Source organism: Saccharothrix coeruleofusca, from assembly GCF_014648515.1.
Classification (GTDB): Bacteria; Actinomycetota; Actinomycetes; order Mycobacteriales; family Pseudonocardiaceae; genus Actinosynnema; species Actinosynnema coeruleofuscum.
Genome location: NZ_BMRG01000001.1, coordinates 652,443 through 693,869, shown reverse-complemented (window position 1 = coordinate 693,869; position 41,427 = coordinate 652,443). Strand labels below are relative to the sequence as shown.

At 72.6% G+C, this 41,427-nt stretch carries 44 protein-coding genes, 3 tRNA genes and 1 pseudogene; 25 read left to right on the top strand and 23 right to left on the bottom strand.

Annotation, left to right across the window (positions count from 1 at the left end; all coding sequences use genetic code 11):
* Positions 1–28 precede the first annotated feature (28 nt).
* The 4 genes and pseudogenes from IEZ00_RS03630 to IEZ00_RS03620 all read left to right on the top strand — a co-directional run bounded on the left by IEZ00_RS03630 (position 29) and on the right by IEZ00_RS03620 (position 1,256).
* Positions 29–862 (top strand): DUF3566 domain-containing protein, encoded by an 834-nt coding sequence (locus tag IEZ00_RS03630; RefSeq protein ID WP_229795056.1) that lies wholly within the window; start codon positions 29–31, stop codon positions 860–862.
* Between the two features lie 53 nt (positions 863–915).
* Positions 916–989: transfer RNA gene (locus IEZ00_RS03625), tRNA-Ile, on the top strand.
* Between the two features lie 36 nt (positions 990–1,025).
* Positions 1,026–1,142 (top strand): annotated as a pseudogene (locus IEZ00_RS36175) (DLW-39 family protein); the annotation flags it as partial.
* Between the two features lie 38 nt (positions 1,143–1,180).
* A tRNA-Ala gene (locus tag IEZ00_RS03620) sits at positions 1,181–1,256 on the top strand.
* A gap of 167 nt (positions 1,257–1,423) precedes the next feature.
* On the opposite strand, the gene IEZ00_RS03615 is transcribed toward IEZ00_RS03620, so the two are convergent.
* Complete coding sequence (locus IEZ00_RS03615; protein WP_189221535.1) at positions 1,424–1,843, bottom strand: DoxX family protein; 420 nt, start codon at positions 1,841–1,843, stop codon at positions 1,424–1,426.
* A gap of 113 nt (positions 1,844–1,956) precedes the next feature.
* Here IEZ00_RS03615 and IEZ00_RS03610 point away from each other — a divergent pair, with 113 nt between their 5' ends.
* Positions 1,957–2,529, top strand: a complete 573-nt coding sequence (locus IEZ00_RS03610; protein ID WP_306344645.1) for a DUF2020 domain-containing protein — start codon at positions 1,957–1,959, stop codon at positions 2,527–2,529.
* 66 nt (positions 2,530–2,595) lie between these two features.
* Here IEZ00_RS03610 and IEZ00_RS03605 read toward each other — a convergent pair whose 3' ends face one another.
* Entirely contained in the window at positions 2,596–3,303 is a 708-nt protein-coding gene (locus IEZ00_RS03605; protein ID WP_189221534.1) for a hypothetical protein, read from the bottom strand.
* A 105-nt stretch (positions 3,304–3,408) separates the two neighbouring features.
* Here IEZ00_RS03605 and IEZ00_RS03600 point away from each other — a divergent pair, with 105 nt between their 5' ends.
* Genes IEZ00_RS03600 through IEZ00_RS03590 form a run of 3 tightly spaced genes read left to right on the top strand, consistent with a single transcriptional unit; the run spans position 3,409 to position 5,589 of the window.
* Positions 3,409–3,957 carry a peptidylprolyl isomerase gene (locus tag IEZ00_RS03600; RefSeq protein ID WP_189221533.1) on the top strand — a complete coding sequence of 183 codons (549 nt, stop codon included), beginning with the start codon at positions 3,409–3,411 and terminating at the stop codon, positions 3,955–3,957.
* On the top strand, positions 3,958–4,842 hold the full coding sequence (locus tag IEZ00_RS03595) for a rhomboid family intramembrane serine protease (RefSeq protein WP_189221532.1): 885 nt from the start codon (positions 3,958–3,960) through the stop codon (positions 4,840–4,842). It abuts the gene before it with no gap.
* 3 nt (positions 4,843–4,845) lie between these two features.
* The gene (locus tag IEZ00_RS03590) at positions 4,846–5,589 is read left to right on the top strand and encodes an MBL fold metallo-hydrolase (RefSeq protein ID WP_189221531.1); all 744 of its coding nucleotides are present in this window, start codon (positions 4,846–4,848) and stop codon (positions 5,587–5,589) included.
* Between the two features lie 19 nt (positions 5,590–5,608).
* On the opposite strand, the gene IEZ00_RS03585 is transcribed toward IEZ00_RS03590, so the two are convergent.
* Together IEZ00_RS03585 and crgA are read right to left on the bottom strand one after the other, a co-directional pair.
* Positions 5,609–6,031 carry a PH domain-containing protein gene (locus tag IEZ00_RS03585; protein WP_189221530.1) on the bottom strand — a complete coding sequence of 141 codons (423 nt, stop codon included), beginning with the start codon at positions 6,029–6,031 and terminating at the stop codon, positions 5,609–5,611.
* A 229-nt stretch (positions 6,032–6,260) separates the two neighbouring features.
* Positions 6,261–6,527, bottom strand: a complete 267-nt coding sequence (gene crgA / locus IEZ00_RS03580; RefSeq protein WP_189221529.1) for a cell division protein CrgA — start codon at positions 6,525–6,527, stop codon at positions 6,261–6,263.
* Positions 6,528–6,856: 329 nt separating this feature from the next.
* Between crgA and IEZ00_RS03575 the strand changes: the two genes are divergently transcribed.
* Both IEZ00_RS03575 and IEZ00_RS03570 read left to right on the top strand, forming a co-directional pair.
* A complete protein-coding gene (locus IEZ00_RS03575; RefSeq protein WP_306344644.1) occupies positions 6,857–8,035 on the top strand; it encodes a class E sortase in 1,179 nt (392 codons plus the stop codon).
* Complete coding sequence (locus IEZ00_RS03570; protein ID WP_189221528.1) at positions 8,035–8,190, top strand: hypothetical protein; 156 nt, start codon at positions 8,035–8,037, stop codon at positions 8,188–8,190. The genes IEZ00_RS03575 and IEZ00_RS03570 overlap by 1 nt, the downstream gene beginning before the upstream one ends.
* Positions 8,191–8,259: 69 nt before the next feature.
* Here IEZ00_RS03570 and IEZ00_RS03565 read toward each other — a convergent pair whose 3' ends face one another.
* A complete protein-coding gene (locus IEZ00_RS03565; protein WP_189221527.1) occupies positions 8,260–8,919 on the bottom strand; it encodes a TetR/AcrR family transcriptional regulator in 660 nt (219 codons plus the stop codon).
* A 106-nt stretch (positions 8,920–9,025) separates the two neighbouring features.
* Between IEZ00_RS03565 and IEZ00_RS03560 the strand changes: the two genes are divergently transcribed.
* A complete protein-coding gene (locus IEZ00_RS03560) occupies positions 9,026–9,958 on the top strand; it encodes an alpha/beta hydrolase (RefSeq protein ID WP_189221526.1) in 933 nt (310 codons plus the stop codon).
* A gap of 87 nt (positions 9,959–10,045) precedes the next feature.
* On the opposite strand, the gene IEZ00_RS03555 is transcribed toward IEZ00_RS03560, so the two are convergent.
* Complete coding sequence (locus IEZ00_RS03555) at positions 10,046–11,389, bottom strand: FAD-dependent oxidoreductase (RefSeq protein WP_189221525.1); 1,344 nt, start codon at positions 11,387–11,389, stop codon at positions 10,046–10,048.
* A gap of 66 nt (positions 11,390–11,455) precedes the next feature.
* Here IEZ00_RS03555 and IEZ00_RS03550 point away from each other — a divergent pair, with 66 nt between their 5' ends.
* Positions 11,456–12,100, top strand: a complete 645-nt coding sequence (locus IEZ00_RS03550; RefSeq protein WP_189221524.1) for an aminodeoxychorismate/anthranilate synthase component II — start codon at positions 11,456–11,458, stop codon at positions 12,098–12,100.
* A gap of 61 nt (positions 12,101–12,161) precedes the next feature.
* Here IEZ00_RS03550 and pknB read toward each other — a convergent pair whose 3' ends face one another.
* From pknB to IEZ00_RS03515, 7 genes are all read right to left on the bottom strand, one after another.
* Positions 12,162–14,162, bottom strand: coding sequence for a Stk1 family PASTA domain-containing Ser/Thr kinase (gene pknB, locus IEZ00_RS03545; RefSeq protein WP_189221523.1), 2,001 nt, complete (start codon positions 14,160–14,162; stop codon positions 12,162–12,164).
* A gap of 74 nt (positions 14,163–14,236) precedes the next feature.
* Complete coding sequence (locus IEZ00_RS03540; protein WP_189221522.1) at positions 14,237–15,718, bottom strand: serine/threonine-protein kinase; 1,482 nt, start codon at positions 15,716–15,718, stop codon at positions 14,237–14,239.
* Positions 15,718–17,187, bottom strand: coding sequence for a peptidoglycan D,D-transpeptidase FtsI family protein (locus IEZ00_RS03535; protein WP_189221521.1), 1,470 nt, complete (start codon positions 17,185–17,187; stop codon positions 15,718–15,720). Before IEZ00_RS03535 ends, IEZ00_RS03540 begins: the two co-directional genes overlap by 1 nt.
* Positions 17,184–18,647, bottom strand: a complete 1,464-nt coding sequence (locus IEZ00_RS03530) for an FtsW/RodA/SpoVE family cell cycle protein (protein WP_189221520.1) — start codon at positions 18,645–18,647, stop codon at positions 17,184–17,186. The genes IEZ00_RS03535 and IEZ00_RS03530 overlap by 4 nt, the downstream gene beginning before the upstream one ends.
* A 3-nt stretch (positions 18,648–18,650) precedes the next feature.
* Positions 18,651–20,063, bottom strand: coding sequence for a PP2C family protein-serine/threonine phosphatase (locus IEZ00_RS03525; RefSeq protein ID WP_189221519.1), 1,413 nt, complete (start codon positions 20,061–20,063; stop codon positions 18,651–18,653).
* Entirely contained in the window at positions 20,060–20,521 is a 462-nt protein-coding gene (locus IEZ00_RS03520; RefSeq protein WP_189221518.1) for an FHA domain-containing protein FhaB/FipA, read from the bottom strand. The genes IEZ00_RS03525 and IEZ00_RS03520 overlap by 4 nt, the downstream gene beginning before the upstream one ends.
* 51 nt (positions 20,522–20,572) lie before the next feature.
* On the bottom strand, positions 20,573–21,910 hold the full coding sequence (locus IEZ00_RS03515; protein ID WP_189221517.1) for an FHA domain-containing protein: 1,338 nt from the start codon (positions 21,908–21,910) through the stop codon (positions 20,573–20,575).
* Between the two features lie 115 nt (positions 21,911–22,025).
* Here IEZ00_RS03515 and IEZ00_RS03510 point away from each other — a divergent pair.
* The 3 genes from IEZ00_RS03510 to IEZ00_RS03500 all read left to right on the top strand — a co-directional run bounded on the left by IEZ00_RS03510 (position 22,026) and on the right by IEZ00_RS03500 (position 23,977).
* A tRNA-Leu gene (locus tag IEZ00_RS03510) sits at positions 22,026–22,108 on the top strand.
* 604 nt (positions 22,109–22,712) lie between these two features.
* Positions 22,713–23,330, top strand: a complete 618-nt coding sequence (locus IEZ00_RS03505; RefSeq protein WP_189221516.1) for a hypothetical protein — start codon at positions 22,713–22,715, stop codon at positions 23,328–23,330.
* 14 nt (positions 23,331–23,344) lie between these two features.
* Positions 23,345–23,977: an NAD(P)H-binding protein gene (locus IEZ00_RS03500; RefSeq protein WP_189221515.1), complete on the top strand. Its 633-nt coding sequence runs from the start codon at positions 23,345–23,347 to the stop codon at positions 23,975–23,977.
* On the opposite strand, the gene IEZ00_RS03495 is transcribed toward IEZ00_RS03500, so the two are convergent.
* Positions 23,974–25,251 (bottom strand): D-arabinono-1,4-lactone oxidase, encoded by a 1,278-nt coding sequence (locus IEZ00_RS03495; protein WP_189221514.1) that lies wholly within the window; start codon positions 25,249–25,251, stop codon positions 23,974–23,976. The two genes, IEZ00_RS03500 and IEZ00_RS03495, sit on opposite strands and share 4 nt — an antisense overlap.
* 82 nt (positions 25,252–25,333) lie before the next feature.
* On the opposite strand from IEZ00_RS03495, the gene IEZ00_RS03490 reads away from it, so the two are divergent.
* On the top strand, positions 25,334–26,521 hold the full coding sequence (locus IEZ00_RS03490; protein ID WP_189221513.1) for an amino acid deaminase/aldolase: 1,188 nt from the start codon (positions 25,334–25,336) through the stop codon (positions 26,519–26,521).
* A 5-nt stretch (positions 26,522–26,526) separates the two neighbouring features.
* On the opposite strand, the gene IEZ00_RS03485 is transcribed toward IEZ00_RS03490, so the two are convergent.
* Positions 26,527–27,078, bottom strand: a complete 552-nt coding sequence (locus tag IEZ00_RS03485) for a TetR/AcrR family transcriptional regulator (protein WP_189221512.1) — start codon at positions 27,076–27,078, stop codon at positions 26,527–26,529.
* Positions 27,079–27,170: 92 nt separating this feature from the next.
* Between IEZ00_RS03485 and IEZ00_RS03480 the strand changes: the two genes are divergently transcribed.
* Complete coding sequence (locus tag IEZ00_RS03480; RefSeq protein WP_189221511.1) at positions 27,171–27,911, top strand: SDR family oxidoreductase; 741 nt, start codon at positions 27,171–27,173, stop codon at positions 27,909–27,911.
* Positions 27,912–27,915: 4 nt separating this feature from the next.
* Here the strand turns inward: IEZ00_RS03480 and IEZ00_RS03475 are convergent, their stop codons facing one another.
* Positions 27,916–28,527 (bottom strand): TetR/AcrR family transcriptional regulator, encoded by a 612-nt coding sequence (locus tag IEZ00_RS03475; protein ID WP_189221510.1) that lies wholly within the window; start codon positions 28,525–28,527, stop codon positions 27,916–27,918.
* A 117-nt stretch (positions 28,528–28,644) separates the two neighbouring features.
* Here IEZ00_RS03475 and IEZ00_RS03470 point away from each other — a divergent pair, with 117 nt between their 5' ends.
* The 3 genes from IEZ00_RS03470 (at position 28,645) to IEZ00_RS03460 (ending at position 31,946) form a co-directional block, all read left to right on the top strand.
* Positions 28,645–29,889 carry a GH1 family beta-glucosidase gene (locus tag IEZ00_RS03470; RefSeq protein WP_189221509.1) on the top strand — a complete coding sequence of 415 codons (1,245 nt, stop codon included), beginning with the start codon at positions 28,645–28,647 and terminating at the stop codon, positions 29,887–29,889.
* The gene (locus IEZ00_RS03465) at positions 29,886–31,100 is read left to right on the top strand and encodes an MFS transporter (protein ID WP_189221508.1); all 1,215 of its coding nucleotides are present in this window, start codon (positions 29,886–29,888) and stop codon (positions 31,098–31,100) included. Before IEZ00_RS03470 ends, IEZ00_RS03465 begins: the two co-directional genes overlap by 4 nt.
* 66 nt (positions 31,101–31,166) lie before the next feature.
* A complete protein-coding gene (locus tag IEZ00_RS03460; protein WP_189221507.1) occupies positions 31,167–31,946 on the top strand; it encodes an SDR family NAD(P)-dependent oxidoreductase in 780 nt (259 codons plus the stop codon).
* Positions 31,947–32,210: 264 nt separating this feature from the next.
* On the opposite strand, the gene IEZ00_RS03455 is transcribed toward IEZ00_RS03460, so the two are convergent.
* Both IEZ00_RS03455 and IEZ00_RS03450 read right to left on the bottom strand, forming a co-directional pair.
* Positions 32,211–32,558 carry a hypothetical protein gene (locus tag IEZ00_RS03455; RefSeq protein WP_189221506.1) on the bottom strand — a complete coding sequence of 116 codons (348 nt, stop codon included), beginning with the start codon at positions 32,556–32,558 and terminating at the stop codon, positions 32,211–32,213.
* 13 nt (positions 32,559–32,571) lie between these two features.
* A complete protein-coding gene (locus IEZ00_RS03450; RefSeq protein ID WP_189221794.1) occupies positions 32,572–32,895 on the bottom strand; it encodes a hypothetical protein in 324 nt (107 codons plus the stop codon).
* A 276-nt stretch (positions 32,896–33,171) separates the two neighbouring features.
* On the opposite strand from IEZ00_RS03450, the gene IEZ00_RS03445 reads away from it, so the two are divergent.
* The 3 genes from IEZ00_RS03445 (at position 33,172) to IEZ00_RS03435 (ending at position 35,810) form a co-directional block, all read left to right on the top strand.
* Positions 33,172–34,497: a helix-turn-helix domain-containing protein gene (locus IEZ00_RS03445; RefSeq protein ID WP_229795050.1), complete on the top strand. Its 1,326-nt coding sequence runs from the start codon at positions 33,172–33,174 to the stop codon at positions 34,495–34,497.
* Between the two features lie 4 nt (positions 34,498–34,501).
* Positions 34,502–35,389, top strand: a complete 888-nt coding sequence (locus IEZ00_RS03440; protein WP_189221773.1) for an aminoglycoside phosphotransferase family protein — start codon at positions 34,502–34,504, stop codon at positions 35,387–35,389.
* Between the two features lie 121 nt (positions 35,390–35,510).
* Positions 35,511–35,810 (top strand): hypothetical protein, encoded by a 300-nt coding sequence (locus IEZ00_RS03435; protein ID WP_229794984.1) that lies wholly within the window; start codon positions 35,511–35,513, stop codon positions 35,808–35,810.
* A 47-nt stretch (positions 35,811–35,857) separates the two neighbouring features.
* Here the strand turns inward: IEZ00_RS03435 and IEZ00_RS03430 are convergent, their stop codons facing one another.
* Entirely contained in the window at positions 35,858–36,613 is a 756-nt protein-coding gene (locus tag IEZ00_RS03430) for an SDR family oxidoreductase (protein ID WP_189221504.1), read from the bottom strand.
* 280 nt (positions 36,614–36,893) lie between these two features.
* On the opposite strand from IEZ00_RS03430, the gene IEZ00_RS03425 reads away from it, so the two are divergent.
* Positions 36,894–38,099: a serine hydrolase domain-containing protein gene (locus IEZ00_RS03425; RefSeq protein WP_229794982.1), complete on the top strand. Its 1,206-nt coding sequence runs from the start codon at positions 36,894–36,896 to the stop codon at positions 38,097–38,099.
* Between the two features lie 41 nt (positions 38,100–38,140).
* Here the strand turns inward: IEZ00_RS03425 and IEZ00_RS03420 are convergent, their stop codons facing one another.
* Genes IEZ00_RS03420 through IEZ00_RS03405 form a run of 4 tightly spaced genes read right to left on the bottom strand, consistent with a single transcriptional unit; the run spans position 38,141 to position 41,046 of the window.
* Positions 38,141–39,154: a CopD family protein gene (locus IEZ00_RS03420; protein ID WP_189221503.1), complete on the bottom strand. Its 1,014-nt coding sequence runs from the start codon at positions 39,152–39,154 to the stop codon at positions 38,141–38,143.
* Positions 39,151–39,708, bottom strand: coding sequence for a copper resistance CopC family protein (locus IEZ00_RS03415; protein ID WP_189221502.1), 558 nt, complete (start codon positions 39,706–39,708; stop codon positions 39,151–39,153). The genes IEZ00_RS03420 and IEZ00_RS03415 overlap by 4 nt, the downstream gene beginning before the upstream one ends.
* Positions 39,705–40,460 (bottom strand): YcnI family copper-binding membrane protein, encoded by a 756-nt coding sequence (locus IEZ00_RS03410; protein ID WP_189221501.1) that lies wholly within the window; start codon positions 40,458–40,460, stop codon positions 39,705–39,707. The genes IEZ00_RS03415 and IEZ00_RS03410 overlap by 4 nt, the downstream gene beginning before the upstream one ends.
* A gap of 28 nt (positions 40,461–40,488) precedes the next feature.
* A complete protein-coding gene (locus tag IEZ00_RS03405) occupies positions 40,489–41,046 on the bottom strand; it encodes a hypothetical protein (RefSeq protein ID WP_189221500.1) in 558 nt (185 codons plus the stop codon).
* Between the two features lie 95 nt (positions 41,047–41,141).
* Between IEZ00_RS03405 and IEZ00_RS36170 the strand changes: the two genes are divergently transcribed.
* A partial coding sequence (locus IEZ00_RS36170; protein ID WP_229794980.1) for a BCCT family transporter occupies positions 41,142–41,427 on the top strand: 286 nt, incomplete at its 3' end.

The window sequence follows — 41,427 nt, the reverse complement described above, 5'->3', positions numbered from 1 at the left end:
AGAAGGTCGGGAAGCGGACAAGACCGCCGTGATCACGCGGCCGAGTGCCGCGGGGTCGACCGACAACGCCGAACAGCCGACGGTGGACACATCGGCGGGTGAGGGTCGTGAGCAGGCCGAGGCGGCCGCGGAGAAGGCGGACGGCCACTCCGCGGCGCCGCCGCCCTGGTTGCGGGCGACCAGTGAGGTCCAGCACGACGAGGCCCCGCAGGGCAGTGGTCAGCAGGGAAACGGTCAGCCGGGCGCGGGCCAGCCGGGGGAGGCCCGGTACGGCGAGGCCCAGCAGGTGGGGCCGGGTGACCAGGTGCGGGGGCCGGAGCAGCGGGCGGAGCCCGCCTACCCGGCGTCGGACCCGGACACGGTGGCGGTGCCGCGGCCGGTGCCGCCCGCGACGGCGGCCCAGGCGGCGGCCCAGGCGGCGGCGGGTCGCACGTCGGTGAACCTGGGGGCGGCGTCGGGCAGGCCGGTGGCGAGCGCGGCGGTGCGGCGTCCGGGGCGGGGGCCGCGCCGGGCGAGCCTGCAGATCAAGCGGGTGGACCCGTGGTCGGTGCTGAAGCTGGCGCTGGTGCTGAGCGTGGCGCTGTTCTTCGTGTGGCTGGTGGCGGTCGGCGTGCTCTACGGCGTGCTGAACGGCATGGGCGTGTGGGACAAGATCAACAACACCGCGAACGACCTGCTGCAGGGCAACGAGCCCACGGGTGACCCGCTGATCAGCGCGGGGCGCGTGTTCGGCGTGGCGGCGATCATCGGCGCGGTCAACATCGTGCTGTTCACCGCGCTGGCCACGGTGGGGGCGTTCGTCTACAACGTCTCGGCCGATCTCGCGGGTGGGCTGGAAGTGACCTTGTCCGAACGGGAGTGACCCGATTTGGGGCTGCGGCGGCAGGTGTTGTAGAGTTGCCGTCGTCGCCCCGAGGGCCTATAGCTCAGACGGTTAGAGCGCTTCGCTGATAACGAAGAGGTCGGAGGTTCGAGTCCTCCTAGGCCCACCGGAAGTTCGCAGGATTTGTCAGAGGGGAACAGACGTGAAGAAGATCATCGCACTTGTCGCTGTCGCCGGTGCGGTTCTGTTCTTCGTCAAGCGCAGCCGTTCGGCCAAGGCCGACGCGGACCTGTGGCGCGAGGCCACTGCTCCGAACGACTGAGCCCGCGAGGGCGGTCGAGCTGCCGCTCCTCGGACGGGGACGTAGCTCAATTGGCAGAGCACCGCCTTTGCAAGGCGGGGGTTAGGGGTTCGATTCCCCTCGTCTCCACCACCAGTAAGCCCAAGAATTGCGGAAGAGCGGAATCCGGTGAACCGGGTTCCGCTCTTCTGTGTTGAGGGGTGGGACGCCTGTCCGCCTCCGGTGGGACCGCGTCAACGGGAAAGGCCCCGCACTCCACGGAGTGCGGGGCCTTTCCCGTCCGTTCCGCTGCGCCGTCGCTACGCGGTGGCCAGCTCGGCCGGTTGGCCCTTGCGGGCGGCGATCACCCGGTCCAGCGCCCAGGCGCCGGGGCCGGTGAAGGCCAGCAGCAGGAACACCCACGAGTAGGCGGCGGCCAGTTCACCGCCGTTCTCGATGGGCAGCAGACCCCTCGGCTGGTGCACCACGAAGTAGGCGTAGGCCATCGCTCCCGAGGAGATCAGCGCGGCGACCCTCGTCCACAGGCCGAGCATGATCAGCAGACCGCCGATCAGCTCGATGAGCCCGGCAGGGCCAGCGGGCCAGGAGGTCAGCGGGACGGCTCCCTTGGAGCCCAGGACCCCGAACACCTTCTGCAACCCGTGGCAGACGAACAGGAAGCCCACGATGATCCGGAACACCGCCAAGGCGTGGTCACGACCGCGATCCAACAAGGTCATCTCGATTCAGTCCTCACGTCGTACGGGCGGCCGGCAGGGTACGAATCAAGGTAACCGTGTTCACGTTACGTGCATAGATCGTCACCCTGTCGATTTACTGTCCGCTCGTCTGGTTGACTGACGCGCCTATGAACCGAGTGCTGCTGAGCGCCCTGCCCACCTTGGTCCTCACCGCTGCGCTGTCCGCGTGCGGCGACACCGGGTCCACGGCCGCGCCGACGTCCGAATCACCCGAAGCGGTGCAGACCACGACCGAGCGGTCCAGCGCGCCCGCCGGGCCGCCGCCGATGCCGCAGCCCGCCGCCGACGGCGACTGCCCCTACCTGGACTCGGACTACGTGGCCCAGGCCAACGGGCAGCTGGTGCGCAAGGTGCGGCTGTCCGCCGACCAGCCCACGCCGGCGTGCTTCTTCTACGCCAACGCCACCGAGGTGCAGCTGTCGGTGTGGGTGTTCCAGGGGGAGGAGGCCACGGCCAAGGCGGTGGTGGACCGGGCCGCGCCGGTCGCCGACTCCAGCCCGGCCAGCGTGCCCGCGGGCTGGCAGGGCGGGTCGCTGGTGGGCGAGCAGGGCGCGGTTTACGCGGTGGCCAAGGGGGGTGCCGCGGTGGTGGTGACCAGCAACCAGCGGCAGACCATCAAGGCGCGTGAGGTCGCCTCGACGGCGATCGAGGAGTTGGGTCTGTAGCGGAGGCGCTCACGGCCGCCGCACCAGGGGAACGGCCCCTGGGACGGCGGCCGAGTGGTGAGCCGGTCAGCCGCGGTCGGACACGCGGCCGTTGCGCGCCGCGGTCTGCTGCGGCGTGTCGCCGTCGGCGGTCGTGCTGCCCGGCGTGGTGTCGGTGCTGCCGCCCGCGGTGCCCGCGGAGGTCCCCGCCGTGCTGTCCGCGGTGGTGCCCGTCGCGGGCGCCACCTGGTCGGCGGTCACCGGGGTCGGCGCCTCGGTGGCCTCCTCCTGCAGGTGCACCTCCTGCGGCCTGCGGGTGAGCGCCACGTAGCCCGCCACCAGACCGGCGGCCAGCACGCTGAGCACCCACGGCCAGCGGCGGCGCTTGGGCTGCGGCACCACCGCGAACTCCTTGCGGGCCTTCTTGGCCGCCTTGCGGACGTCCTTGGCGCGCACCTTGGCCTCCTTGCGGGCCCGCTCGGCGGCCTTGACCACGTCCTTGCGCATGGCCTCGGCCTTCTTCGCGAGCTGCTTGCGCTGGCGGCGGGTGGTCTTCTCGACCTCACCGGCGCGCTCGGCGAGCGCCACGGCCCGGTCGGCCACGACCCCTCGGACGCGGTCGGCGGTGACCCCGCGCTCCGCGAGCTTGGCCTCCGCCCGCTCCGCCAGCTGAGCGGCCCCGGCAGCACCGGCGTGGCCAGCGCGGACGGCGCCGAGGCGGGCGGCGCGGATTCCCGTGCCCACGGCCTTGCCCACCGACTCGCCCGCACGGGTCATGGCCTGTACCTCATCCATATCGCGCTCCACAAGCTGTCGGTCAGTGACGATTGGGCAGTACCCATCCTGCCCGTTCCCCAACCGCGCCGCTCGCGAACGGCCCACTGATGGCACGATGGTGCTGTGGCAGACAGCAACGAATCCCTCGTCGGGACCAAGGTGACGGCGACCCTGCACACCTCGCAGGGCGACATCCGGCTCAACCTGTTCCCCGACCACGCCCCCAAGACGGTGGCGAACTTCGTCGGGCTCGCCGAGGGCACCAAGGACTACTCCGAGCCCAACGCCAAGGGCGGCACCAGCGGCCCGTTCTACGACGGCTCGATCTTCCACCGGGTGATCGCGGGCTTCATGCTCCAGGGCGGTGACCCCACGGGCACCGGCCGCGGCGGCCCCGGCTACCGGTTCGCCGACGAGTTCCACCCGGAGCTGCAGTTCAACCGCCCGTACCTGCTGGCCATGGCCAACGCGGGGGCGAACACCAACGGCTCCCAGTTCTTCATCACGGTGGCGCCGACCACCTGGCTGAACTTCAAGCACACCATCTTCGGCGAGGTGGCCGACCAGGAGTCGCGTCAGGTGGTGGACGCCATCGGCGCGACCCGCACGGGCGCGGGTGACCGCCCGGTCACCGACGTGGTGATCGAGAAGGTCTCGATCGAGCGGGGCTGAGTGGCCTCGTCCCCGACCCCACCGCCGCCCGGTGACCCGATCGGCGCGCAGCCGGACCGCCAGGTCTGCGTGCGCCACCCCGGTCGGGTCACCGCGCTGCGGTGCTCGCGCTGCGACCGGCCCTCCTGCCCCGACTGCCTGCGCGAGGCGTCGGTGGGCCACCAGTGCGTGGACTGCGTCATGGAGGGCAACCGGACCACGCGCACGGCCCGCACCGTGGCGGGGGCGGAGGACAACCCCCGGCGCATGGTGGTCGCGCCGGTCCTGATCGCGCTCAACGCGGTGGCGTTCCTGGTCACCGCCGGTCAGGCGGGCAGCGCCGTGGACCTGCGCGGGTCGCAGCTGTACGCCGACTTCGTGATGTGGCCGATCGGCGTGTACTTCGGCGAGTGGTGGCGGCTGGTCGCCTCGGGCTTCCTGCACAACGACCCGCTGCACCTGCTGCTCAACATGGCCGCCCTCTACGTGCTGGGTCAGCTCCTGGAGCCGGTGTTCGGCCGGACCCGCTTCCTGGCGGTGTACCTGCTGTCGCTGCTGGGCGGCTCGGTGGCGGTGTACCTGTTCGACTCGGTGGACCGGCCGGTGGCGGGTGCTTCGGGGGCGATCTACGGCTTGCTGGGCGCGCTGCTGGTGACGCAGCTGAAGCTGCGGGCGAACCTGACGCCGGTGCTGATGGTGCTCGGCGTGAACGTGGTGTTCAGCTTCACCGTCGCCAACATCTCCTGGCTGGGCCACCTGGGTGGCCTGTTCGTGGGCGCGGCGATGGCCGCCGCGCTGGTCTACGCGCCGAAGCCGGGCCGGGTGTTCTGGCAGGCGGGGGCGGTGGTGGCGGCGCTGCTGGTGCTGGTGCTGCTGGTGGTCACCCGGACCGCGCTGCTGGGCTGAGCCGTGCGGTTGACGGTGCTGGGCGGTGCGGGCGCGTGGCCGACCGCGCACCAGCCGTGCGGTGGTTACCTGGTCGAGCACGAAGGCTTCCGGCTGCTGGTGGACCCCGGTTACGCGGTGCTGCCCCGGCTGCTGGCGCTGCTGCCCGCGCACGACGTGGACGCCGTGCTGGTCAGCCACGGCCATCCCGACCACTGCGCCGACCTCAACCCGCTGCTGCGGGCGCGCGTGCTGGGCGACGTCCCGGCCCCGCCGCTGCCCGTGCACGCGCTGCCCGGCGCGCTGGACCGCGTGCTGGCCCTGGACCAGGTGCCGCTGGAGCACGACCTGCGCGAGTTCGACGCGGGCGCGCCCTTCGAGGTCGGGCCGTTCCGGGTGGAGACCTGGTCGCTGCCGCACTTCGTGCCCAACGCGGGCCTGCGGCTGACCGCCGGTGGGCGGGTGCTGTCCTACACCGGGGACACGGGTCCGACACCGGACCTGGTGGCCCTGGCCCGCGACGCGGACGTCTTCCTGGCCGAGGCGACCTTCCCCGAGCGGGTGCGCCCCGCCGACAACGCGCCGATGCTGTCCACTGCCCGACAGGCGGGGGAGCACGCCGCCGCGGCGGGCGCGGACCGGCTCGTGCTCACCCACCTGTGGCCGGACTCCGACCCGGAAGTGTCCATCGCGGCAGCGGCGCAAGCGTTTGCGGGACGGCTGGAGGTGGCCCGCCCCGGTCTGGTCGTCGACCTCGGCCAGAGCTGATCGGCGCGCTGGTCGCCGCTCACGGCCTCAGCGCGTGCAGGACGTCGGCCACGTCGCGCGGGTCCGCGCCCAGGTCGAGCTGGGTCAGCACCACCAGGTGCTCGTCCTCGCCGCGCTGCCAGTCCAGCTCCAGCGTGCGGCTCTCCCGGCCCAGCCTGCGGGTGTGCGCCAGGCGGATCTTCACCTCGTGCCACGGCAGGTGGCGGGCGCCGAACAGGGTCCGCACGGTCAGGCCGGAGTCGTCCACCAGCAGGCGGGGGCGCACGTAGGTGCCGTACACGCCCAGGAACAGCAGCAGTGCGGTGGCGCTGCCCATCAGCAGCCGGGTGGTGGCTTCTTCGCTCAGCAGCACCACCAGCAGCACCACCGCGGCCAGCGCCCACGCCAGGGCGACGACCTGCGGGCGCGGCGCCCAGGACCGGGTGGTCGGAGTTGTGGTCACGCGGTCGAGTGTCCCGCATCCGGCCGGCCTGCTGTGGACAACTCCCGCCCGCGACCGGCGCTTGTGCATTTTGGCGCAAAGTTGTCCACAGGAGTTGTCCCCATTGGGGATGACTTACAGCGCTGTGCTTCGAGCACCCGCCGACGCGGTCGACCCACGGTCGGGTGAACGTGCGACGGCCCGGACGTGGAGCACGTCCGGGCCGTCATGCGCGAGGCGTAGCGCGTGGTCAGCGCCACCGCATGGTCATCAGCAGACCGATGATCATCAGGGCGAAGCCGATGCCGAAGTTCCAGGACCCGAGGTCCATCATCACCGGGATGCGGTCGCCCGCGATGTAGTTGACCACCAGCCACGCCAGACCGAGCAGCATCATGCCGAGCATCACGGCGATGTAGACGGGGTGCGAAGGACCCGCCGCCTTGACCTTCACCGGGGTGCGGCGATCGGCAGGCGCCGTGTAGACGGCCTTCTTGCGGACCTTGGACTTGGGCATGCTGTCCTCGCCTGACGGGTGGATAGGTCTCCAGTGGCACGACTTAACGTCCACTGCTGGAGGAACACGTTAACGTAACCGAGCAGGTCCGCGAAGCACCGTGTAGTCATGGACGCTCGGTTCGGGAGGTTTCTTCGGTGAGCTACGACCCGCCCGCGCCGCAGGGCGGCCCGCCGGGACAGCCGCCTCGGGGGCCGCGCCCGACGCCCTACCCGGCGCCCCACCCGGTGTCGCGGTTTCCCCAGGGCCAACCGCCGGAAACCGGCCCCCGGCCGCGCCCCGTGCCGCCGGGGGCAACCCGGCACGTGCCCGTCGCGTCTCCGACGGACGTGACCCAGTACACCGCCCCGGTGCCCCCCGCGCCGGTGCCCGCCGGTCCGCCCCGGCACTCCACCGAGGCCACCCGCTACGTGCCCCCGGTGCCGCAGGCGGGGGCGACCCAGTACAACGCCAACGCGTTCTCCGGCAGCCTGCCGCCGCCCCGGCCCCAGCACCCGGTCCAGCACCCGTCCCAGCGCCCGCCCCAACGTCCGCACCAGCGGCCCCGGCCGCTCCCGGTGGACCCGCCGACCGAGGTCATCGAGCCGGTGCGGGACGAGGACGAGGACGACTACGGCGACGACTACGGCGACAAGTACAGCGACGACTACAGCGACGCTTACGGCGACGACTACGAGGCCGACGCCCGCGAGGAGGAGAAGCCGCCACCGCCGCCCCCGGACGGGCCGGGGCGCAAGACCGTGCGCGCCATCGGCGAGCTGCTGATCACCGCAGGCCTGGTGATGCTGCTGTTCGTGGTCTACGAGGTCTACGTCACCGACCTGATCTCGGCGGGCAAGCAGGACGACGCCACGGCCGCGCTGGACGACCAGTGGAACGCCAACACCGTCGGCGGCGACCAGCAGCGCCAGGCCCAGTACGAGCTGATCGAGGGCCAGGCGTTCGCCAAGATGTACATCCCGGTGTTCGGGCCGGACTTCAAGTTCTCCATCGTCGAGGGCACCACCGACAAGCACCTGGAGATCGGCCCCGGCCACTACGTGGGCACCGCGCTGCCCGGCGAGCCCGGCAACTTCTCGGTGGCGGGCCACCGGGTGGGCAAGGGCGCGCCGTTCAACGACCTGGACCTGCTCAACTCCTGCGACGCGATCGTGGTGGAGACGCAGACCCAGTGGTTCGTCTACCGGATGCTGCCCAAGAACAGCGAGGTCGCGAACTGGGCGAGCAAGGCGTCCGACCCCAAGTGCGCGAAGGTGGCGCCGCTGGGCGGGCCCTACGCCCAGACCCAGGGGCAGGAGATCGTGCTGCCCAGCCAGGGCGAGGTGATCAACGAGGTGCCGCACGTCGCCGACGGCACCACGCCCAAGGCCGAGCAGATCGCGATGATGACGCTGACCACCTGCCACCCGCGCTTCTCCGACAAGCAGCGGCTGATCGTGCACGCGGTGCTGGCGATGAACTACCCCAAGGCGCCCGGTTTCCTCCCGCCCGAGCTGAAGGAGCAGTGATGTACGGGTGGATCTGGCGGCACCTGCCCGGCCCGCTGCCGCTGCGCCTGGTCCAGGCGCTGCTGCTGGTGGCCGGGGTGGTCGCCCTGCTGATGTTCGTGGTGTTCCCGTGGGCGGAGCCGCTGCTGCCGTTCAACAACGTCACCACCCAGTAACCACCGGCAAGTACTACCCGCCGCGCCCGTCGGGGCAGGTTTCCACCACCCGACGGGCACCGCCCGTGGTCAGCGATCGGTGGACCGGGCAGCGCGGGCCGCCGCGACGCGGTCCGCGATGTGGTCGATGACCACGTTGACCGCGCGGCGGTAGGGGGTGGCGTCCCGGTTCACCTGCGCCAGGAGCATGCCGCCCTGGATCGCGGCCAGCAGCGCGACCGCGAGCGCCGTGACGTCCTCGTCGGCTCCGAGGTCGCCGCGCTCGCGCATGCGGGCGAGCCCGGATTCGATCGCCGCCTGCCACGCGGCGAATCCCGTGGCCAGGCCGAGGCGGGCCGAGGGGTCGATGTCGGACAGCTCGCTGGCGAGCGAGCCGATCTCGCAGCCGCCCGCGCAGTGCACCGCGTCCAGGCGGACGGCGGCGCGTTCGCACCACTCGCGCAGCGCGTCGACGCTGTCGAGGTGGTCGAGCAGGGGCCGCTGCTGTTCGAGCTTGACGGTGCTCTGGTACTCGATCACCGCCGCCGTGAGGCCCTTCTTGTCCCCGAAGTAGTGGTAGATCTGCGAGGCGCTCACCTGAGCGCGGCGCTGCACGTCGGGGATGCTCGTGCCCGCGACGCCCTGCTCGAACATCAGCTCGGCGGCGGCGCGCAGGATGCGGTCCCGCGTGCGACGACCGCCTTCGGTGCTCGCCGCCTTGACCCTGGTCTCGACACCTGTGGTCGGCATGCGAGCCAGCCTAGCAAGGATTGGAATTGACTTTCCAATTTCGCGCTGCCTACGTTTGGAGAGATCATTCCAACTGCCCGCTCCGGCACCCCGAGAGGCGACCCCCATGGCCCTCAACCCGCAGATCCAGGCCGTGCTCGACGACTTGGCCGCGACCCCCGCGGCCAACACCCTCACCGTGGCGGAGAACCGCGCCGCCGGCCTGGCGTTCGCCTCGTTCGCCGGTGACGTCGTCCCCGTGCGCGAGGTCCGCGACACGAGCTTCCGCAACGGTGACCACGACGTCCCGGTCCGGGTCTACACGCCCGAGACGGTCCCGCCGGGCTCGCCCGCTCCGGTGACGGTGTTCTTCCACGGCGGCGGCTGGGTGTTCGGCGACCTCGACAGCCAGGACCACTACGCCAGGGTCGTCGCGACGCGGTCGAAGACCATCGTCGTCTCCGTCGACTACCGCCTGGCGCCGGAGCACCGGTTCCCCGGAGCCGTCGAGGACGCCTGCGCGGCGCTGCGGTGGGTCGAGCGGAACGCGGGCGCCTTCGGCGGCGATCCGCGGCGCATCGCCCTGTTCGGGGAGAGCGCGGGAGGCAACCTCGCCGCCGTCACCGCGCAGGAGGCGAAGCGCCGCGGCGGACCGGCGGTCACCTTCCAGGCCCTCGCCTACCCCGCGACCGACCGCTTCGACGACAGCGCGTCGATGTACGACCACGCCGCGGGCCCCCTGCTGACGCGCCACTGGCTGGAGTGGTTCTGGGGCGCCTACCTGAACACCCCCGACGAGGGCGCCGACCCCCGCGTCTCCCCGCTGCGCGCGGAGGACCTCGCCGGGCTCCCGGCCGCGTTCATCGTCACCGCCGAGCTCGACCTGCTGCGCGACCAGGGCATCCGGTACGCGGACGCGCTGCGCGAGGCCGGCGTGCCGGTGACGCACCGACCGGTCGAGGGGGTGCCCCACGCGTTCCTGTCCTTCACCCGCGACGTCCAGGTCTCGCGCGACGTGCTGAACGAGATCGGCGACGCCATCGGCGCCGCCTTCGCGTGACAGTGCTCCCCGATCCGCACCTGCAAGTACTACCCGCCGCGCCCGCCGGGGCAGGTTTCCACTACCCGACGGGCGCGGCGGCCGCGACTAGGACCGGGAGATCGCGGTCATGCTCTCCCGGTCGACGACCTTGATCCGCTCCCGGCCGCGCTCGGCGCCCAGCGCGATCTCGTGGGCGTCGAGCTTGCGCCAGCCCTCGACCGTGGTGAACGGCACCGCGCGCTGCTCCAGGAACCGCACGATCGCGTCGGCTTCCGGGTGGGCGGCCTCGGGCAGCGCGTCGGCGTCGGCGAGCAGGCTGGTGATGGTCTCCAGCGCGTCGCCCTTGGTGTGCCCGATCAGCCCGATGGGGCCGCGCTTGATCCAGCCGGTGACGTACACGCCGGGCAGGGCCTGCTCGTCCAGGTCGAGCACGCGCCCGGCGGCGTGCGGCACGGTGCCGGTGGCGTGGTCGAACGGCAGGTCGGCCAGCTGGGTGGACAGGTAGCCCACCGCCCGGTACACCGCCTGCACGGGCCAGTCGGTGAACTCGCCGGTGCCGCGCACGCCGCCGTCGCCGGTCAGCTCCATGCGCTCGGTGCGCAGGCCGGTCACCGCGTCCTCGCCGAGCACCGCCACGGGCGCTTCCAGGAAGTGCAGGTGCAGCTTGCGCGGCCGGTCGCCGACGTCGCGGATGGCCCACTCCTGCAGCGTCCTGACCACCATCTCGACCTGCTTGTTGGAGCGGATGGCGGCCATGCTGGCGGCGTCGAAGTCGATGCCCTCGGGGTGCACGACGACCTCGACGTTGGGGGAGTGGTCCAGTTCGCGCAGCTCCAGCGGGGTGAACTTGGCCTGCGCGGGACCGCGGCGGCCGAACACGTGCACGTCGGTGACCGGGCTGGCCTTGAGGCCCTGGTAGACGTTGTCCGGGATCTCGGTGGTCAGCAGCTCGTCGGCGGTCTTGGCGAGGATGCGCGCCACGTCCAGCGCGACGTTGCCCACGCCCAGCACGGCGACCGAGGACGCGGTCAGCGGCCAGGTGCGCGGCACGTCCGGGTGGCCGTCGTACCAGGAGACGAAGTCCGCGGCGCCGAAGCTGCCGGGCAGGTCGATGCCGGGCACGTCCAGCGGGCGGTCCTTCTCCGCGCCGGTGGAGAAGATCACCGCGTCGTAGAACTGCCGCAGGTCGTCGAGCTTGAGGTCGACGCCGTACTCGACGTTGCCGAAGAACCGGATCTCCGGGCGGTCCAGCACGCGCTGCAGCGCGGTCACGATGCCCTTGATGCGGGGGTGGTCGGGGGCGACGCCGTACCTGATCAGCCCGTAGGGAGCGGGCATCCGCTCGAACAGGTCGATGCTGACCTCGACCTCGGACTTGGTCAGGATGTCGGCGGCGTAGATGCCCGCGGGGCCCGCGCCGACGACCGCGACGCGCAGGGAACGACTCATACCCTTAAGGTTAGGTGAGCCTTAGCTCACTTCTTGGGAGAGGTTGGTCACGGCTACGCTGGACCGATGCGCGTGCTGGTGGTCGACAACTACGACAGCTTCGTCTACAACCTCGTCCAGTACCTGGCCCAGCTCGGCGTCGAGTGCGTGGTGCGGCGCAACGACGCCGTGGAGCTGGACGAGGTCGGCGAGGTCGGCGGCGTGCTGGTCAGCCCCGGCCCCAGCACCCCGGACAAGGCCGGTCGCAGCATGGACGTCATCCGGCGCTGCGCCGACTCCGGCGTGCCGGTGCTCGGCGTGTGCCTCGGCCACCAGGCCATCGGCGCGGTGTGGGGCGGCACCGTGGACCTCGCCCCGGAGCTGCTGCACGGCAAGACCAGCGTGGTGCACCACAACGGCGCGGGCGTGCTGGCGGGCGTGCCCGACCCGTTCACCGCCACCCGGTACCACTCGCTGACCGTGCTGCCCGACACCATCCCGGACGAGTTCGAGGTCACCGGCCGCACCGAGTCGGGCGTGGTGATGGCCATGCGGCACCGCGAGCTGCCGGTGGAGGGCGTCCAGTTCCACCCCGAGTCCGTGCTCACCGAGGGCGGCCACCGGATGCTGGCCAACTGGCTGCGGGTGTGCGGCTACGAGGTGCCCGAGTCCACCGTGGCGCAGCTGGAGAACGGGATGCGGCAGCTCGCCGCCGCCGCGCGCGTGCGCTGAGCCCGAACGACGAAGCCCCCACCCGGATCGCGCCGGGTGGGGGCTTGCGCGTTCGGGGGCGCTACCGGCTGGGCGGTGTCGAGCCGCCGAGCTGGAACTCGCCGACGACCACGTTGATCCGCTGGGTCTTCGAGGTCGCCGTGCCCGCCTTGATCTGCTGGCTGCGGATCTTCTTGTCCTGGCCGATCTCGTTGACCGGTTCCTCGGCGGTCACCTGGAGGTCACCGGTCCAGCCCAGCTGCCCGAGCTTGTTGCGGGCCTGGTTCTCGGTCAGCCCGGTCAGGTCCGGCATCACGAACTGGTTGCCCTTGGACACGCTCAGCGTCACCACGGTGTTCTTCTCCGCGCGGCCCCTGGGCGGGTCCTGGGCGATGACCTGGCCCTCTTCCTCCGCGCTGTCCACGTCCTTGGTCTGCACCCGGAAGCCGCTGCCGCGCAGGGTCTCGGTGGCGTTCTCCACCGACTGCCCGGTCACGTCCGGCAGCTGCACCTGCTCCGGGGCGCGGCCGATCTTGATGGTGATCTGGCTGCCCTTGGGCACCTGGGTGTTGGCCTGCGGGTTCTGCTCGGCCACCTTGCCCACCAGCGCCGGGTCCTGGACCTCGATGGTCTGCTGGTTGGGGTCGAGCTTCCAGTCGGTGCCCAGCCTGGTCTGCGCCTCCTGGGCGGTCAGGCCCACCAGGTTGGGCACCGCCGCCTGCTCGGGGTTGGTGCCGACCTTGGCGACCACCTTGCTCAGCCGCTTGACCATCTGGTTGGCGCCGGGGCTGATCTCCAGCACCTTGTCGATGTCGTCGGCGTCGCACGCGGGCGTGCTGCCGGGCTGGCAGGGCACCGGCTGCAGCTCGAACTCCAGCCCCGCCTGCTCGATCATGCCGCGGGCGGCGGCGGAGTTCAGGCCCACCACCGAGGGCACCTTGACCTGCTGCGCGCCGGGGTCCTCCTCGTCGCCGCCCATCAGCGTCATGGTGATCCAGGTCGCCAGCGCCAGCACCGCCACGCACAGCAGCACGACCAGGGTGATCATGATCGCCCTCTTGCGCCGGGCGCGCCGCTCCTCGTCCTCGTCCAGCGGCCCCGACTCGTCGGAGGTCTCGGCGGCGCGCACCGCCTGCGGGCGGTGCCTGCCACCGGTGACGACCTCGGTGCGCTGCGGCGGCGAGGACTGGTTGAGCACCGCGGTCCGGTCCTCCGCGGTCATCACCGCGGGCGCGGACGGGCGCTGCCCGGACAGCACGCGCACCAGGTCCGCGCGCATCTCCGCGGCCGACTGGTAGCGGTTGGCCGGGTTCTTGGCCATCGCCTTGAGCACGATCGCGTCCAGCGCGGGCGTGACCTTGGAGTTCAGCGACGACGGGGGCTTGGGGTCCTCCCGCACGTGCTGGTAGGCCACCGCCACCGGCGAGTCGCCGGTGAACGGGGGCTCCCCGGTCAGCAGCTCGAACAGCACGCAGCCCGAGGCGTACACGTCGCTGCGCGCGTCCACCGACTCGCCGCGGGCCTGCTCCGGCGACAGGTACTGCGCCGTGCCGATCACCGCCGCCGTCTGGGTCACCGCGGCCTGGCCGTCGTGCACCGCGCGGGCGATGCCGAAGTCCATCACCTTCACCGCGCCGGACTTGGTGATCATCACGTTCGCGGGCTTCACGTCCCGGTGCACGATCCCGTGCCGGTGGCTGAAGTCCAGCGCGGCCGACACGTCGGCCATGACCTCCATCGCCCGCTTGCCCGACAGCGGGCCCTGCGTCTTGACGATGTCGCGCAGCGTGCGGCCGTCGACGTACTCCATGACGATGTAGGGCAGCGGCCCGTACTGCGTCTCGGTCTCGCCGGTGTCGTAGACCGCGACGATGGCCGGGTGGTTGAGCGCCGCGGAGTTCTGCGCCTCCCGACGAAACCGCTCCTGGAACTGGGCGTCGCGGGCCAGGTCGGCGCGCAGCACCTTGATCGCCACGTCCCGTCCGAGCCGGACGTCACGACCCTTGTGCACCTCCGACATGCCGCCGTAACCGAGGGTCTCGCCCAGTTCGTAGCGGTTGGAGAGCAGTCGCGGAGTGCTCATCAGTGCGTCGTCCCGCTCCTCGTCAACGGTCTCACCCTCAAGCTTGTTCGTGCCGGTTCAGCCTGGCCGGTCGATCACGTCGGCACGCACGTGACCACCACCCGTGATCCGATCGCGACGTCCCCGCTCGGCGCCACGTCCCGCACCAGGCACCGCTTCGCGTCCTGCGGCGCCCCACCGCGCTCGGTGTGCACCTCGGGCTCCAGGCCGTAGCCGGACAGCTTCGCCGCCGCCTCGTCCGAGGGCAGGTCGACGAAGTCCGCCTCGGCGACCCGCGCCACCGCCTGGCCGGGGATGCGGTCGGTGGAGTCGTCCCGAGCGGCGGGTCGAGCGCTCGTGCCGCCCTGCTGACCAGCCCCACCGGACACCTCGTCGTCCTTGATGACCAAGCGCAAGACGACCACGCCGAGCACGACCAGCGCGGCCACCAGGAAGGCGACCATAACCCACAGCAGAGCGCGACCGCGCCCAGGTGGGCGGGGAGCGGGGGGCAGCGGGCCGAAAGCACCCGTGTGCGCCGCGCCCACCGGCTGGAGGCCGGGGCGCGAGCCGGGGTGGGTCACCGGGATGCCGGGGTGGGTCAGTTGCGCGGGCGGCACCGGGGGACCGGTGCCCGGCTGGGACAGCGGCTGCGACAGGGGCTGGGACAGCGGCTGGGACAGGGGTGGCGGGGGCAGCGGCGGCCCCACGGCCATCGCCAGCCCGCTGGGCGCGGGCAGCGGCTGGCCCGCGCGCACCGCCGCCACCGCCGCGGCGAACTCGCCGCCGTTGCGGTAGCGCTGCCGGGGGTCCTTGACCAGGGTCGCCTCGATCAGCGCGCGCGGACCCGGCGGCACGTCCGGCGGCAGCGGCGGGGCGATGTCGCGGATGTGCATCATCGCCACGGTCACCGCGTTCTCCGACAGGAACGGCCGGTGCCCGGTCAGGCACTCGTAGCCGCACACCGCCAGCGCGTACACGTCGCTGGCGGGCTCGGCCTCGTGCCCCAGCGCCTGCTCCGGCGCGATGTAGTGCGCGGTGCCCATGACCATCCCCGAGCGCGTCACCGGCGCCGCGTCGGCCGCCTTCGCGATGCCGAAGTCGGTGATCTTCACCTTGCCCGTGGGCGTGACCATGATGTTGCCCGGCTTGACGTCCCGGTGCACCAGCCCGCGCTCGTGCGCGGCCTGCAGCGCGTTGCCCGCCTGCTCCAGCAGGTCCAGCGTGCGGTCCGGGGTCAGCCTGCCCCTGGCGATGACCGCTGCCAGCGGCTCGCCCTCGACCAGCTCCATCACCAGGTAGGCGGTGTCCTCCGGGCCGTCCGGGGTCGACGCGGTCTCGCCGTAGTCGTGCACCGCGGCGATGCCGGGGTGGTTCAGCGAGGCGGTGGTGCGCGCCTCGGTGCGGAACCGGTGCAGGAACTCCGCGTCCCCGCTGAGCTCGGCCTTGAGCACCTTCACCGCGACGTTGCGGTCCAGCCGGGTGTCGCTGGCCTCCCACACCTCGCCCATGCCGCCCACCGCGATCCGCCTGGACAGGCGGTACCGCTGCGCGAGCAACTGGCCGGAGGTCAGCATCAACGTCCCCCGAGGGCCGCGCCGATCACCGCGCGGCCGATCGGCGCGGCGACCCTGCCGCCGGTGGCGGCCTGGCCGACGTCACCGCCGTTCTCCACGATGACCGCGACGGCGATCTCCGGCTTCTCCGCCGGGGCGAACGCCACGTACCAGGCGTGCGGCTTGGTCGAGCCGACGTCCTCGCCGTGCTCGGCGGTGCCGGTCTTGGAGGCGATGGTGACGCCGCTGAGCTTGCCGCCGCCCGCGGTGTTGCCCTCCGAGGCGACCATCATCTCCCGCAGCATCCGGGCCTGCTCCGGCGACATCGCCTCCTCGACCTCTTCCGGGTCGGTCTCGTCGATCACCTGCAGGTCCGGGGCCAGCACCTTCTGCACCAGGTGGGGCTGCATCCGGGTGCCGCCGTTGGCGATGGTCGCCGCCATCACGGCGTTGGCCAGCGGGGTGACCCGCACGTCGCGCTGGCCGATGCCGCTCTGGTACACCGACGGCCGGTCGGCCATCGGGCCCAGGGTGGACGGCTCCACCGGCAGCGGGATGGTCAGGTCCTCCTGGCCGATGCCGAACTGGGCGGCCTTGGCGCGCAGCTTGTCCGGGCCGAGCTGGTCGGCCAGCACCGCGAACGCGGTGTTGCACGACTTGGCCAGCGCCTCCTGCAGGGTGGCCTTCTGCCCGTCGCCGCAGTTGCTGTCGTTGAAGTTGGGCAGCGTGGTCTGGGTGCCCGGCAGGGTGATCACCGGCCTGCCGTCGACCTGGGTCTCCTTGTTCGCGCCCTCCTCCAGCGCGGCGGCGGCCACGACCAGCTTGAAGGTGGAGCCGGGCGGGTAGATCTGGGCCACCGACCGGTTGAGCGCGGGCTGCCCGTCGTCGTTGTTCAGCGCCGCCCAGGTCTCCTGCTGCACGTCGGTGTCGTGGCTGGCCAGCTGGTTGGGGTCGAACGACGGGGTGCTGGCCATGGCCAGGATCTCGCCGGTGGACGGCCGGATCGCCACCACCGAGCCGGTCAGGCCGCGCTCGGACAGCGCGTTGAACGCCGCCTGCTGCACCCTGGGGTCGATGGTCACCTGCACGCTGCCGCCCTTGGGGTCGCGGCCGGTGATCAGGTCCGACACCCGCTGCGTGATCAGCCGGTCGTCCGAGCCGTTGAGCAGGTCGTCCTCGGCCCGCTCGATCCCGGTCGCGCCGTAGAGCAGCGAGAAGTAGCCGGTCACCGGCGCGTACACCGGGCCGTTGGCGTAGGTGCGCAGGAACTTCAGCCGGTCGTCGGTGGCCTGCACCCCGGCCAGCGGCGAGCCGTCCGAGGCGATGATCGAGCCGCGCTCGCGGGAGTAGGTGTCCAGCAGCACCCGGCTGTTGTGCGGGTTCTTGCGGTAGTCGTCGGCCTTGATGACCTGCACGTAGGTGGCGTTGCCCATCAGCAGCAGGATCATCGCCATCATGGCGATGCCGATCCTGCGGAGCGGTTTGTTCATTTCGGGCGCTCCACCATCACAGTGAACTGGTCGGCGATCGCGGGCTGCTGGGGCCGCGGCTTGGGCGCGGACTTGGGCGCCCGCGCCGCGTCGGAGATCCGCAGCAGCAGCGCGACCAGGATGTAGTTGGCCAGCAGCGACGAGCCGCCGTAGGACAGGAACGGGGCCGTGATGCCGGTCATCGGGATCAACTTGGTCACCCCGCCGACGACGATGAACACCTGGAAGCACAGCGCGAACGCCAGGCCGCCGCCGAGCAGCTTGCCGAACGTGTCGCGCACCGCCAGCGCGTTGCGCAGGCCGCGCAGCGCGAACACGGCGTAGATCAGCAGCACCGCGGCCAGCCCGACGAAGCCCAGCTCCTCGCCGATCACGGCGGTGATGAAGTCGGTGTTGGCCTCGGGGATCTCGTCCGGCCGCCCGCTGCCCAGGCCCGCGCCGAACAGGCCGCCGGTGCCCAGGCCGAACAGCGACTGCAGGATCTGGTAGCCGGCGTCGTCCGGGTCGGCGAACGGGTCCAGCCAGTTCTGCACGCGGATCTGCACGTGGCCGAACAGCCGCCACGCCACCACCGCGCCCGCGCAGAACATGCCCACGCCCAGCACCACCCACGCGGCGCGCTCGGTGGCCACGTACAGCAGCACCAGCACGATGCCGAAGAACAGCAGCGAGCTGCCCAGGTCGCGCTGCAGCACCATGATGCTCACGCCGACGGCCCACGCGGCGATCAGCGGGCCCAGGTCGCGGGCGCGCGGCAGGTCCAGCCCCAGCACCCGGCGGCCCGCGGTGGTGAACAGGTCGCGCTTGGAGACCAGGAAGGCCGCGAAGAACACCATCAGCAGGATCTTGGCGAACTCACCGGGCTGGATGGAGAACGCGCCGAAGTTCAGCCAGATCTTCGCGCCGTTGATCGGCGGCGCGATGAAGCTGGGCAGCACGCCGGGCAGCATCAGCGCCACCAGGCCCAGCAGCCCGGAGGTGTAGCCGTAGCGGGCCAGCGTGCGGTGGTCGGACAGCACCTTGAGCGCCACGATGAACAGCACCAGCGCGATCGCGGTCCACAGCACCTGCTTGGGCGCGGCGGGCGACCAGACGCTGCCGTCCGGCATCACCACGCCCTCCATGGCCAGGTCGATGCGGTGGATGACCACCAGCCCCAGTCCGTTGAGCAGCGCCACGCACGGCAGCATCACCGGGTCCGCGTACGGGGCCCAGGCGCGCACCGCCAGGTGCGTGATCGACAGCAGCGCCAGGTAGGCCAGGCCGTACCAGACGATGCGCAGGCTCAGCTCCTTCTCCTGGTTGGCCTCGACCAGGATCAGCGCGAGCGTCACCAGCACCGCGGAGAACGCGAGCATGAACAGCTCGGTGCTCCGCTTGGTGGGCGGACGCAGGCCCGGCGAGGTGCTGCTCGCCGGGGAGACAGGGGTGCCTTCCGCGCCGGGTACCGGCGAACCCATCGACTACTGACCCTTCCGGCAGTTGGTGCCCGGCTCCGGCACCAGCGTGGGGAGCGGCGTCCCCTCGGTGGTGGTGGACGTGGTGGTCGGCGCCGACGAGGACGCCGACGGGTCCGGGTTGGGCGTGCCCGTGGTGGTGGTCGTGGTGGTGGTCGTCGTCTCGGAGGTCGGCGTGGCGGTCTGCTCCGAGCACAGCGGCAGCGTCTGCTCGGTGCGCAGCCTGCGGATGGCCTCGCGCGCGCCCTCCAGGCCGTCCACGTTGGTGATGCCGTTGCGCACCACGTCCCTGGTGGAGACCTTCAGGTCGTTGATGGTGATCGGCTCGCACGCCTGCGCGCCGGGCGGGCAGGAGCCCTCCACCACGCGGTGCAGCTCGAAGCCGAGCACGCTGCCGGTGACCCCGCGGAAGATCGACACCTGGCCGTCCTCGGTGGCCCCGACGTAGTACTGGCGCAGCACGTACCACCGGGTGCCCAGGCCCGCGGCGGCCAGCACCAGCAGCAGGAACACCACCAGGCCCAGCGCCTTGAGCTTGCTCCGGCGCTTGGGCGCGGGGGCGGGCGGCGGCGGCTCGACCCTCGGCGGCGCCGGTCGGGGCCCGGTGATGGAACTCGCCCGCGAGGCGGGCGAGTCGGGGGGTGGCGGGTCTTCGCTGCCGTCTCCGGCGGCGCCGCCCACTATCGGCGCGTCCTCGCCGAAGTCGATGTCGACCACGTCGGCGACCACGACCGTGACGTTGTCCGGGCCGCCGCCCTTGAGCGCCAGCTCGATCATCCGGTCCGCGCACGCCTGCGGGTCGGGGATGCGGATGGCCTCTTCCAGCGTCTCCTGGCTGACCACGCCGGACAGGCCGTCCGAGCACAGCAGGTACCGGTCGCCGGGCCGGGCCTCCCGGACCATCAGCCGCGGCTCCACCTCGTGGCCGGTCAGCGCGCGCAGCAGCAGCGAGCGCTGCGGGTGCGTGGCCGCCTCCTCCTCGGTGATGCGGCCTTCGTCGATCAGCGACTGCACGAACGTGTCGTCGTGCGTGATCTGCGTGAACGTGCCGTTGCGCAGCATGTAGGCGCGCGAGTCGCCGATGTGCACCAGGCCCAGCCTGCTGCCCGCGAACAGCACGGCGGTGAGCGTGGTGCCCATGCCGTCCAGGTCGGGGTCGCTCTGCACGAGCTCGGAGATCGCGCCGTTGCCCGCGATCACCGCCTCGCGCAGCTGGCCGAGCAGGTCGTCGCCGGGCTCGTCGTCGTCGAGCGGGGCGAGCGCGGCGATGACGACCTTGCTGGCCACCTCGCCCGCGGCGTGGCCGCCCATGCCGTCGGCGAGCGCGAGCAGTCGAGGACCCGCGTACACGGAGTCCTGGTTGTTCGAGCGGACCAGGCCCCGGTCGCTGCGGGCCGCGTATCGAAGGACGAGGGTCATGAGCGCAGCTCGATCACCGTTTTGCCGATTCGGATCGGGGAGCCGAGCGGGACCCGGAGGGGGGCCGTGACTTTCGCCCGGTCGAGGTACGTGCCGTTCGTGGAGCCGAGGTCTTCCACGTACCAGTCGGACCCGCGCATGGACAGCCGCGCGTGCCTGGTCGACGCGAAGTCGTCGTCCAGCACGAGCGTGGAGTCGTCCGCGCGGCCGATGAGGATCGGCTTGCCGTCAAGCGTGATGCGCGTGCCTGCCAGCGCACCGTGCGTGACGACGAGTTGCCGGGGAGCTCTGCCGCCCTTGGCGGCCTTGCCCGCACCTCTGCGGAAGCTCGGTGTCGGGACGCGCAGTCCCGACGCCGCGTAGAGGTCCGAGCGGACGACTCGAAGCGCAGCCAACACGAACAACCAGAGCAGGATGAGGAAACCCGCTCTGGTCAGCTGCATCACCAGCTCTGGCACCGGTTGTAACCGCTCCTGACTTGAGTGCCGTCACGCCACGCCGTCTCGACCTCAGCCCTGTGTGCGGAAGACCAGCGAGGAGTGGCCGATGCGGACGACGTCGCCTTCCGCGAGCTGCCAAGTCTGCACTGGAGTGCCGTTCACCGTGGTGCCGTTGGTCGAACCGAGATCAGCGAGCATGGCACTGTGCCCGTCCCAGGTGATCTCCAGGTGCCTCCTGGAGACGCCGGTGTCGGGCAGCCGGAAGTCCGCCTCCTGGCCGCGGCCGACCACGTTGCCGCCCTGCTTGAGGTTGTAGGTGCGGTTGGAGCCGTCGTCCAGGTGCAGCGTCGCGTTGAGCTGGCGGGGACCGGACTGCACCGCGGGCGGCGCGTAGCCCTGGGCCGGGTCGGCGTAGCCCGGCTGCCCGTAGCCCGGCTGGCCGTAGCCCTGGTCGTAGCCGGGCTGCTGGCCGCCGTAGCCCTGGTCGTAGCCCTGGGGCTGCTGGCCGTAGCCCTGGTCGTAGCCGGGCTGCTGGCCGCCGTAGCCCTGGTCGTAGCCCTGGGGCTGCTGGCCGTAGCCCTGGTCGTAGCCGGGCTGCTGGCCGCCGTAGCCCTGGTCGTAGCCGGGCTGGCCGTAACCGGGCTGCTGGCCGCCGTAACCCTGGTCGTAGCCCTGGGGCTGCTGGCCGTAGCCCTGGTCGTAGCCGGGCTGCTGGCCGCCGTAGCCCTGGTCGTAGCCCTGGGGCTGCTGGCCGTAGCCCTGGTCGTAGCCGGGCTGCTGGCCGCCGTAGCCCTGGTCGTAGCCGGGCTGGCCGTAGCCGCCGGGCTGCTGGCCGCCGTAACCCTGCTGGTCGTAGCCGGGCTGCTGGCCGTAACCCTGGTCGTAGCCCTGCTGCTGGCCGTAGCCGCCCTGCGCATAGGGGTCGTAGCCGGGCTGGCCCTGTCCTTGTCCGTAGCCGGGAGGCTGGCTCATCGATCCGTCTCCTGCAGTGCGAGGTGGTGCTGACCGTCGGCTGGCAACTTTCACGTCGGGGTCGACGGACGAGCTGGTTCGGAACTGTCCGGTGTGCAGCGCGTCGGAGCGCTCCAGGGAGACTACGACGTCACCATAGGTATCCCATCCGCTCTCCTCGAGGTGCTCCCGGATGGAGTCCCCCAGTAGCTGGGTGATGCGTAGTTCATCCTGCCCGTCACCGGCAAGCCGATCGTGGTCCTGGGGTCCCAGCAGGACCTGGTAGTGGTTCGGTGCGAGCAGCCTGCCACCCGCCAACTCGCGGATGTTGCCCTCCGCCTCCCGCTGCAGCGCCTGCGCCACTTCCTGCGGGACGACGTTCCCGCCGAACACGCGGGCGAAGGTGTTCCCGACTATGCCTTCGAGACGGCGCTCGAAGCGCTGTACGAGGCCCACGGCAACCCTCCGACTCGGTCGACTTCTGACCCGATCGTATCCGGGGTGACGTGCCGGTACACGGCCCAATTGGCAATCGCGCGGATGATCGTGCTAGGGTTCTTCTCGTCGCTCCGGGCGAGTGGCGGAATGGCAGACGCGCACGGTTCAGGTCCGTGTGTCCGAAAGGACGTGGGGGTTCAACTCCCCCCTCGCCCACCGAATAACGAAGAACCCCCGTCCCTCCGGACGGGGGTTCTTCGTTGTTGTGTCGGAGGTCGCACACCCGACCCCGGTCGGGCCTGCCGCACCCGCCCACCTGCCGCCCGGCCGCGTTCGGCGGCCCGGAATTTTCTCGTGATGTGTGTCACCCGAGTGGTTGCGAGCCGATCGGGGTGCTCGGGGTTGGGGATGTTGTGGCGGCTGCCGACGGGTGTTGTGGGTCTCCGTTTGTCTCGGCGCGGTGTCGGTCAGGTCTCAGGAGATCACGGCTCGTTGGTCGGTTGCTCTGGCGCGGTGAGCGGTCGATGAACGGTCGGTCCCGACCGTCCACCCCGGTCGAGTGAGGGTTTCCGGGGGGTCCGCCAGGCACGGGGAGTGCACGGCGAGGGGGTGAACGGGGGTGTCGTGTCACCCAGACGGCAGCATGGTCGGGCCGAACTCCCCTCGGGGGTTGTCGACCGGTCACCGACTGGTCGTTGCCGTCGATCGCAGGGGTGGTGTCAGGTCGGCGGAGTCGAGAGGGCCGGCTGGTAGGCCTATACCCGGAGCACGAGTCGAAACGCGGCGGAGCGTCCGCCGTGGTTCCCGAGGAGGCTTTGGCGTGAGCAGCACACCAGCACGGATCGAGGTAGCCGACGGCTCGCGGGTGTCGTCGGGTGCGGCTGTTCCGGTCCCCGAACTGCCCGGCCCGGTCGAGGAGCTGGCCGCCGCCGCGGCGGAGCGCCTCGGCTGGCGCGGTGTGGTGCTGCCGGAGATGGTCCTGATGGGCCGCAAGGTGGTCGTGGTCGCCGAGCTGCTCGCCGACGCGCACGCCGAGCGGGTGTGCGTGGGCGCGGGCCCCGAGCCCGACCGGGCCACCGTGTCCACATGGGTGTGGCCGGAGATGGACGGCCGCGTGCCGCCCGCCGCGGTCCGCATCGTCGGCGTGCTGGCGGTCGCCCGGCACTGGCGCACCGCGCTGGCCTCCGCGGTGCCCTTCGCCCGCTTCGGCAACGCCGCCGCGGTGCTGCCCACGTCCGTGGCGTTCACCCACGACTACCTGGCCAACTGCCTGCCCCGCGTGCGCCGCTACGGGGTGAGCGTGCTCCTGGCCGACCAGCACCGCGAGCTGACCACCGACGTCGCCGGGCGCAACGAGACCGTGCCGGTGGAGGACACCGCCACCACCCGCTGGGTCAACGAGCTGGTCTACGAGCGGGTGCTGGCGACCGCGGTCTGACCTACCGTTCCCGCATGAGGATCGTCATCGCGGGTGGGCACGGCAAGATCGCTCTGCACGTCCAGCGGCTGCTGGCCGCCAGGGGCGACGCGGCGGTCGCGCTGGTGCGCAACCCGGACCACTTCGACGACGTGCGGGCCGCGGGCGGCACCCCGGTGCACTGCGACCTGGAGGCGGCGGAGGTCGACTCGGTCGCCGGGCACCTGGCGGGCGCGGACGCGGCGCTGTTCGCCGCGGGCGCCGGGCCGGGCAGCGGGGTGGCCCGCAAGGACACCGTCGACCGCGCCGCGGCGCAGCTGTTCGCCGAGGCCGCGCAGCGGGCGGGCGTGCGCCGGTTCGTCCAGATCAGCAGCACCGGCATCGGCCGCACCACGGGCGACGAGGTGTTCGACGCCTACCTGCGGGCCAAGGGCGCGGCCGAGGAGGACCTGCGGGCCCGCGACCTGGACTGGACCATCCTGCGGCCGGGGCGGCTGACCGACGACGAGCCGACCGGCCTGGTCGAGCTGTCAGAGTCGGAGCTGAGCGGGGCCGTCCCCAGGGCGGACGTGGCCGCCGTGGTGGTGGCGCTGCTGGACCGGCCCGGCGCGGTGCGCCGCACGTACTCGCTGATCAGCGGCGACACCCCGATCGGGGAGATCGGCTAGCCCAGCACGCGGTCCAGGTAGGCGTTGCCGAACTTGCCCTCGGGGTCGACCTCGGCCCGGACCCGGCGGAAGTCGTCGAAGCGCGGGTACCGCTCGCGCAGCGCGGCGGCGTCCAAGCGGTGCATCTTGCCCCAGTGCGGACGCCCGCCGACCGCGCCCGCGATGCGCTCGAAGGCGTCGAAGTACCGGCGGTAGGGCATCCCCAGGAACTGGTGCACCGCGACGTAGGCGGTGTCGCGGCCGAACGCGGTGGACAGCCAGATGTCGTCGCCCGCCGCCACCCGCACCTCGACCGGCACCAGCACGCCGTGGTCCAGCCGCGCCACCACCGCGCGCAGCTCGCGCAGCACGTCGTGCAGGGCGGCGCGCGGGACGGCGTACTCGGTCTCCACGAACCGGACCCGCCGGGGGGTGGTGAACACCCGGTGCGAGACGTCCCGGTGGACGCGCTTGCCGGTCAGCGCGCCGCACATCCAGCTCAGCGCCCTGCTCGCGGGCGGCACGGCGCGCGCGAGCCCGCACACCAGCCCGTACGCGCCGTTCTGCATGAGCTCGTACTCGTAGAAGCGGCGCAGGTCGGACATCGGCGCGGGCGGCTCGTCGACCCGGTTGTTCCGCTTCACCATCACCCAGTCGCCGTGCGGGAACCAGTGGAACTCGACGTGGTCCTCCACTGCGGTGAGGTGGTCGAACCGCTCCAGCAGCGGGTCGAGCCGATCGCGGTACTCGCGGGCGTGCAGCACGAACGACGGCACGCAGCGCAGCGTCACGGTGCTGATCACGCCGAGCGCGCCGAGGCCGACGCGGGCGGCGCGGAACAGCTCGGGCCGCTCGTCGGCGGAGCAGCGGACCAGGCTGCCGTCGGCGAGCACCAGCTCCAGCGCGGCCACCTGGGTGGCCAGGCCGCCGAACTCGGCGCCGGTGCCGTGGGTGCCGGTGGAGATGGCCCCGGCGATGGTCTGGGCGTCGATGTCGCCGAGGTTGGCCATGGCCAGGCCCAGGTCGTCGAGCAGGGCGTTGAGCTGCCGCAGCGTGGTGCCGGAGCGGACCGTGACCAGGGTGCCGGAGACCTCGACCAGGCCGGTCCAGGCGTCCAGGTCCAGCGCCGCGCCGGGGGCGACGGCGATGCCGGTGAAGGAGTGGCCGCTGCCGCGCGGGCGGATGGCGGGCGCCGCGGCCACCGCTTCGGCGATCTGCTCCGCGCTGGTCGGGCGCTCGACCCGGTGCGGGGTGGCGGACGCGGTGCGTGACCAGTTCGTCCACGTGGTGCCCATGCAGCCTCCAGGTGTGGCGCGTGCCACGCACGGTAGGTGAAAGCTATTCACCTTTCAAGGGTCGGCGTCGTACCGTGGTGGCATGGAGCCCAGAACCCGATTCGACGCCGCGACCAAGGGGTTGGAGCCCCCGTTCGCGGTGGTCGACCTGGACGCCTTCGACCGCAACGCGGCGGCGCTGGTGCGCCGGGCGGGCGGCAAGCCGATCCGGGTGGCCAGCAAGTCGGTGCGGGTGCGCGCGCTGCTGGAGCGGGTGCTGGCGCGGCCGGGCTTCCGCGGCCTGATGTGCTACTCGCTGCCCGAGGCGCTGTGGCTGTCCGGCCACGACCTCAGCGACGACCTGCTGGTGGCCTACCCGACCGTCGACCACACCGCGCTGGGCCTGCTGGCCCGCGACGAGCGGGCGCGCGGGCGGATCACCCTGGTGGTCGACTCGCCCGAGCACCTGGACCTGGTCGACGCCGCGCTGGGACCGGCGCACCCGGACATCCGGGTGTGCCTCGAGCTGGACGTCTCCTGGCGGCCGCTGCCGGGCCTGCACGTCGGCCCGCGCCGCTCGCCGGTGCACACCGCCCGCGACGCGCGGTCGCTGGCCGCCCTCGTCGCCGCCCGGCGCGGCTTCCGGCTGGTGGCGGTGATGGCCTACGAGGGCCAGATCGCCGGACTGGGCGACGCCCCGCCCGGACGGCCGCTGCGCGGCGCGGTGCTGCGCTGGGCGCAGCGCCGGTCGGCCGCCGAGCTGGCGGAGCGCCGGGCGGCGGCCGTGGCGGCGGTGCGCGAGGTGGCCGAGCTGGAGTTCGTCAACGGGGGCGGCACGGGCAGCTTGGAGAGCACCGGGGCCGACCCGTCGGTGACCGAGCTGGCCGCCGGGTCCGGCCTGGTCGGGCCGACCCTGTTCGACGGCTACCGGGGCTTCCGGCCCGAGCCCGCCGCGCTGTTCGCGCTGCCGGTGGTGCGCAGGCCCGCGCGCCGGGTGGCCACGCTGTTCGCGGGCGGCTACGTCGCCTCGGGCACGGCCACCGCCGACCGCCAGCCCAGCCCCCACCTGCCCAGGGGGCTCAAGCTGCTGGCGCTGGAGGGGGCGGGGGAGGTGCAGACCCCGGTGGCGGGCCGGGCGGCCGACGAGCTGCGCCTGGGCGACCGGGTGTGGCTGCGGCACGCCAAGGCGGGCGAGCTGGCCGAGCGCTTCGACCACTACCACCTGGTGCGCGGCGACCTGCTGGAGGGAACCGCCCCCACCTACCGGGGCGAGGGCCGCAACTTCGGCTGACGGCCTCACGGCCGGGCGCGCAGGCCGTCCAGGACCACCTGCAGCAGGTGCCGGGCGCGGGTGTCCCACTCCTGCTCTTCGAGCCTGCCCAGGTAGCCGACGAGCAGGATGACGTCGCGGGCGTCCACGTCGGGCCGGACGACCCCGGCGGCCCGGCCCGCGTCCAGCAGCGCGGTGAGCGCCTCGCCGATCGGGCCGAGGCTGCGCGCGGTGAGGTCCCGCCACACGCCCACCTCGACGGCGGCGAGCACCCCGCGCTTGACCCGCGCGTAGTCGGCCAACCGCTCGAACCAGCGGGCCAGCGCGGTGATCGGGTCGTGCTCGGCGAGCAGGGCGGGCGCGGTCGCGACCAGCTCCTCGACGTCGTGCCGGTAGACCTCGGCGAGCAGCGCCTCCCGCGTCGGGAAGTGCCGGTAGAGGGTGCCCTGGCCGACGCCCGCCCGCTTGGCGATCGCGTTGAGCTTCAGCTCCTCGGAGCCTGCGACGACCTCCCGCGCGACCTCGACGATCCGGGCGCGGTTGTCCGCGGCGTCGGCTCGCAGCCGGGGTTCGCTCATCTGCCCTCCGCGGTGCGGGACGTGACAACCGGACACGTGTCCGCTAGCGTGAGTCAAGCGGACACGTGTCCACTCTAGTCGAGGGAGCAGTCATGTCGACCATCACCGGCAAGGTCGTCGCCGTCACGGGGGCCAGCAGCGGCATCGGGGAGGCGACCGCGCGGCTCATGGCCCGGCGCGGCGCCGCCGTCGTCATCGGCGCGCGTCGGGAGGACCGCTTGGAGGAACTCGCGCGGGACATCCGCGCCGAGGGCGGCCGTGCCGTCGCGTGCGCCGTCGACGTCACCCGCCGCGAGGACCTGGAGCGGCTGGTCCACCGCGCGGTGACCGCCTTCGGCGGGCTCGACGTGCTGGTGGGCAACGCGGGCATCAGCAAGATCGGACCCGTGGCCGACCTCGACGTCGACGGCTGGTCGGCCATGCTCGACGTGAACGTGCGCGGCGTGCTGCACGGCATCGCCGCCGCCATGCCGGTGTTCCGCCGCCAGGGCCGCGGCCACTTCGTGACCACGGTGTCCACGGCGGGGCTGAAGATCAGCCCCACCATGGCGGTCTACGCCGCCACCAAGAACGCCGTGCGCACCGTCATGGAGGGGCTGCGGCAGGAGTCGACCGACGGCGTGCTGCGCACGACGTCGGTCTCCCCCGGCTACGTCAGCACCGACCTGCCCGACTCCATCGACGACCCCGACCTGCGCCGGAGCATCCGGCGGAACATGGCCGAGTTCGCCATCCGCCCCGAAGCCGTCGCACGGGCCATCGCCTTCGCCGTCGAGCAGCCCGACGACGTGGAGATCGGCGACATCACCATCCGCCCCACCGTCCAGGACTGAGCCGTCACGGCAGTTTCGCGGACAGGTAGCCCCGGATCATGGTCTTGGCGTCGTCGATGATCTGCTGGTCGCCCGCCTGCTCGCTGCTGAACGCCAGGTTGAGCACGCCGTCGGCGGCGGCGACGGCCACGGAGATGGGCAGCCGCAGGTCCGCCAGCGGGATCTGGAACTTGGTCGCGATCATCTCCGCGATCCGCTCGGAGATGACCGCGTCGTTGTCCCGCTGGTCGTCGAGCAGGCGCAGGTCCACCACGTCGCCGAAGTGCAGCTTGCTGAAGGCGGGCACCTCGCGGTGCATGGACACGTAGACGTCGAAGATCGTGTCCACCCCGTCCCACCAGTGCTCCAGCGCGGTCGAGGTGAACCGCTCGTCCACGGTCTGGATGAACTTCTCCAGGTTGCGCATGGTCAGCGCTTGGACGACGGCGCGCTTGTCGGGGAAGAACTGGTACAGCGAACCGACCGCGACGCCCGCCCGCTCGGCGATCAGCGTCGTGGTGACCCCGTCGTAGCCGACCTCCTCGATGAGGGAGGCGCACGCCTCGAGCATCCGCTCGACGCGCTTGGCACTGCGCTGTTGCACCGGTTGGCGGCGCAGCGGGGTCGTACTGGTCACGGCGACTCCTGCGTTGGGGTTGGGGCTCCATAGTGCCGGGTTCGGAGGCGCGGCACTTCACACGACCCGGCGGCGCGTCCTACGATCTGAATCCCTTTCACATTCTGGGAGGCTCGCGTGCCGCTGCCCGACTTCCTCTGGGGTGTGTCGACCTCCGCGTTCCAGATCGAGGGTGCCTTCACCGAGGATGGTCGCGCGCCGTCCGTGTGGGACGAATTTCCCTCGATCGAGGGACACACGGCCGAGATCGCCTGCGACCACCGGCATCGGTACGCCGAGGACGTGGCGCTGATGCGCGACCTCGGCGTGGACGCCTACCGCTTCTCCGTGTCGTGGCCGCGCGTCGAGGGCACCGGCCTGGACTTCTACGACCGGCTGGTCGACGAGCTGCTCGCCGCGGACATCCGACCCGTGGTCACGCTGTACCACTGGGACACGCCGCGGCACGTGGAGGACGCGGGCGGGTGGCTCAACCGGGACACCGCGAGCCGGTTCGCCGACTACGCCGCCGCGGTCGCCGCCCGGCTGGTCGACCGGGTCGCGATGTGGATTCCCCTGAACGAACCAGCCATGACCACTCTTCTGGGTTACGCCATCGGTCAGCACGCGCCCGGCAAGGCGCTGCTGTACGACGCCCTGCCCACCGCGCACCACCTCAACCTCGCGCACGGGCTGGCCGTGCGGGCGCTGCGGGCGGCGGGCGCGGCGGCGGTCGGCACCGCCAACAACCACACCCCCGTCTGGCCCGCCTCGCCCTCCGACGACGACCGCGCCGCCGCGGCGGCCTACTCCGCGCTGCACAACTGGCTCTACGCCGACCCCGTGCTGGCCGGGCGCTACCCCGAGGAGCTGGCCGACCGCCTGCCGGTCCGCGACGGCGACCTGGCGACCATCGCCCAGCCGCTGGACTTCTACGGCGTCAACTACTACAACCCCACCCGCCTGCGGGCGCCGTCCGAGGGCAACCCGCTGCCGTTCGAGCTGGTCGACATCGCCGAGCACCCGAAGACCGGGTACGGCTGGCCGGTCGTGCCCTCCGGGCTGGAGGAGATCGTCGCCGAGCTGCGGCGGCGGCACCCCGCCCTGCCGCCGGTCCACATCACCGAGAACGGGTGCAGCTACCCGCACGAGATCGCCGACACCGCCCGGATCGCCTACCTCGACGCGCACGTCGAAGCCGCGCTGCGCGCCGGGGCCAGCGGCTACTTCGTGTGGTCGCTGCTGGACAACTTCGAGTGGGACTCGGGCTACACGCAGCGGTTCGGCCTGGTGCACGTCGACTACGAGACCCAGCGCAGGACGCCCCGCGACTCGTTCCGCTGGTACCGCGACCGGATCAGGCGTGACCGGACCGGGCGATGACCGACCCGCTGGCCGAGCCGGTCGCACCCGTCCGGCGGCCGTGGGTGGCCTGGCTGTTCCTGGCCAACCTCGGCCTGTGGCTGGGCATCTACGCGCCGCTGCAGGTGCTGCTGCCGCAGCAGGTCGAACTGCTCGACCCGGTGCGCAAGGAGTTCCTGTTCGGCCTGGTCACCGGCGTGGGCGCGGTGGTGGCGCTGGTGGTCAACCCGCTGGTCGGGCGGTGCTCGGACCGGACCACCTCGCGGTGGGGGCGGCGGCACCCGTGGACGCTGGGGGGCGCGCTGGTCGGCGCGGCGGGCCTGGCCGTGCTGGCCTCGGCCGCCAGCACCGCCGCCGTGGTGGCGGGCTGGTGCCTGGCCCAGGCCGGGCTCAACGGGATGCTGGCGGCCCTCACCTCGGCGGTGCCGGACCGGGTGCCGGTGGGGCAGCGCGCCAGGGTCGGCGGGCTGGTCGGGATCAGCCAGATGCTCGGCACCGTGGTCGGGGCCGTGCTGGTGACGGTGCTGGTGAGCGGGCTGTCGGCGGGCTACTGGGCCTGCGCGGCGGCGGTCGTGCTGGGCGCCGCCGCGTTCGTGCTGCGCACGCCGGACGCCCGGCTGCCCGAGGCCGCCCGGCCCGCGCCGCGCGGCGGGTCGCTCCTGCCCCGGTGGCGCCCCGACTTCGCCTGGGCCTGGGGCGCGCACTTCGCGATCAACCTGGGCAACGGGTTCGGCACGCTGTACCTGCTGTACTTCCTCGACGACGTGGTGCGCCACCCCTCGCCCGCCGACGGCCTGCTGGTGCTGATGCTGCTCTACGGCGTGGCGCTGGTGGCGGGCGCGGTGGTGCTCGGCGCGCGGTCCGACCGCTCCGGGAAGCGGCGCGGGTACGTGCACCTGGCCGCCGCGGCGATGGCGCTGGCGGCGCTGCTGCTGGCGGTGTGGCCCACTTGGACCGCCGCCCTGGTGGCCGCGCCGCTGCTGGGCGCGGGCTTCGGCGGGTACTGGGCGGTGGCGCTGGCCCTGCTGACCCAGGTGCTGCCCGCCGCCGAGGACCGCGCCAGGGACCTGGGGGTGGTCAACGTCGCCAACTCCCTGCCGCAGGTGCTCGCCCCGCTGCTGACCCCCGCCGTGCTGGCGCACCTGGGCGGGTACCGCGGGCTGTTCCTGGTCTCGGCGGCGGTCACGGTGAGCGCCGCGCTGCTGGTCGGCCGGGTCCGCTCGGTGGGATGAGCTGGGTGGGACGAGCTGGGTGGGATGAGCCGGGTGGGATGAACTCGGTGGGATGAGGAGGTCGGGGTGCGGGTAGCCGGTCGGACGGTGCTGGTCACCGGGGCGTCGCAGGGCATCGGCGCGGCCACCGCCGAGGCGGCGGGCGCGGCGGGGGCGCACGTCGTGCTGGTCGCGCGCGACGGCGACGCGCTGAACGCGCTCGCGGAGCGGATCGGCCGGGCGTCGGTGCTCGTCGCCGACCTGTCCGACGCCGAGCGGGTCCGGGAGCTGGGCGAGCGCGTGCTGGCCGAGGCGGGCGTGCCGGACGTGCTGGTCAACAACGCCGGGGTGGGCCGCTGGCTGTTCCTCGACGAGACCCCCGAGCAGGAGCTGGCCGGGATGCTGGCGCTGCCGTTCACCGCCGCGCTCTGGCTGACCAGGGCGTTGCTGCCGGGGATGCGGGAGCGCGGGTCCGGCTGGGTGGTGAACGTGAACTCGCCGGTGTCCCGGCTGCCGATCCCCGGCGCGACCGGGTACGCGGCCTCCCGGTACGCGCTGCGCGGACTGACCGCCGCCCTGCGGCTGGACCTGCGCGGGACCGGGGTCGGGGTGAGCGAGGTCGTGCCGGGCAAGGTCAGCTCGCGGTACTTCGCCAACAACCCCGGCGCGCAGGAGCGCATCCCGGCCATCGCCCGGCTGATCCCGACCGTCCCGCCGGAGCGGGTGGCCGCCGCGGTCCTGCGGGCGGTGACGGCCGAGCGCGCCGAAGTGGTGCTCCCCTGGCAGCTCAGGGCCTTCGAGCTGGCGGGCCGCCTGGCCCCTGGTCTCACGTCCTACCTGGCCTGGCGCACCGGCACCCACCGGTAGGCGTGGAACCGGCCCCGATGCCCGCGCGGGAGGAGCGGACATCGGGGCCGGACTTGGTGCCCGCGGACCGACGCCGGTCGGGGGGAGGGTTGGGTGTGCACGACACCGGCCCGCGGATGACTGTGTGGAGTTGTGGGTGGAGCCGTGGTGAGCTGACCGGCGGTCCGTTCGTCGCGGTCGGGGGTTCGCACGTACCGGACCGCCGGTCAGTAGGCGGGTGCTCGACCCGGTCGCGTCGGGGGAACGACCGGTCGGGACCGCCCGTCAGTGGGCTCTCGCCACCGCCCCCCGGCGCGCGCGGGTCATCGCCGAGCGCAGGTGCCGGGCCGGGCGCGGGGCCAGACCACCCGCCACCAGGTGCTCGTAAGCGGCCCGCCACACCGCGCAGGGGCTCTTCTGCTGCCGCCACCGCCCGGAGCACTCCGGGCAGTTGCCCTTCTCGTCCGGCTCGTGCGCGGCGAGCAGGGCCCGCCACCCCTCGGTCAGCCTCGGCAGCTCGGAGCGGGCCACCGAGAGCAGGGACGGGGCGTCGGCTTCGTTGGCCAGCTCGGTGAGCAGGTCCAGCCGCTCCCACACCGCGTTGCGAAGAACTTGTCCGAGGATCTCGTCCACCGAAACGTCACCGTCACCTTTCCGCCTGCTCGGCGGCTTCGCGTAGCGCGGTCCGCAACTGCGCCAGCTGGTCGGCCGACAGGACCGCCGTCTCACCCGGCGGGCCGACCAGGACCACGCGGCCCCGGTCGACCAGCACGGTGAGGCAGCGCTCCCGGTCGACCACGTCGCTGCAGCGGATTCGCCACCAGCGGCGCTGCCCGGTCGAGCCGCGCCATCCGGAGCCGAGGTCGGTCGACTCGCGGAGGGACAGGGGAGCCGGAGGGGGCGCGGCCGTGGCGACGGCAGGCGCTGCCGGTCCACCCGAGGTGGTCACCGCCCGCTCGATCAGGTCCACGTCCGTGTTCCTCTCCGTGCTCGCTCGCTTACCGGAACTCAGATTGCGATGATTCACGGCGGAACGGGGACTCGCAGCGGTGGCCGGTGCCCGTTCCACGGTAAGCGGTCAACGGAGTTCGGCAGGGCCGATCAGCCTCGCCGATCGGCACTTCTCGCCGCCGGCGGAATGCCCCTACTCTGCCGTTGACGCCCAGAGGACTGTGAGGGGGCGCAATTGAACACCATCGGTTCGCAAGGCTCTCCTGTTACACCAGAGGTGTGGGACCAGCAGGAGATGCGGGACGCGCTGGCCAAGCGCGAGATCAGCTCGGTGTACCGGCTGCTCCGCAGGCACGGCGTGTCCCAGCGCCAGATCGCGGCGCTCACGGGCCAGTCGCAGTCCGAGGTCTCGGAGATCCTCAAGGGTCGTCAGGTCATGGCCTACGACGTCCTGGCCAGGATCGCCCAGGGACTGGGTGTCCCCAGGGGATACATGGGCCTCGCCTACGACGAGGCCACGGCAGTGCGGGTGGCCGCCACATCGGAGGCACCCCATTCTGAGGAGGACGAGTCGGTGAAGCGTCGGAAGTTCCTCGCGCACGCCGCCGCCATCACCGTTGGCGCGGCCGTGTTCGGCACGGACTCCGGGTCTTGGGCTTCGTCGCCCGCGCAGACTCCGGCTCCAGGGCGCATCGGCATGACCGACGTCCGGCAGGTCGAGGCGGCCACACGGGCGTTGCGCACGCTGGACTACCAGTACGGCGGCGGCTCCTGCCGCGACGCGGTGGTGGCGCAGCTGTCGTGGGGGCAGCAGATGCTCGGCGCGAACGCCACCGACCTGGTCAAGGAGCGGCTCTACGTGGCGCTGGCCGACCTGCACAACCTCGCGGGCTGGACCTCGTTCGACACCGGTCTGTACGACTCGGCCCGCAACCACTTCGGGCAGGCGCTCGGGCTGGCCAAGCAGGGCCGCAAGGAAGAGCTGGTGGCCAACATCCTGTACCGGATGGGCCGGGTCTACCTGCACCAGAACGCCCCCGACGACGCGCTGAAGGTCTTCCAGCTCGGCCAGCTGGCCGCGCTGGACTCCGGCTCCGAGCTGGCGGTGGGCATCCTGTGCGCCAACGAGGCGTGGGCCTACGCCAAGATGGGCGCCGACGACCAGGCGATCAAGCTGCTCGGCCGGGCGCGCGACGAGTTCGCCAGGGCCAACGTCGCCGAGGCGCCCGCCTGGGCCAAGTTCTTCGACGCCAACGACCTGTCGGCGATGATCGGCACGGTGCACACCGAGCTGGCGCAGACCGTGGACGCGAAGAAGTACACCCGCCTGGCCATCCCGGCGCTGACCAAGGCGATCAGCGGGTACGGCGAGGACATGAGCCGCAGCCGCTCGTTCAACCTCACCTCGCTGTCGATCAACCACCTGCTGGAGGGCGACATCGACCACGGCGCCAGGGTCGGCCGCCAGGCGATCGAGCTGTCCGAGGGGTTGAAGTCGGTGCGCACCAAGGACCGGATGCGGCCGCTGCAGCACGAGGCGGAGAAGCGCCGCAACAACCCCGACGCCCGTGAGCTGGCCGAGCGCGTGGCCAGGTTCACCGGCAGCGACAGCGCGGCCTGATCCGCTGGACGGCCGGTTCACCCCCGCCGCGCTGACGGCGGTGCTGGAGCAGCTCTGCGCCGACCTGGGGCTGTCGCACCGCGGCGCGCGGCTGGTCAAGTTCACCAGCAACGCCGTGTACGACCTGCCCGAGGACCGGGTGGTGGTGCGCATCGTCGGGTCGATGGCGCTGCGCCACCGCGCGCACAAGGTGGTCCGGGTGGCCCGCTGGCTGGCCGACCACGGCGTGCCCGCGGTCCGGCTGGTCGACGTGCCGCAACCGGTGGCCGTGGGGGAGCACCTGGCGACGCTGTGGCACACCGTGCCCTCCGGCGGTCGGCCGGTGGACGGCCGCGACCTGGGCAGGCTGCTGTGCCTGGTGCACCAGCTGCCCGAGCCGGACTTCGAGCTGCCCCGCTGGGCGCCGCTGGACGACGTGCACCGGCGCATCGCCGACGCCGAGGAGCTGGCGCCGGGCGACCGCCGGTTCCTGGAGGAGCGCTGCGCCGACCTGGCCGGGCGGCTGGCCGGGCTGGAGCCCGCGCTGCCGGTGGGCGTGCTGCACGGCGACGCGCACCTGGGCAACCTGATCCCGAGCCCGGACGGGCCGGTGATCTGCGACTTCGACTCCACCAGCGTCGGGCCGAGGGAGTGGGACCTGAGCACGCTGCCGGTGGGCGTCGCCCGGTTCGGCCACCCGGAGCGGTGGTACCGGCAGCTGGCCGACGAGTACGGCTTCGACGTGACCCGGTGGCCGGGGTTCGGGCTGCTGCGGGACGTGCGCGAGCTGAAGCTGACCACCAGCGTGCTGCCGATCCTGCGCAGCCACCCGGAGGTGCGGGCCGAGCTGCGGCGACGCCTGCGGGCGCTGCGCGACGGCGACACCGCCACGCCGTGGTCCCCATACCGCTGATCGCACGTGATCGGTAACACGAACGGGTAACGACGACCCCTGTGTTTGCGACTGGGCCATCGACGGGGAGTTGTCGGTGCCCTAGGTTCGGGTGCCGACTCGAGGGCGAGGTGAGCTGCCGGTGCGTGGGATCGGACAGGCCCTGGGGACGAGGCGGTGGCGCGCGCGCCGCGCCTTGAAGGCCGCCCGGATGCTCGACCAGGTGGTCGACACCCAGCTGCCGCTGCTGGCCTCGTTCGACGAGCAGCGCCGCCGCCGCTCCGCGGACTACCTGGCCGAGCTGGTCAAGCTGGCCCAGGACTACCGCTACTACGCCAACGGCTGGATCGACGGCCGCGAGCTGGACCGGCGCGGCAGGCGGGTGGTGACCCAGCTCACCCACCTGCGCGCGGACCGGACAACTCGGGTGATCAAGGATTAGACCGATCGGCGCAGCTCGTCGCACGGTGAGCGCCGTTCACCGACCGGTCAGCGGCGCCACGCCCCGGTGGCGGCGGCCCGCTCGGCGTACTCGCGGAAGCTCCTCGGCTCGCGCCCGGTGACCCGCGTCACCGCGTCGGTGGGCGTGGTGTCGGTCAGCGCGTCCCACGGGCCGGTCCCGTCGGACTCGCCGCGGAAGGCGATCTCCCGACCGGTCACCTCGCCGATGACGTCCAGCGCCTCGCGGAACGACAGCGCCTGCGGGCCGGTCAGCTCGTAGGAGCGCCCCTCGTGCCCCGGTTCGGTGAGCGCCGCGGCGGCGACCGCGGCGATGTCGTCGGCGTCCACGAACCCCTGCTTGGTGTCGCCGACGGGCAGCACCAGCTCGCCCGCCAGCACGGCGGGCCGGAAGAACCCCTCGTCGAAGTTCTGGTTGAACCAGTCCGCCCGCACGACGGTCCAGTCCGCGCCGGACTCGCGCACGGTCCGCTCGGCGGCCAGCAGCCGCTCGTCGCGCATCTCCTCGATGCCCCGGCTGGACAGCAGCACCAGCCGCCGCACGCCGCCGCGCACCGCGGCGTGGACGAACTCGGGGTCGACGGGCAGCTCGTGCGGCGCCATCAGGTACACCCGCTCGACGCCGTCGAGCGCGGCGGTCCAGGTGTCGCGGTCGGTCCAGTCGAACCGCGCGCCGCCCGCGCGCGAGGCGGCCCGGACCTCGTGGCCCGCGCCGGTGAGCAGCGCGGCGACCCGCCTGCCGGTCGTGCCGGTGGCCCCCAGTACCAAGATCGGCTTCTCGCTCATGGGGTCAGTTCACCAAAGGGGTACGACAACTGTGACACCAGGCGGCTGACCAGGTGGTTCGGCAGGCGGCCCGCGCCGAATACCCGCCCGGCTCGGAAATTCCGCTGGGCCTGGTACGCCGGCCGGGAGCAGCGAACCCTAGGGGCTCCGGTAGACCGCAGGAGTACGAGAACCCTCGCCGGATACACCGTAAGACTGCCCCCGCTACCTCCTCCTAGGTAGACCAAGATCCCGTCGCGGGGCGACGACCAGCGGCTTTGCCGTCCATAGCGTTGCTCCCATGAAGCGAACGGTTGCGGTGATGGTGGCGATGACGGCGGTGCTGGGCACCACGGCGGTGAGCGCGACAGCCGGGACGGCGGGCGCGCACCGCCCGGAGGCGAAGGTCCTCCAGCGGGACGCGGACGCCCTGCTGGCCCAGGGCGCGCCCGGCGTGCTGGTCGAGCTGGACACCCCGCGCGGCGAGGTCAGGGTGCGCAGCGGCCACGGCGACGTGCGCCGCCGGACGCCGGTGCCGTGGGAGGCGAAGTTCCGCGCGGGCAGCTTCACCAAGCCCTTCGTCGCGGTGACCGTGCTCCAGCTGGTCGGCGAGGGCAGGTTGTCGCTGGACGACACCGTCGAGCGCTGGCTGCCCGGCGTCGTCGCGGGCAACGGCAACGACGGCTCGAAGATCACCGTGCGGCAGTTGCTCCAGCACACCAGCGGACTGCGCAACTACGTCCTGGAGTTTCCCCACCTGTTCGCGGAGGAGGGCTTCATGCGCAACCGCTTCACCACGATGACCGCGCGGGAGGCGGTCGCCAAGGCGGTGGCCAAGCCGCCGACGTTCCAGCCGGGGCAGGACTGGCTGTACTCCAACACCGGCTACGCGCTGGCGGGCATGATCATCGAGCGGGTCACCGGCCGCACCTGGCAGCAGGAGGTGCGCGACCGCATCGTCAAGCCGCTCGGCCTGAGCGGCACCTCCCTGCCCGGCACCTCCCCGCACCTGCCCGCCCCGCACGCCAGGGGCTACGAGCGGTTCCCGGAGAAGGGGATCGAAGCCGACCCGGAGGACCCGCGCTACGGCGAGGCCGTCGACGTGACCCTGCAGAACCCGTCGTGGGGCGGCGCGGCGGGCGAGATGATCACCACCACCGAGGACGGCAACAAGTTCCTGCGCGCCCTGTTCAGCGGCAGGGTGCTGCGCCCGGCGCAGTTCGCCGAGATGACCAGGACGGTGCCCGCGCCCGCCTTCGAGGCGGCGTGGCCGGGCGTGCGCTACGGGCTGGGCATCATGTGGATGCCCAACGAGTGCGGCGGCCTCTGGTCGCACGGCGGCGACATCATGGGCTTCATGACCCGCAACGGCGTCACCTCCGACGGCAGCCGCAGCGTCGTGGTGTCGGTCAACACCGACTCGATGGTGCCCCGGCCGGGCGCCCCGGCGGTGACCGGCGACCCGGTGCGCGAGCTGGTCGACCACGCGCTCTGCGGCACCAGGTGAGCCGCAGGGGCGGCGGGACTCCCGCCGCCCCTGCTCCCGGTTCAGGCGACCGGTGCGCGGGAGAGCACCACGGCCAGGCCGAACGCGACGCCCATGACGGTCACCTCGACGCACGCCCAGCCCACCAGCGCGGTGGGCTTGTGCTGCGCGATGTGCGGCAGCAGCCGCCAGCGGATGTTCGCCCCCAGCGCCGCCAGCAGCCCCGCGCACACCACCTTGGCCACCAGCACCAGCCCGTACGAGGTGGTGAACAGCGACCCCGGCAGCGTCACCACCGGGTTGAGCGCCAGCTCCAGCACCCCGTTGAACACCCCGGTCACCGACACCAGGGCCAGGCACGCGGTGGCCAGCTTGGAGAACTTCGGCAGCGCCTCGGCCAGCAGTCCGCGCCGGTGCGCGACCAGGGCGACCAGCGCGGCCAGCCCGCCGGTCCACGCGGCCGCGCCGAGCACGTGCAGCTCCATGGAGATCATGGAGTAGTCGTGGTACTTCCAGTTCGCCGCGTGCCCGGTGATCGGCAGCGGCAGCAGGCCGAACATCGACACCAGGATGCGCAGCTCGGCGGGCACGGACTCGCCGTTGCGCGCGGCCAGCACGCCGATCCAGACGTAGGCCAGCGCGCACACCGCGCTGAACAGCAGGCCCTGCCCCGCGCCGACGCGCTGCACGTAGTCGACCACCGCGCCGAGCGTCAGCGGCACGTCCGGCCGCGTCTCGTAGGCGCGCACGACGATCGACAGCAGCGCCGTGAACGCCCACACCGCGGCGAACACCACCGCGGCCGGGCGGGCCACCCGCATCACCGGCTCGGTGAGCGCCGGGCGGCTGAAGCCGAGCAGCTTGGGCAGCAGCGACAACCCGACCACGGCGGTGGCGGCCAGGTCCAGCAGGGTCCGCACGACCGGCTGACCGACCTGGACCACCACCCCCGGATCGCCGACCACCGCCGAGGTGGTCGACAGCCCCAGGCCCAGCAGCACGCCCGCCAGCCCGCCGAGCAGCAGGCCGCCGAGCACCCGGTGCCGGGCGGGGGTGGTGGTCCGGTTCAGGGTCATCGGCCCGCGTCCTCCTTGCCCCCGCCCCCGCCGCGCAGCGCGAAGAACACGCCGCCGCCCAGCAGGAGCGCGGCACCGGCGATCCACACCCAGATCGGCACGCCGCCGCCGTCACCGGCCGGGGCCACCGCGTCGGCGGCCTGCGCCGGGGTGGGCGCCGGGGTGCCGGTGCCCGCCTTGGTCAGCGTGAACTTCAGCTGCCCGGACACCGGGTGGCCGTCGGCGGAGAGGACGCGGTAGTTCGCGGTGTACTCGGCGGCGGGGCCGAGCGGGAGCACCGGGAACACCACCGAGTTGTCGCGCACGGTCGGCTCGCCCGCCGCCTCCCAGTGCGTGCCGTCCGGGCCGAGCACGCTGATGGTGTTGAACCGCTCGCCCGCGTTCACGGGCTGGTCGAACGTCAGCGTGATCGACTGCGGACCGGTCTCCAGCGCGGCCCCGTCCTTGGGGTCGCTGCTGATCAGCACGTTGTGGGCGAGCGCGGCAGGCGCGGTCAGCACCGCCGCGGTCAGCGCGACCAGGCAGGACAGCAGCAGCGAGACGACCCGGCTCATGCGACCGGCTTGCCCGCGCGGCGGGAGCGCAGCACCGCGCCCGCACCCAGCCCGAGGCCCAGCGCGCCGACCGCCAGGCCCGCGCCGCCCAGCCAGCGGGCGGTGTCGTCCCGGCCCGAGGCGGACGCGGAGTCCTGGTCGTCGCTCTCGGTGGACGCCGTGGCGGTGCCGTGGTCGTCGTCATCGTCGGCCTTGACCAGCTTGAGCACCGGCGCGGGCCGCTCGGGCTCCTCGGCGCCCTCGGCGGGCGGCGGGGCGTTCCAGTCCACGACCTCGCCGCTGTCGTAGGTCTGCTTGGCGGGCAGCAGCAGCTGCTCGGTGTTGTCCGGCAGCGGCCCGATGGACAGGTCGAACTCGTTGAACTGGCCGGGCTCGATGCGCACACCCGGCTCGGCGGTCCACACCACGGTGCGCACCGCCTCGGTGATCTCGCGGCCGTGGCTGCGCACCGGCTTGTCCAGCGCGGCCTTGACCGCCTCGACCTTCCAGCCGGGCAGCGGCCGGGTGCTGACCGAGGCCAGCGGGTACTCGGCGGGCAGGGTCAGCTCCAGCTTGACCGTGCCCGCGTCGGGGCGCTCGTTGGGCACCCGGAAGGTGACCTTGGTGTAGCCGCCCTGGACGGCGTCCTTCGGGGTGGAGGCGGTGACGTGCGCGGAGGCCGCGCCCGCCGTGCTCAGCGCCAGGAAACCCGCGGTGGCGAGCACGGCCGAGCCCTTGGCGAGCGCGCGCACGCCGGAACGGTGGGGGGACATGGGGGGTGGCTCCTGATTGCCGGAGGTGTCAGTGGACTCGGGTGATCAGGGGCGACGGGGGGCCGCGGCGGCCGTGCACGCGCCGCAGCAGCACGTCGACCAGCGCGTTCGCCGCGGTCGACGGGACGGGGGCGGGAACGCGGGAGGCGGGCCGGGGCAGTGCCCCCGGCACCGGCAGCAGCCGGGACAGCACCCCGGCCAGCGCCCTGGCCAGCGCGGTGAGCACGGCGTCGGCCCTGGCCAGCAGCAGGCCGGTGAGCAGCGCGGCCACCGCGTGCGCGGCGGTCATCGCCGCCGGGTCGATGTCCAGGCCCGGTGCGCGCGTGTGGTCGTGGCCCCCCAGGTTCAGCAGCACGTGCTGGCCGACCTGGGCGACGCCGAGGGTGGCCAGCAGCGTCCACGGGCTGCGACCGCGTTCCGCCAGCACGGTGCCCGCGAACGCGATGAGCAGCGTCAGCGGGAGGGCGGGCGCGAAGTCGGTGACCTCGCCGCCCGCCGCGCCGTGCGCGGCCACGCTGAGCGCGGCGGAGGTGACGGCCAGCAGGACGGCCCGCGCGAGACGGGTCGGTGCTGGTCGTGTGGTCACGTGCTGAGCGTAGGAGAACAGCGCGCGGCGATGGCAGCCGCTACCCGCGCTGGCGGGCTTGGACCGTTCGGCGGTAGGTATGTTAGCCCGTTGTGATGTCCCGGAAACCTCAGATCGAGCAGCCCCTGCCGGGCGAGCCGCGCGCTGACTCCCCCGGACGCACCGACTGGGTGGTGTTCGGCGTGGCCGCCGCGGTCACCCTCGCGTTCGTGGTGTGGGGGATCGCCCACACCGACTCGCTGGCCGCCGCCTCCGACGCCGCCCTCGGCTGGGTGATCACCAACCTGGGCTGGATGTTCGTGCTGCTCGCGTCCGGTTTCGTGGTGTTCGCGCTGTGGCTGGCGCTCAGCCGCTACGGCCGCGTGCCGCTGGGCCACGACG

Excerpts from the sequence above, each read along its gene's own strand:
- IEZ00_RS03415 (WP_189221502.1), bottom strand. The coding sequence starts at position 39,708 with ATGAGCCGGGTCGTCTCGCTGCTGCTGTCCTGCCTGGTCGCGCTGACC.
- IEZ00_RS03540 (WP_189221522.1), bottom strand. The coding sequence starts at position 15,718 with ATGCTGACCTCCGGCCAGTTGCTCGCGCAGCGGTACCGCCTGTCCAGG.
- IEZ00_RS03560 (WP_189221526.1), top strand. The coding sequence starts at position 9,026 with ATGGCCCTCAACCCGCAGATCCAGGCCGTGCTCGACGACTTGGCCGCG.
- IEZ00_RS03565 (WP_189221527.1), bottom strand. The coding sequence starts at position 8,919 with ATGCCGACCACAGGTGTCGAGACCAGGGTCAAGGCGGCGAGCACCGAA.
- IEZ00_RS03535 (WP_189221521.1), bottom strand. The coding sequence starts at position 17,187 with ATGAACAAACCGCTCCGCAGGATCGGCATCGCCATGATGGCGATGATC.
- IEZ00_RS03605 (WP_189221534.1), bottom strand. The coding sequence starts at position 3,303 with ATGGATGAGGTACAGGCCATGACCCGTGCGGGCGAGTCGGTGGGCAAG.
- IEZ00_RS03525 (WP_189221519.1), bottom strand. The coding sequence starts at position 20,063 with ATGACCCTCGTCCTTCGATACGCGGCCCGCAGCGACCGGGGCCTGGTC.
- IEZ00_RS03550 (WP_189221524.1), top strand. The coding sequence starts at position 11,456 with ATGCGCGTGCTGGTGGTCGACAACTACGACAGCTTCGTCTACAACCTC.
- IEZ00_RS03465 (WP_189221508.1), top strand. The coding sequence starts at position 29,886 with ATGACCGACCCGCTGGCCGAGCCGGTCGCACCCGTCCGGCGGCCGTGG.
- IEZ00_RS03485 (WP_189221512.1), bottom strand. The coding sequence starts at position 27,078 with ATGAGCGAACCCCGGCTGCGAGCCGACGCCGCGGACAACCGCGCCCGG.
- IEZ00_RS03480 (WP_189221511.1), top strand. The coding sequence starts at position 27,171 with ATGTCGACCATCACCGGCAAGGTCGTCGCCGTCACGGGGGCCAGCAGC.
- IEZ00_RS03615 (WP_189221535.1), bottom strand. The coding sequence starts at position 1,843 with ATGACCTTGTTGGATCGCGGTCGTGACCACGCCTTGGCGGTGTTCCGG.
- IEZ00_RS03420 (WP_189221503.1), bottom strand. The coding sequence starts at position 39,154 with ATGACCCTGAACCGGACCACCACCCCCGCCCGGCACCGGGTGCTCGGC.
- IEZ00_RS03445 (WP_229795050.1), top strand. The coding sequence starts at position 33,172 with ATGCGGGACGCGCTGGCCAAGCGCGAGATCAGCTCGGTGTACCGGCTG.
- IEZ00_RS03495 (WP_189221514.1), bottom strand. The coding sequence starts at position 25,251 with ATGGGCACCACGTGGACGAACTGGTCACGCACCGCGTCCGCCACCCCG.
- IEZ00_RS03490 (WP_189221513.1), top strand. The coding sequence starts at position 25,334 with ATGGAGCCCAGAACCCGATTCGACGCCGCGACCAAGGGGTTGGAGCCC.
- pknB (WP_189221523.1), bottom strand. The coding sequence starts at position 14,162 with ATGAGCACTCCGCGACTGCTCTCCAACCGCTACGAACTGGGCGAGACC.
- IEZ00_RS03555 (WP_189221525.1), bottom strand. The coding sequence starts at position 11,389 with ATGAGTCGTTCCCTGCGCGTCGCGGTCGTCGGCGCGGGCCCCGCGGGC.
- crgA (WP_189221529.1), bottom strand. The coding sequence starts at position 6,527 with ATGCCCAAGTCCAAGGTCCGCAAGAAGGCCGTCTACACGGCGCCTGCC.
- IEZ00_RS03530 (WP_189221520.1), bottom strand. The coding sequence starts at position 18,647 with ATGGGTTCGCCGGTACCCGGCGCGGAAGGCACCCCTGTCTCCCCGGCG.
- IEZ00_RS03430 (WP_189221504.1), bottom strand. The coding sequence starts at position 36,613 with ATGAGCGAGAAGCCGATCTTGGTACTGGGGGCCACCGGCACGACCGGC.
- IEZ00_RS03500 (WP_189221515.1), top strand. The coding sequence starts at position 23,345 with ATGAGGATCGTCATCGCGGGTGGGCACGGCAAGATCGCTCTGCACGTC.
- IEZ00_RS03410 (WP_189221501.1), bottom strand. The coding sequence starts at position 40,460 with ATGTCCCCCCACCGTTCCGGCGTGCGCGCGCTCGCCAAGGGCTCGGCC.
- IEZ00_RS03570 (WP_189221528.1), top strand. The coding sequence starts at position 8,035 with ATGTACGGGTGGATCTGGCGGCACCTGCCCGGCCCGCTGCCGCTGCGC.
- IEZ00_RS03425 (WP_229794982.1), top strand. The coding sequence starts at position 36,894 with ATGAAGCGAACGGTTGCGGTGATGGTGGCGATGACGGCGGTGCTGGGC.